41 protein-coding genes and 1 pseudogene (1 of these 42 only partly in view) are annotated in these 52,995 nt (G+C 36.7%); 38 read left to right on the top strand and 4 right to left on the bottom strand.

The genetic code is table 11. The features are described from left to right. Nucleotides 1-350: Cna B-type domain-containing protein (locus tag GVV22_RS08340; RefSeq protein WP_159649662.1), on the top strand; the 350-nt coding region annotated here is incomplete at its 5' end. Between the two features lie 1,452 nt (nt 351-1,802). Next, nucleotides 1,803-3,107 (top strand): recombinase family protein, encoded by a 1,305-nt coding sequence (locus GVV22_RS08335; protein WP_159649661.1) that lies wholly within the window; start codon nt 1,803-1,805, stop codon nt 3,105-3,107. A gap of 253 nt (nt 3,108-3,360) precedes the next feature. Here the strand turns inward: GVV22_RS08335 and GVV22_RS08330 are convergent. Next, a pseudogene (locus GVV22_RS08330) lies at nt 3,361-3,576 on the bottom strand (transposase); the annotation flags it as partial. Between the two features lie 960 nt (nt 3,577-4,536). Here GVV22_RS08330 and GVV22_RS08325 point away from each other — a divergent pair. The 26 genes from GVV22_RS08325 to GVV22_RS08200 all read left to right on the top strand — a co-directional run bounded on the left by GVV22_RS08325 (nt 4,537) and on the right by GVV22_RS08200 (nt 36,927). Beyond that, nucleotides 4,537-5,226, top strand: a complete 690-nt coding sequence (locus GVV22_RS08325; protein ID WP_159649660.1) for a phosphoribosylaminoimidazolesuccinocarboxamide synthase — start codon at nt 4,537-4,539, stop codon at nt 5,224-5,226. Nucleotides 5,227-5,270: 44 nt separating this feature from the next. Beyond that, nucleotides 5,271-8,693, top strand: a complete 3,423-nt coding sequence (locus GVV22_RS08320; protein ID WP_159649659.1) for an AIR synthase-related protein — start codon at nt 5,271-5,273, stop codon at nt 8,691-8,693. 10 nt (nt 8,694-8,703) lie between these two features. After that, a complete protein-coding gene (purE, locus tag GVV22_RS08315; protein ID WP_159649658.1) occupies nt 8,704-9,180 on the top strand; it encodes a 5-(carboxyamino)imidazole ribonucleotide mutase in 477 nt (158 codons plus the stop codon). Then, nucleotides 9,181-10,365: an amidophosphoribosyltransferase gene (locus GVV22_RS08310; protein ID WP_159649657.1), complete on the top strand. Its 1,185-nt coding sequence runs from the start codon at nt 9,181-9,183 to the stop codon at nt 10,363-10,365. After that, nucleotides 10,365-11,378: a phosphoribosylformylglycinamidine cyclo-ligase gene (purM, locus tag GVV22_RS08305; RefSeq protein ID WP_159649675.1), complete on the top strand. Its 1,014-nt coding sequence runs from the start codon at nt 10,365-10,367 to the stop codon at nt 11,376-11,378. Before GVV22_RS08310 ends, purM begins: the two co-directional genes overlap by 1 nt. Next, nucleotides 11,375-11,971 (top strand): phosphoribosylglycinamide formyltransferase, encoded by a 597-nt coding sequence (purN, locus tag GVV22_RS08300; protein WP_159649656.1) that lies wholly within the window; start codon nt 11,375-11,377, stop codon nt 11,969-11,971. Before purM ends, purN begins: the two co-directional genes overlap by 4 nt. 2 nt (nt 11,972-11,973) lie before the next feature. Then, nucleotides 11,974-13,494, top strand: a complete 1,521-nt coding sequence (gene purH, locus GVV22_RS08295) for a bifunctional phosphoribosylaminoimidazolecarboxamide formyltransferase/IMP cyclohydrolase (RefSeq protein ID WP_159649655.1) — start codon at nt 11,974-11,976, stop codon at nt 13,492-13,494. A gap of 1 nt (nt 13,495) precedes the next feature. Continuing rightward, a complete protein-coding gene (purD, locus tag GVV22_RS08290) occupies nt 13,496-14,725 on the top strand; it encodes a phosphoribosylamine--glycine ligase (protein ID WP_159649654.1) in 1,230 nt (409 codons plus the stop codon). 819 nt (nt 14,726-15,544) lie between these two features. Next, nucleotides 15,545-16,852, top strand: a complete 1,308-nt coding sequence (locus tag GVV22_RS08285) for an SLC13 family permease (RefSeq protein ID WP_159649653.1) — start codon at nt 15,545-15,547, stop codon at nt 16,850-16,852. A gap of 10 nt (nt 16,853-16,862) precedes the next feature. Further along, the gene (locus GVV22_RS08280; protein ID WP_159649652.1) at nt 16,863-17,642 is read left to right on the top strand and encodes an amidohydrolase family protein; all 780 of its coding nucleotides are present in this window, start codon (nt 16,863-16,865) and stop codon (nt 17,640-17,642) included. Nucleotides 17,643-17,667: 25 nt separating this feature from the next. Then, nucleotides 17,668-20,337 carry an aconitate hydratase AcnA gene (gene acnA / locus GVV22_RS08275; RefSeq protein ID WP_159649651.1) on the top strand — a complete coding sequence of 890 codons (2,670 nt, stop codon included), beginning with the start codon at nt 17,668-17,670 and terminating at the stop codon, nt 20,335-20,337. A gap of 89 nt (nt 20,338-20,426) precedes the next feature. After that, nucleotides 20,427-21,119: a GntR family transcriptional regulator gene (locus GVV22_RS08270; protein WP_159649650.1), complete on the top strand. Its 693-nt coding sequence runs from the start codon at nt 20,427-20,429 to the stop codon at nt 21,117-21,119. Between the two features lie 147 nt (nt 21,120-21,266). Further along, nucleotides 21,267-21,464, top strand: a complete 198-nt coding sequence (locus tag GVV22_RS08265) for a hypothetical protein (protein ID WP_159649649.1) — start codon at nt 21,267-21,269, stop codon at nt 21,462-21,464. A 34-nt stretch (nt 21,465-21,498) separates the two neighbouring features. Beyond that, nucleotides 21,499-21,789: a hypothetical protein gene (locus GVV22_RS08260; RefSeq protein WP_159649648.1), complete on the top strand. Its 291-nt coding sequence runs from the start codon at nt 21,499-21,501 to the stop codon at nt 21,787-21,789. Nucleotides 21,790-22,237: 448 nt separating this feature from the next. Then, a complete protein-coding gene (locus GVV22_RS08255) occupies nt 22,238-23,110 on the top strand; it encodes a LicD family protein (protein ID WP_159649647.1) in 873 nt (290 codons plus the stop codon). 629 nt (nt 23,111-23,739) lie between these two features. Further along, a complete protein-coding gene (locus GVV22_RS08250; RefSeq protein ID WP_159649646.1) occupies nt 23,740-25,137 on the top strand; it encodes a Y-family DNA polymerase in 1,398 nt (465 codons plus the stop codon). Further along, entirely contained in the window at nt 25,094-25,465 is a 372-nt protein-coding gene (locus GVV22_RS08245; RefSeq protein WP_159649645.1) for a hypothetical protein, read from the top strand. The genes GVV22_RS08250 and GVV22_RS08245 overlap by 44 nt, the downstream gene beginning before the upstream one ends. A 100-nt stretch (nt 25,466-25,565) precedes the next feature. Next, nucleotides 25,566-26,402 carry a MurR/RpiR family transcriptional regulator gene (locus GVV22_RS08240; protein ID WP_201290706.1) on the top strand — a complete coding sequence of 279 codons (837 nt, stop codon included), beginning with the start codon at nt 25,566-25,568 and terminating at the stop codon, nt 26,400-26,402. 91 nt (nt 26,403-26,493) lie between these two features. Next, nucleotides 26,494-26,955: a PTS sugar transporter subunit IIB gene (locus GVV22_RS08235; protein WP_159649643.1), complete on the top strand. Its 462-nt coding sequence runs from the start codon at nt 26,494-26,496 to the stop codon at nt 26,953-26,955. Between the two features lie 11 nt (nt 26,956-26,966). Beyond that, complete coding sequence (locus GVV22_RS08230; RefSeq protein ID WP_159649642.1) at nt 26,967-28,562, top strand: PTS system mannose/fructose/sorbose family transporter subunit IID; 1,596 nt, start codon at nt 26,967-26,969, stop codon at nt 28,560-28,562. Nucleotides 28,563-28,565: 3 nt separating this feature from the next. Then, on the top strand, nt 28,566-29,273 hold the full coding sequence (locus GVV22_RS08225; RefSeq protein WP_159649641.1) for an N-acetylmannosamine-6-phosphate 2-epimerase: 708 nt from the start codon (nt 28,566-28,568) through the stop codon (nt 29,271-29,273). Beyond that, a complete protein-coding gene (locus GVV22_RS08220) occupies nt 29,270-29,656 on the top strand; it encodes a hypothetical protein (RefSeq protein ID WP_159649640.1) in 387 nt (128 codons plus the stop codon). Before GVV22_RS08225 ends, GVV22_RS08220 begins: the two co-directional genes overlap by 4 nt. 425 nt (nt 29,657-30,081) lie before the next feature. Beyond that, on the top strand, nt 30,082-30,291 hold the full coding sequence (locus GVV22_RS08215; RefSeq protein WP_159649639.1) for a hypothetical protein: 210 nt from the start codon (nt 30,082-30,084) through the stop codon (nt 30,289-30,291). A gap of 75 nt (nt 30,292-30,366) precedes the next feature. Then, nucleotides 30,367-30,846, top strand: coding sequence for an LURP-one-related/scramblase family protein (locus GVV22_RS08210; protein WP_159649638.1), 480 nt, complete (start codon nt 30,367-30,369; stop codon nt 30,844-30,846). Nucleotides 30,847-31,183: 337 nt separating this feature from the next. Continuing rightward, nucleotides 31,184-33,421, top strand: coding sequence for a formate C-acetyltransferase (pflB, locus tag GVV22_RS08205; RefSeq protein ID WP_159649637.1), 2,238 nt, complete (start codon nt 31,184-31,186; stop codon nt 33,419-33,421). Nucleotides 33,422-34,173: 752 nt separating this feature from the next. Further along, on the top strand, nt 34,174-36,927 hold the full coding sequence (locus GVV22_RS08200; protein WP_159649636.1) for an InlB B-repeat-containing protein: 2,754 nt from the start codon (nt 34,174-34,176) through the stop codon (nt 36,925-36,927). 78 nt (nt 36,928-37,005) lie between these two features. Here GVV22_RS08200 and GVV22_RS08195 read toward each other — a convergent pair whose 3' ends face one another. Next, nucleotides 37,006-38,586: a response regulator gene (locus tag GVV22_RS08195; RefSeq protein WP_159649635.1), complete on the bottom strand. Its 1,581-nt coding sequence runs from the start codon at nt 38,584-38,586 to the stop codon at nt 37,006-37,008. Continuing rightward, on the bottom strand, nt 38,583-40,280 hold the full coding sequence (locus GVV22_RS08190; RefSeq protein ID WP_159649634.1) for a sensor histidine kinase: 1,698 nt from the start codon (nt 40,278-40,280) through the stop codon (nt 38,583-38,585). The genes GVV22_RS08195 and GVV22_RS08190 overlap by 4 nt, the downstream gene beginning before the upstream one ends. Before the next feature lie 740 nt (nt 40,281-41,020). Between GVV22_RS08190 and GVV22_RS08185 the strand changes: the two genes are divergently transcribed. The 7 genes from GVV22_RS08185 to GVV22_RS08155 all read left to right on the top strand — a co-directional run bounded on the left by GVV22_RS08185 (nt 41,021) and on the right by GVV22_RS08155 (nt 49,349). Continuing rightward, nucleotides 41,021-42,232: an ABC transporter substrate-binding protein gene (locus GVV22_RS08185; protein WP_159649633.1), complete on the top strand. Its 1,212-nt coding sequence runs from the start codon at nt 41,021-41,023 to the stop codon at nt 42,230-42,232. A gap of 418 nt (nt 42,233-42,650) precedes the next feature. After that, the gene (locus GVV22_RS08180) at nt 42,651-43,787 is read left to right on the top strand and encodes a glucose-1-phosphate adenylyltransferase (protein ID WP_159649632.1); all 1,137 of its coding nucleotides are present in this window, start codon (nt 42,651-42,653) and stop codon (nt 43,785-43,787) included. Further along, nucleotides 43,787-44,941: a glucose-1-phosphate adenylyltransferase subunit GlgD gene (gene glgD / locus GVV22_RS08175; protein WP_159649631.1), complete on the top strand. Its 1,155-nt coding sequence runs from the start codon at nt 43,787-43,789 to the stop codon at nt 44,939-44,941. Before GVV22_RS08180 ends, glgD begins: the two co-directional genes overlap by 1 nt. A 22-nt stretch (nt 44,942-44,963) precedes the next feature. Then, nucleotides 44,964-46,757, top strand: coding sequence for a 1,4-alpha-glucan branching protein GlgB (gene glgB / locus GVV22_RS08170; RefSeq protein WP_159649630.1), 1,794 nt, complete (start codon nt 44,964-44,966; stop codon nt 46,755-46,757). 32 nt (nt 46,758-46,789) lie between these two features. Then, nucleotides 46,790-48,214, top strand: a complete 1,425-nt coding sequence (gene glgA / locus GVV22_RS08165) for a glycogen synthase GlgA (RefSeq protein WP_159649629.1) — start codon at nt 46,790-46,792, stop codon at nt 48,212-48,214. 182 nt (nt 48,215-48,396) lie between these two features. Beyond that, the gene (locus tag GVV22_RS08160; protein ID WP_159649628.1) at nt 48,397-48,888 is read left to right on the top strand and encodes a hypothetical protein; all 492 of its coding nucleotides are present in this window, start codon (nt 48,397-48,399) and stop codon (nt 48,886-48,888) included. Beyond that, nucleotides 48,885-49,349 (top strand): hypothetical protein, encoded by a 465-nt coding sequence (locus GVV22_RS08155; protein WP_159649627.1) that lies wholly within the window; start codon nt 48,885-48,887, stop codon nt 49,347-49,349. Before GVV22_RS08160 ends, GVV22_RS08155 begins: the two co-directional genes overlap by 4 nt. Nucleotides 49,350-49,447: 98 nt before the next feature. On the opposite strand, the gene GVV22_RS08150 is transcribed toward GVV22_RS08155, so the two are convergent. Then, a complete protein-coding gene (locus GVV22_RS08150) occupies nt 49,448-49,909 on the bottom strand; it encodes a hypothetical protein (RefSeq protein WP_159649626.1) in 462 nt (153 codons plus the stop codon). Nucleotides 49,910-50,069: 160 nt separating this feature from the next. On the opposite strand from GVV22_RS08150, the gene GVV22_RS08145 reads away from it, so the two are divergent. The 3 genes from GVV22_RS08145 to GVV22_RS08135 form a co-directional block, all read left to right on the top strand. Further along, the gene (locus tag GVV22_RS08145; RefSeq protein WP_159649625.1) at nt 50,070-51,023 is read left to right on the top strand and encodes an alpha/beta fold hydrolase; all 954 of its coding nucleotides are present in this window, start codon (nt 50,070-50,072) and stop codon (nt 51,021-51,023) included. 283 nt (nt 51,024-51,306) lie between these two features. Further along, nucleotides 51,307-52,761: an InlB B-repeat-containing protein gene (locus GVV22_RS08140; RefSeq protein ID WP_159649624.1), complete on the top strand. Its 1,455-nt coding sequence runs from the start codon at nt 51,307-51,309 to the stop codon at nt 52,759-52,761. A gap of 117 nt (nt 52,762-52,878) precedes the next feature. Then, nucleotides 52,879-52,995, top strand: the start of a protein-coding gene (locus tag GVV22_RS08135; RefSeq protein WP_159649623.1) for a DNA/RNA non-specific endonuclease. Its footprint extends 591 nt past the window's final position; the window shows 117 of its 708 coding nt (coding positions 1-117); its start codon is at nt 52,879-52,881; the stop codon falls past the right edge of the window.

The raw sequence follows: 52,995 nt of genomic DNA, 5'->3' as shown, positions 1-52,995 counted from the left end.
GCATTGAATTGCAACTGTATCGTAATGGTGAAGCGTATGGCGAAGCTGTGAGCGTAGCAAATGGTACCCTTACACATGTATGGAGTGACCTTGATGCAACCGATGCAAAAGGTGTGGCTTACACCTATACAGTCGATGAAGTCGCTGTACCTGAGAATTACACCAAAGCAATCAGTGCCGATGGACTCACCATCACAAATACCTATGAAAAAACTAATAATTATGTACCTGTAAAGGAACCGGATCTACCAAACACAGGTATTTCAAATTCGAACCTAAATGTGGCATATGCGTTAGTTGTAGGCGGTCTGATTTTAGTATTAAAAAGAAAGAAACGTCAAATAAATTAAAAGCAAAGTAATATTTAACTAAATTGGTAATATCGCAAAAAGTCATCATTTTTAAATGATGACTTTTTGTAACTTTTAAAATAATGGTGGGATGGGTATTGCTAAATACACAGTTAATTTCATTAAGCAAGATTGTCCACGTTTTCATTAGAACAACAAAAAACCACAACTTAGTTTTCATAGTGTAAAAAGGGGACAATATGAGAGATCCAGTTGTGGTTTTTTCTAGATAATAAGACATTAGAGAGACTAAATGAATCATTATCAGGAAGTACTCCATCGAAAAAATCGCCATTGTGTTAGCAAATACGACTTAAATCATGTCGAAGGAGATAATAACATTATAGGATGATAATGGTTTACTAGCAAGAGATAGTACTTATATTCTCGAAATTTTTATTTCCCTGTTTTACTGTACCTTGTTTTTCTACATTTAGATGTAGCTAGAGAATTAAATCTAAAATAAATGGAAGTTATTTTATACAAGTTCATACATGAAAAAGTTCTAACAAATATGTAAAATAATGCAAATGAGACCAACTATGAACTTGTCAAGAAAATTTAGTAATTTAAGGCAATATTTCAAACGACTAGAAGACGTAACAAGAAAAAATTTTGAATAGAAGAAAACCACTTATTCGTGCATTCATTATATAACAAATTTTCTAATTTAGATTTTCTCATATAAAGAATATGAAATGAATTAATTTTTTTGCACAATGACCAAGCGTATCTGTATTCCGTGAAACATGATATGCAAACAAAATACGGGATCTTCGAAGCATTCGTTTCCTCGTTTAGACATTCGAGTGTTGCTTGAATGTCATCCATACCCGGTATTTGTTGATCGGGGAGTCAAGAGATTTAATAATTTCTATTATTTCAGATTTTACTGTTCTAATTAACGAACATAAAATTTCAAATTGTGAAACCCAAGATTTTAAGCAAAAAGACAGGGCTTATAAAACTAACACAGAATTGCGAGGGTGTCATTGAACCGAAAACTAACCACGTAAGGCTTTTTATAATATTAGTAGTTTTTATAGTGCGCTAAAGTATTAGAAGAGATGATGAACACTTTTGGTAAAATTTTCTTTCCTTAATATATCGGGGATATGATAGAATTAAAGTTGGAGGTATCTGAGATATGATATTTTCCAAACATTGCTTTGTAGGACAATTAGCAATACCTGCCCCTAGAAGGGAAGGACTTGCGAGTGCAAGAACTAATTTTGGTTCTTTTACTCATGGTGATACTGGTTAGATTATTGCTTGATAAGTAATAATTAATTAGTCTCCAAGTCCTATAAAGCAAAATAAAAGGCAGATGTTTGCGCATCTGCCTTTTCCTTTGGACTAGTCTCCATGTCCTACGAGTTAATTATAGCAATACAAGCTATAAAAATCAATTTCTTTATATTGATTTTCGTATACGATAGGAGAAAGAAAAACATGGAAACAAACAGAAAAAGAATAGGAATATATTGTCGTGTTAGCACCGATGATCAGGCGATTAATGGATATAGTTTAAGAGACCAAGAAAGACGAATACGACAGTACTTAGAGTTATTTGATGATAAATACAATCAAGAAACAGAACTATACATTGATGATGGGTATTCTGCAAAATCTTTGGATAGAAAAGATATGCAAAGATTGCTTAATGATATACAAGAAAACAAAATTGATACAGTTGTAATTCATAATCTAGATCGGTTAACAAGAAATATAAAGGATTTAATTACTTTAGTTGAATTATTTGAAGAGTATGATGTTAGATTAATTAGCATAAGAGAGAAGATAGAAACATCTGATCCAACAGGAATGTTATTTATAAGTATAATTGTACTCTTTGCTCAGTGGGAGAGGGAGACTACATCATTACGTACAAAAAGAGCAATCGATCAAGCTATTCTTGAAGGAAAATGGGTTCATGGCTTAACGCCAGTAGGTTTTGAATCTATTGATGGATATTTATCAATTGTTGATAAAGAAGCAGAAGTAGTACGAGAAATATTTGAAATGTACTTAATGGAGGAGTTTAATGTCCGTTCAATTTCAATTATTTATAATGCAAAAAACAAGCTCAATAAGGAATGGACTAATGAGATAATTAGAGGAATATTAAGAAACAGAATATATATTGGAGAGTATATAGGAAAAAGGGTAACAAATTTAAATCATAGTCCAAGTATTATTGATAGATCGTATTTTTATTCTGTTCAAAGAAAACTTGATGATAATGCGAAGATAAGGAAGTATCCTTATCTTTTCAGAGACAAGTGTTATAATGCTTATACTCTACAAAAATTTGAACAGAAAAGTACAAAGAAACCCAACTCTATTTACTTATATTATGTTGATCCGACTGACAAAATAAGAATTAATGAGAATATGATATACGAACAGCTTGAACCATTTATTGATAAACATATAAATTTAACTATTATGAAGTATGTAAAAAAAGAAGTCTTTAAACACAAAGATAACGATTACTTAATAAAGTTGCATACACATCTACATGACTCAGGCTTTATAGATTCTGATTATTTTACTGATGCCATAGAGCAAATTGAACAAACAACAGAAAAATTAGTAGACTTAATGAATAGAACGATATCAAGGATTAATTCGTGGAAACAGATGACAGGAAAAGAAAGAAAGAAATTTATTGCACTTCATATTGATAGAATACTTATAAATCCCAATGAAAAGAAAGTATTAGAAATTGAGTTTAACCAGTTGACACTCTGGTAACATAATGATATTATATTAGTAATAATAATTAGCAAGCAAATCACTTTGTAAACGGAACGCCAAACCAAAAGTTCGACTATGGGAGGTGCTCCCACCATGACACAAACGACAACCACTCATATTTGAGTGGTTTTTTTTAGCTCATTATTATTTAGTGTTGGTGAGATACTCCGACATATTTAGAGTCAGTACCATAGTCATAGAGATATGATGATGGTTTTTTAATTTTTAAGTGTATCATTGTATTCCATATTAGTAAAGTTCTGGATCTAAAGTTATAGAAATCCCGGTAACCAAAACCGATGCGTTTTATAACTTTAATAAGATTGTTGGTTCCTTCCAATCTCCCATTTGAGTAAGGATATGTTAGCGCATTAATGATGTAGAGTTCTTGCTTATAAAAGGTTTTCAAAACAGTTCGAATAGAAGCAGCAACATAAGGATTTGACGGATTGATTAAATTGGACAATAAGATGTGTTCTTACGCTTAATAGCTTGTTTTGATCACCTACAAGGCAAGTCTGAATTAAATTTTATGAGGATGTCTTCATAGAACTTCCATTAGCTTTGATTACATCATAAAGTAATTGTAACTTATGAAGTTTGGATAAAAAGCATTATCAAACTGGAAGATCCCTTTCTAGATATTTACACAGATACTGCAGTATTTCAATATCATATTAAATTGGCATTTAGTGAGTACATAGTCAAGAAGATAGAGACGTTTCGAAGCGGTCATAACACGTGGGTGTAGTTTCTTGACACTTTTGTGATAAGTTCATGCTTAAAGTTTTCAAAAAAAGATTTTAAATTCAAAATTATTATATGAATTTTAGTGAAGAGAAAATGATTGCTTCAAGCTGTTTTGTTCAAATAATTTTCCAAATGTAAATGAAGTCTTGTATTGATTTCAAGAACACAATACTTTGAAGAAGACAATTACTTCTGTTCTGCATTTACTTAGTTGTCCAAATAATACAGTCGTCATTTCAATATTATACTTTTTCCCTTCACTTACAACAGAGTAAAACTGTACAATTTGTGCTGAATTAAAATTTCTAACGTATGAAGATTAAATAATTCTCGTTAGGTAAATTATTTTCGCCAATACTGTAGATTCATGATACAAACTGAATATTTCTATCATCGATTAGGGATGATAAAAGGTTTTCTATTTGCAATTTAATCAAACTGTTGTGTTGACATCATCTGATGCTCTTGTTATATTGATAATGTAAAAACTAAATAAGCTCATGTAAATGGGCGAAAGTGTACCTAGGGTTCCGGAGCTTTGCTTGCTGGTCCGAGCGGTACAGACGCATCATGTCACACCTAAGGGATAAAAGCCCAGAGGGGTAGGTTTCGCTAAGCCTACCTTCTCTGGGCTTATTTTGTTTTATGAATGAAATCTATCTTAAGGAGGATAATGATGATTTTAGTCAAAAGAGGTAAAACAAAAGATGTTTATCAGAATGATAATGGCATGTTACAACTGCTTTTCAAAGACGATGCAACGGGTGCCAATGGAGTCTTTGACCCAGGTGCAAACACAGTTGGATTGACACTCCCGGGTATTGGTAAAAGAAATTTAGAATTGTCTAAATATTTATTTGAACTATTACGAAATAATGGAATTGCCACACACTATATAGATTGTGATGTTGACAGTTCCACAATGACAGTATTGCCAGCTACTGTGTTTGGTCATGGAGTTGAAGTAATTTGTCGTTTTGTCGCAACAGGAAGTTTTATTCGTCGATATGGTGACTATGTAGAAGATGGTGCAGTCTTACCTGCATACGTTGAGATCACATTAAAAGACGATGAACGCAACGACCCACTCATTACTCAAGCTGGTCTCCAAGTTTTAGGAATCATGAGTGCAGAAGAATATACTAATCTTGTAACAAAGACACAAGATATATCAAAACTAATTAAAGCAGAATTCAACAACTATGGAATTGATTTACTCGATATAAAACTTGAGTTTGGAAAAAACCAAGAAACTAACGAGATTATGTTGATCGATGAGCTTTCAAGTGGTAATATGCGGGTTTCAGAAAATGGAAACGTACTCAAACCTTTTGAACTCATTGACAAAGTACTAAGTCAAGTATAGTTGTTTTTATTTTGAAAAATAGAGTGAAAATACAAGGAGGAGTTATGGGTCAACTCATTGTTACAAGTCGTAGCGGGCTGGATGCGACAGAATCAAATTTTCTTACAAACGAAGCAAAAACATTTCTAAATCTCAATTCATTAGTAGAAATTCAAATTTTCCACATTTTTGAATTTGATAACGTAACACCCGAACATATGGACATTATCAAAGAAAGAGTATTTGACGAAGGAACAAATATCATCAGAACATCATTACCAGCGTTACCAGATACACATATACATGTTCGTTATGTACAAGGACAATATGATGCTTTGCAAGATGAAGTAGCATACATGGTAAATAAAATGATGGGCATGAGTTTAGCAAAAGTTTCTCATTCGATAATTTGTTCATTAGAAGGTGTTAATACTGAAGATTTTGAAACATTCAAAAAATACTATATTAATCCAGTAGAACTGGAAGTCTATGGTGGAGAAAAATCAACCCAAAACGTTGATACGTCTGACTTAGATCCAATCAAAGGATTTATAACTATGAATGAGGAAGAAATTCTGGAATTTAGTAAAGACTTTGCCATGGATTTTGAGGATATGAAGTTTACACAGGCATACTTTATGAAAGAGGGACGTAATCCTAACCGAACGGAGATAAAAGTAATCGATACCTATTGGTCAGATCATTGTCGACACACAACATTCTTTACTATCCTTGATTCCGTTTCAATTGAAGGTCAATACAAAGACTTAATAACAGAAACTTGGGAATCTTATTTAGAAACACGTGAATTAACTCAATCAACACATAATCCAATATCACTTATGAATATTGCGACAATTAATGCTAAAGAAATTCGCCAAAAAGGATTGTTGGAAGATCTTGATGAATCAGAAGAAGTAAACGCTGCAAGTATTCATGTTGATATTGATGGTGAAGACACATTGTTACTTTTTAAAAATGAAACACATAATCATCCAACAGAGATAGAACCTTATGGGGGAGCTTCAACCTGTATTGGTGGTGGGGTGCGAGATCCACTATCCGGTCGTGGATATGTATATCAGGCAATGCGAATTACAGGTGCTAAGAAACCTACACTACCTTACGCAAATACACGTCTATCAAAATTGAGTCAGCGTCAATTATGTCAAAAAGCAACTGAGGGATATACTGACTATCTAAACCAAATGGGTATCGAGGGAGGATATGTAAAAGAGTATTACCATGATGGCTTTGAAGCAAAACGTCTCGAGCTTGGAGCTCTTGTAGCTTCAGTACCAAGCGACTTTGTTCAAAAGAGTATTCCATCGCACGGTGATCGTATCTTATTTTTAGGAGCCCGTACGGGTCGTGATGGATTGGGTGCTGCAGTTGGGTCATCGAAGACTGTGAAGAAAGAAGCAATGGAATCAGTAGGAGCTGAAGTTCAAAAAGGAAATCCATTTATTGAACGTAAGATTGTTCGATTGTTTAGAAATCCACAAGCAATTAAGCGTATTAAGCGTTGTAATGATATGGGAGCAGGTGGAATATCTGTTGCTGTTGGAGAAATTGCTGATAGCTTGAAGATTAACCTTGATGCTGTCCCATTAAAATATGAAGGATTGAACGGTGGTGAAATCGCATTATCTGAATCTCAGGAACGTATGGTTGTGATCGTTAATCAGAACGATGTGGAAGAATTTAAGAAATATGCAAAATTTGAAGATTGTGACTGTGTAGAGATTGCAGAAGTCACAGACAGTGGTTTTATGGAGATGATTCACAAAGGAAAAACTGTAATTAAGTTAAATCGTGAATTTTTATCAAGCAATGGTACAGCTAAACATGCGGAAGTTCGTATTGAATCAAAAAAGGTAGTTTCAAATATGGAAAGTATAAATCTTGCTTCTCAGCGAGGATTAACAGAACAATTCAATCAACAAGGCTTACGTTCAGCAGAATTAACACCTTCTGAAGGTATGGCTGCACCGATTCCGGTATCAACTGGTTTATCAAACATTGCTTCAATTATGACTCACGGCTACAATCCATTTATTTCAGAAACAAGTCCATTCCATGCAGGATATATTGCGACAATCGATGCAATTACAAAAGTAGTAGCTATGGGTGGTTCAATTGATAAAATTCGTTTAAGTTATCAAGAATACTTTGAGAGTTTAGGAAAAGACCCGGTTCGTTGGGGTAAACCGTTAGCCGCTTTATTAGGTGCTTTCAAGGTTATGAAAGCACTTAATATTCCAGCACTTGGTGGCAAAGATAGTATGAGTGGAAGTTTTGATAATATTGATGTTCCCCCAAGTCTCTTATGTTTCGCAGTTCAAACAACACCAGTAAATAAGTTAAATAATCGCGTATTAAAAGATGTAACATCAAAAATTGTCTTGGTTAACAGTGGATATACACATGATACATTAATTGATATGGATCATTATGCTCGTTCAATGAATACGATTAAAGCATTAAATGATGAAGGAAAAATTCTCGCTGCATCATCAATTACTCGTACAATTGAACATGAAATTTTCGAGATGAGTGTAGAAAATCGCCTTTTGGTAAGTTATGACACTAAGCCACAAGAAGGTATCATGCCAGGATCACTCTTAGTTCAAGTAGAAAATCCCAAGATTTTAGAAGAATTGGATTACACTGTTATTGCGAGTGTTGCATCAGGGAAGGTTGATGAATCTCTTGAACAGAAAATTAGCGCATGGGAAGAGCCACTCAAGGAAATTTACCGTAATACAGAGTGGAATAGTGTAGCGGTTAAGCAAGAACTGCATCCTAAAACAATGAGTAAACACGTTCAAAAATGTAAGATGATTATCCCGGTATTAAGTGGAGTAACCGGTGATATTCATCTCGAACTCAATCTGAAGAGCTTAAATATTGAACACGAATTTGTTGTTATTAATCATGAAAATTATGAAGTATCTATCCAAGAGTTTACAGACAAGCTTAACGAATCAAATACACTTTTCTTAGCAGACGGATATAAAATGGTTAATAACGTTCTCAATAGCGGAACATACTATCAAGTGTTCTTAACACACCCACTGGTAAAAAACGCAATTAGTAGATTAATACGCCGACAAGGTATTGTCTTGGGAAGCGGTGCTGGCTTTGTTGGTTTAGTCAATACTGGTTATTTCCAAGGAAATACAAAGATTACAGCAAGCAAATATCACAAGTTTATCTCTAAAGCGTTAACTGCATGTGTTGTAAACAATCGCAATCGCCTATTTCAAGGGATGTTAGGGCAAGATATTGCAGTAAGACTAAATGGGTTCTACATCAACGTAGAAACAGATAGCACGGAATCATGTTTCCTCGTTTCGGAAGAAACATTGGGAGAAACACCAATGGTATTAGGTCTACAAAGTAAGGATGGTCATGTCATTGGTACAATTACTCAAATTGAAAACAATGAGGTTCTGTTAAGTACATTACTGAACTACTTTGCATAAGGAGAAAAATATGAAAGTTTCATTAATCATGGGGAGCACAAGTGATCAACATATTGGGTCAGCATGTGTTGACGTGCTCAAAAAATTTGGTGTTAATTATGAAGTACATATAATTTCTGCTCACCGTGCCCTTGACGTACTCCAAGAGTATTGTAGAGCACAAAAAGATGATACGGATGTTTATATTGCAATGGCAGGTAAAGCTGCTCATCTTGCAGGTGTTTTAGCTGGAATGGTTACTCAACCAGTTATCGGAGTTCCGATTAAATCAAGCATACTCGACGGTCTTGACGCACTTCTTTCAACAGTGCAAATGCCTAGTGGTATTCCTGTTGCTACAGTGGCAATTGATGGTGGTACGAATTCGGCACTTCTTGCAATTCAAATACTTGCGATTGGGAATTCAGCATTAAAAAAGAAATTAATCCTGTATAAAGAATCAATGAAGGAGCAGGTTTGTGCAATGGACTCAAACCTCGAACTGTAGATGAGTGGCATCATTGGTTGCATTTCCTTTAGTGGCGAGAATGTTTATCCAAGTCTTATAGAAGGGATGTATGGGCTCCAACATCGAGGGCAAGATAGTGTTGGTTTAGGATACTATATTGATGGAAAACCAGAAATTGTACACTATCCAGGAATTATAGGTGATTGTAGCTATCCTGTTGTATCTACAAACTCAGGTATCGGATTTATCAATTATGCCTTTACGGAAGAAAAGAAATCTCAAGAATCTTTACCGAAAATAATCAATGACACGGTGGTAGCATTTGATGGGAAATGTTCCTCTGACTCTGATGTAGCTTATGCTCATGTTAGCATAAAACCGACACGGCTTATGTGTTCACGAGATACTTACGGGATTAAACCCCTCATCATCGGAAAGGTCGATAATACATGGATTGTTTGTTCAGAATCATGTGTTATTGACACGTTGGGTGGAACTATTGTACGAGATGTGAAACCAGGTGAGTCAATAATAATCACCAAAGAGGGAATGCACTGCAGTGATACTGTGGTCACGAGCCATCACTTATGTCTCTTTGAACTTGTCTATATTGCGCGTCCTGACTCACATATTGATGAAATATCAGTTTACGGTGCTCGTATAAAGATGGGACATTACTTGTATGAAGAGAAACCAACAGAAGGAGATATCGTGGTAGGATCTCCTGATTCTGGAATGATTGCTGCTTTAGGATATTCTCAAGCTTCAGGAATCACTTATCAAAAAGCGCTTGTAAAGAACCGTTACATCACCCGAACTTTCATAAATAATGATGATGTTCAAAGAAAACAAAGCATTAAGATTAAGTTATCAGTAATTAAAGAATTGATAACAGGTAAACGCGTAATCTTAGTGGATGACTCCATTGTACGAGGGTCAACCATTAAACGAATTGTAAAATTGCTTAAAGAAGCAGGAGCTAAAGAAGTACACATTCGTGTGTCTTCACCACCCGTACTCTTTTCAGACAATGTCAGCATTGATATTCCTAAGAAGGAAGACTTATTGTGCTATGGTAAAGATTTAGATGCAATCCGACAAGAAATAGGTTGTGACTCAGTCTATTTCTTATCATTGCAAGGCTTAAAGTCTGCATGTGGAGCTCAAAAATTCTATACCCAATATTTCGATGGTAAAAGCCCATTTAAAGGAGAGAATAAATGATGTCACAAACATACAAAGAGGCAGGTGTTGATAAAGAAGCTGGTTATGAACATGTTGAACGTATTAAAGAAAGTGTAAAAAGCACACAAAATGCAAATGTATTATCACATTTGGGTGGATTCTCTGGATTATTTGAACTGGATTTAGATGGGATTGAGAAACCTGTATTAGTATCTGGAACAGATGGTGTTGGTACTAAAGTAAAACTTGCGTACGAACTTGATATCCATAATACAGTCGGAATCGACTGTGTTGCAATGTGTGTTAATGACATCATATGTCAAGGTGCTAAGCCTCTATACTTTCTTGACTATTTAGCAACAGGACATCTTGTGCCCGATAAAACAGTTCAAATTGTAGAAGGTATTAGTCAAGGGTGTATCCAATCAGGTGTGGCTCTTATCGGCGGTGAAACTGCTGAAATGCCTGGCGTCTATCAAGGTGATGACTACGACTTAGCAGGCTTTGCAGTTGGAGTTGTGGGTAAAAAAAAGATAATTACCGGTAAAGATATTAATGATTATACTGTGCTTATAGGTATTCCAAGTACGGGTGTTCACAGTAATGGTTTTTCATTAATTCGTCATGTATTAAGAAACACCGACTTAAAGGCAGAATTTGGAAGTACAGGTAAAAGCGTAGGTGAAGTCTTATTGACACCTACTAAAATCTATGTGGAATCTGTACTGAAACTCATCGATCATATAGAAGTTTTGGGTCTTGCCCACATTACGGGTGGCGGTTTGATAGAAAATGTTCCACGAATGCTACCAGAAGGATATCAAGCCAATATTGATTTTGATGCATTGAAAGTACCAGCAATTTTTAAATTAATTCAAGAGACAGGTTCAATTTCTAAAGGCGAAATGTTGAACACATTTAATATGGGTGTGGGAATGGTTATTGCAGTGGACAAGGAAAATGTAACAAAAGCGTTGGAGATCCTTGCTGCTGAAGGAGCTTATGAAATTGGGATCGTTGAAAAAGGCAATCAAGGTATAATCATCAAATGAAAAAACGATTAGCGGTCTTAATTTCAGGTAATGGTAGTAATTTGCAGGCGTTACTCGATGCTAGCTTTACACAAGGCGAAATAATTCTTGTTGTTTCGAACAAAAGAAATGCATATGGCTTGCAACGTGCCGAGAAAAAGGGTGTAGAAACATTCATTCCTGATAAAGAAAATTATGACGTCTCCCTCTATGAAAAACTTATGAATGCTAAGTTGGATGGAATAGTCTTGGCAGGTTACCTAAAGATCATTGACAAGAAACTTATCGGTGCATTTGAGAATAGGATGATTAACATCCATCCATCATTAATTCCAAGTTTCTGTGGTAGAGGGTTCTATGGTGAACGCGTTGCCCAAGCAGTTCTAGAATATGGTGTTCGTTATACGGGGGTTACAACACATTTTGCAACTGAGTTGGCGGATGAAGGTCCTATAATCTTTCAAGAAGTGGTAGCGGTAAATCCAGATGACACAGTGGAAACTTTATCAAAACGTGTTCTTGAAATAGAACATCAAATTATTGTTAAGTCTGTTGAATATTTTTGTAATGATGCCTTAGAAGTTCAAGGTCGTCATGTATTAATAGGAGCGTGAATATGAGTAAACGAGTTTTAATGTCAGTCTATGACAAAGAAGGCATTGTTGATTTTGCGAAATCATTAATAAAACTGGATTGGGAAATCGTATCAACGGGTGGTACTTACAAATTGTTGCTAGAAGAAGGAGTTAAAGTAACCGAGGTTAATGCAGTTACGGATTTTCCCGAAATCTTAAACGGCCGTGTTAAAACGCTGCATCCTGCCATCCATGGTGGAATTCTTGCTAAACGAAATTGTGATATGCATATGGATACTATTAAGACTTTAGGGATTACTCCTTTTGATATGGTAGTTTGTAATTTATACCCATTTGAAGCTACGATTCGTGACGAGAGTAAAACTGACGTTGATATTATTGAAAACATCGATATTGGTGGACCAGCGATGATTCGCTCTGCTGCAAAAAACTATCGTGATGTCTATGTTGTTACTGATAGAAATGATTACAATTTAGTAGTTGATGCGTTGCACAGTGATGACTTCGATATTCATCAGTATCTAGCATCAAAAGCATTTTCTTTAACAGCTAGTTATGATGCGTTAATTTCTCAATATTTCCTACATGTGGAAGGTAATGATTTACCATCCACACTCACGAAAACATATCGTAAGGTATCTGATTTGCGTTATGGGGAAAATCCACATCAAAAAGCATCATACTATGAGGAAATTACTGCCTCGGAAGCTATCGAGTTTCGGCAACTTCATGGTAAGGAACTGTCCTATAATAACATCAATGACATGACAGGTGCACTACGGGTTCTTCAAGAGTTTACAGAACCAACTGCAGTTGCAGTTAAACACGCTAATCCAAGTGGCATTGGAAGTGCTGAAACACTTAAAGAAGCATTTGAGAAAGCACGTGATTGTGATCCAGAGTCGATTTTTGGCGGAATTATTGCGCTTAATCGCCCAGTTAAACTTGATGTTGCGATGTTACTTAGTGATATTTTCTTGGAGGTCATTGTAGCTCCTTCATTTACTCATGAAGCTCAAGAAAAACTCATGAAGAAAAAGAATGTTCGTTTAATTGAAATGCCTAAAATTCAAAAATACCATGAAAATTCGACGCTAATCAAAGATGTACTAAATGGTGTATTGGTTCAAGAGCGTGATTTAGCACTGATTAATGAAGCGAAATATGAAGTTGTATCCAAGCGTCAACCAACACCTGAAGTGTTAGAACAACTTGATTTTGCATGGAAAGCATGTAAACAACTTGCCTCAAACGCGATTGTGATTGCTAAAAATAACATGACATTAGGTTTAGGTCATGGCGAAGTTCAACGGTACTGGGCGTGTGAGAAAGCTATTGAACGCTCGTTATTTCCGGTTGAAGGTAGCGTTATGGCTTCAGATGCATTTTTCTTTGAGGATACCATAGAACTATGCGCGAAACATGGAATTAAAGCGATTATCCAGCCTGGTGGTTCAGTAAAAGATCATAAAGTGATTGAACTTGCTGATAAATACGACATGACGCTCATATTTACAGGAATGCGTCATTTTAGGCACTAATATGAAAATACTTGTGATTGGAAGCGGTGGGCGTGAACACGCTTTGTATTGGAAATTGGCACAGTCGCCCAAAGTTACCTCGATTGTTTGTGCTCCGGGCAATGGCGGAACTGATAATAATGTTGATATTGCTTCAGATGATATTCAAGGACTCTTGAATTATGCAATTGAACACAAGATTGATCTTACAGTTGTTGGACCTGAAGATCCATTATGTCTAGGGATTGTCGATACTTTTGAAGAACACGGACTTGCTATATTTGGTCCAAACAAACACGCTGCTCAACTTGAAGGTAGTAAAGATTTTTCTAAATCTTTCATGGTGCGACATAATATACCCACTGCAGAATATAATGCGTACACCCACCATTATGATGCATTAAACGCGATTTCATCTATGAAGTTTCCTCTTGTGATTAAAGCCGATGGATTGTGTAAAGGTAAAGGTGTTATTATTTGTGAAACACATGAAGAAGCAAAAAATACACTGTATGAAATCTATGTCAATAAGCAATTTGGTAGTGAAGGGAACAAAGTTATCTTAGAAACATTTTTGGACGGTTATGAAACATCACTCCTATGCTTTGTCTCCAACAATCGTATTTTCCCAATGGAAACTGCCCGAGATTATAAAAAAATTGGAGAAGGAGATACAGGCGAAAACACAGGTGGCGTTGGTTGTTATTCGCCAGCACCTGCGTTTAGTAATAAAGTACAAGCAAACATAGATAAGATTCTAACTAGTATTGAAGTTGGTCTTTCTAATGATGATTTTGATTTCAATGGTGTTCTCTATGTTGGATTAATGATTGTTGAGGATACACCGTATGTTTTAGAGTTTAATACCCGTTTTGGTGATCCTGAAACTGAAGTATTATTACCAAGACTTCAAAGTGACCTTGTAGATATCATGATGCATGTAGAAAATGATACATTGCAACAATCTCACCTACAATGGGATCCACGAACATGCATTACTACAATTGTCGTATCAAAGGGTTATCCGCGGGGTTTTGACAAGAACATTTCTGTGGTCCTAGAGGATAATGGGTTAGTATTCCACAACGGTACCCAACGAACAGGATCAAAAGTAGTTTCAGTAGGTGGACGTGTTCTATCTTTTGTAGAGATAGGTGATAATTTAGTTGAGATGAATGCAAAACTAAACAATCGAATTGAAAAACTAGAATTCGAAAATAAAGCATATCGAAGGGATATAGGATTAATTTAGTAAAAGAAACTCACATAAACTGTGAGTTTCTTTTTGTGATTGTAATCGATGAATTATCACTGCAGGTCCATACAGTAAAATTAGGAAAATATTTTGATAGTTACATTTCTTTGATATGGAGGTATAATTCAAAAATTGTGATACATTTACAAGAAAGAATATACTCAAAAAACATAAGTGTATTAAATGTAAACTAATAATTTTTTCCGAATAAATAGAAGCACAAAATATAACAGCAATGCATATCTATTTTAAAATTATTGAAAATGCGGAAGCCTTCAGAACATTCTATGCATTCTTTAACGATACATTTCTACTTCAATTTCAAGGTATTTCGGACTAATGGTTTTTAGTCCGAAATACCTTGTACAAAATATGAATTAGCGCAATATTCTATATAAGAATTACTGATATAATGATTAAATTCTTTATTTCAGAAGTGGAGATAGTTATTAAGACTCTGTGCGGTTTACAGTTCATTTGAGGAAGCTTCTTGAAAGACTTTTATGCTCTTTCATCAAAATCATGATATTTAGTTTAATGAAATAAAAACCATAGTATAAACAGGGTGAACATACTTAATACATAAGTAACCGCTTACAAGATAAATGTTATGTGCTATGTTTTAATGGATGATGAACTAGGACATCTTATGAACCAGTAAACAGTAAAATAAATGGCGTTAGAACTTATTAAGGATTAATTGAAAAATAAGATTAGTGTAATTGACTTGATGGGAACTAACATTTCGAAAAAAAGTTATTTGTTCGCGTAGTTTTGATAGTAAATGCTATTGTGACAAATGTAAAGGAGAATAATATGCAAAACTTGACTGTCTCTTTGGTTATACTGGCAATTATTGCGTCAATTTATTTGGGTGAAAAGTTGAGTACAAACACAGGCTACTTTGCGCTAGGATTTGCGTACTTAATTGGTGCGTTTGCACTTGATTTGGGTATCAAAGACATTATTGGCATGTGGCCAACAAATTTATTCTTGGTAATATTCTGTATTTCCTTGTTCTTTAACTTTTCGAATGCAAACGGTGCGATGCCAAAAATGGCAATGAATTTACTCTATCGAACACGAAAGTATGTTAAGTTCTTACCTTTAGTACTGTATTTCGTAACAACCCTTGTATCAGGGATGGGAGCAGGGTTCTTCACATCAGTCGCTTTAATGGGTGGGATTGCAATGATACTGTGCAAAAATGCTAAACTCGAGATGATTACACCATCAATAGCAGTTGCTTTAGGAGCATTATCTGGTGGTAATTTTATGTCGAGCCAGCATGGAAATATATTTAGAGGTATTATTGAAAATACGACACTTGCAACTAATGTAGAAAGCTATGTTAAAGACATATTCGTAGTATCCTTTGTGTATCCAATTGTTGTTTTAATTTTACTCATTCTGTGGAATAGCCGTAGAAATAAGGATGCGAATCACGAACTCAAATTGGAAAAACCTGAGCCTTTCACTAGTAAGCAAACGATAAGCTTATCGTTGGTTGGTGTAATGATTATTATTGTTTTAGGGTTTCCAATGCTACAGGGCTTTTTTCCAAATGTCGAGTGGATAACGTTCGTAAATTCTAAAATTGATATCAGTTTCATTGCATTACTTCTCGCACTTGTTTCCTATATGTTAAAGCTAGCCGATCCCAAGGAGGTAACAAAAAGTATACCTTGGGATACAATTTGGCTAGTCTGTGGAGTAGGGGTTTTGGTAGAAGTTGCTGTAGAGGCTGGTGCGATTGAAGTATTATCCGGATTCGTGAATTCCTTTCCACCAATCTTAATTCCAGTAGCAATGTGTTTTATCGGTGGAATCATGTCGTTCTTTAGTAGTACTTTAGGCGTTGTTGCACCCCTTATGTTTCCGATGGTAGCTGCAATTTCCATCACGTCGGGAATTAGCCCAAGTTTATTGTTTGTAGCTACAATTATTGGTGCTCAGTCAACAACACTTGCACCGTTTTCTACAGGAGGGACCTTGATAATGTCGTCCAGCGCGCTGGATGACGATGAAAGAGAAAGTTTATACCACAGTTTCTTATACATAGCGACACCCCTGTGCCTACTATTTGCATGTGTTGCAACGCTGATTATACAGATGTTTTTCTAAGGAGCGAAAAATGACAAAAATATTTGATTCACATTTTCACATCATAAACAAAAAATATCCCATAATAGAGAACCAAGGGTTCATACCAAATTCATTTTTGGTGAATGATTATATTGATGCAATATCTGATTTTCAACTAGAAATAACCGGAGGAGTAGTCGTATCAGGGTCCTACCATGGTTATGATCAAACTTACTTTGTTGAGGCAATTGAGTCATTAACAAACTTTTATCAGGCTCCATTTGTTGGTGTTACACAACTACCTCTAGACACATCTATGGCAGAAATCAAGAGATTAAATGAGATTGGTATTAGGGCCGTACGATTCAACCTCTACAGAGGACAGACAATTGACTATCAAGAGGTAATTAACTTTGCAAACAAGATTTACGATGCAGTGAAGTGGAAGGTAGAGTTTTATCTTGATTTCTCAAACGTTGATCAATCATTTATGGAAATGATAACCGCCCTTCCAAAGGCTTCGATTGACCATATGGGGCTATCATACGAATCATTACCAACTTTGAAGAAATTACTAAGTGAGGATATTGCTATTAGAATTTCCGGTTTTGGTCGTATCGATTATACAAATGATGAAATAGTTTTAGCAATTAGGGAACTCTATGAAATAAATGAAGAATTGTTAATTTTTGGATCGGATATTCCGTCGACGCGTGCAAAAAGACCCTTTATGTTGCGTGATGTGCAAATGATTACAGATGCATTGGGGGCTGAAGCGGCTAATAAAGTCTTGTTCGAAAATGGGCTTAAGTGGTATGTAAATGAATAATAGAGGTAGAAACGAAGGAAATAATATGAAAAATGAATGTTTCGAGAGTAGAATAAACACAAATGATAAAAGATATTTTGATATAAAAAAATTCGCAAAAAACAATGGGGCCAATATTCATAGCTTACCCTATACCATTCGAATATTGCTCGAAAATACAATTAGACAGGAAGCAAATGATGGTGTGTATCCAAAGTCCAAAAAGTTATTGGATTGGGTCAGTAATCGGGAATCTCAAATTGATTTTTTTCCGACAAGAATTCTACTGCAGGATTACACAGGTGTTCCATGTATTGTTGATCTTGCATCAATGAGAGATGCTGCCGTTTTACTAGGGTTTGATGCGGCATTGATAAATCCTAAAATACCTGTTGATTTAGTAATTGACCACTCAGTTCAAATTGATCGGTATGCTTCTCCTAAAGCAATGTACTATAATATAAAAAAAGAATTTGAAAGGAATAGCGAGCGTTACCGACTGATTAAGTGGGCACAAAAATCATTCGACAATTTTCGAGTTATTCCTCCGGATAGCGGTATAATTCATCAGATAAATATAGAGTATTTATGTGAAATGATAAAAATGGACGATGAAGGATATATTTATCCGGATAGTGTTTTTGGTACGGATTCCCACACTACAATGATCAATGGTATGGGTGTCTTGGGTTGGGGTGTTGGAGGAATAGAAGCAGAAGCCTGCATGCTTGGGGAACCATCAGTATTTTCGATTCCAGATGTAATAGGCGTTCGATTAATCAACACTTTACCCGAAGGGGTCGTTGCAACTGATTTGGCGCTTACAATTACTGGCATTCTTAGGAGCAAAAATGTTGTCGGAAAGTTTGTCGAGTTTTTTGGCGAAGGATTTCAAAATCTATCACTCTCCGATAGAGTAACTATCTCAAATATGTCGCCAGAGTATGGTTCGACATGTGGGTATTTTCCATTCGATAAAGAAACTCTAAAATATCTTCAATTAACAGGAAGGACAACGGAAAGTGTTGCACTTATTGAGGAATATATGAAATCAAATAACCTCTTTTACGATGAGACGCGTGCGAATCAAATCAAATTTAGTGAGGTTATTGAAATTGATCTATCTGTTGTTAGCACATCATTATCAGGGCCAAAACGACCTCAAGATATTGTTAGATTTGATGATTTATCCAAAGACTTTGTTAAGAGTCTTACAAATCCGGTAGGTCATAAAGGTTTTGGGTTAAATAATAGTGATTCTAAGAAAAGTGTTTGCATTGACATTGATGATGAAAAAATGACTTTGGAACATGGTGATATCCTACTAGCGGCAATTACTAGTTGTACCAATACATCTAATCCAAGGGTATTAATTGGTGCTGGTTTATTTGCAAAGAACGCTGTCGAAAAGGGATTGAAAGTGTCTAAAAAAGTCAAGACATCATTTGCACCTGGATCTAAAGCTGTTACAAAGTACCTCAGTGATTCGGGATTGATTGAATCCTTTAATGAGTTAGGTTTTAATATTGTTGCTTATGGTTGTACGACATGTATTGGCAACTCAGGACCTTTAGATCCTAGAATTGAACAAGCAATCGCGTTAAATGATATTGTTGCTGCAGCAATATTGAGTGGGAATAGAAATTTTGAAGGAAGAATTCATCCGTTAATAAAAGCAAATTACTTAGCATCGCCATTGTTAGTAATTGCATATGCAATTGCAGGAAATCTAAAAATAGATTTAACGGACACTCCCATCGGTCAAGATACTTTTGGGAATCCAGTCTACTTTAACGAGTTATGTCCTACTACTGAAGAAGTAGAAAAATATGTAAATACATTCGTAAATGACACTGTTTTTAGAAGTGCCTACCAGAATGTTTTTGAAGATACACCTGAATGGCGTACGATAGAAGTTGAAAAGTCAGAAACCTATGATTGGCAAAATGAGTCGACCTATATTGCGAACCCTCCCTACTTTGAAAAACAAATTAATCAAGAAACAGAGATAAACAATCTCAAAGACATGAGGGTTTTGGTCAAGGTTGGTGACTCAATTACAACAGACCATATTTCGCCTGCGGGAAAAATATATCCAAATTCGCCTGCTGGTATGTTTTTGAGTGAACATCAAGTTCGCGAAGAATTATATAATACATACGGATCTCGTCGGGGACATCATGAAGTAATGACACGTGGAACATTCGCAAATGTTCGATTGAAGAATCAATTATTAGATGATGTCTTAGGCGGATATACATACTATTTTCCAAATCACGAAGTACTTAGCGTTTATGAAGCGAGTCAACGCTATAAAATGAGTAACACGGGTCTTTTGGTTGTAGCTGGAAAAGATTACGGTATGGGGTCATCTCGAGACTGGGCTGCTAAAGGGGTAAGGCTACTTGGAGTTAAAGTTGTGATTGCAGAATCCTTTGAACGTATTCATCGATCTAACCTAGTGATGATGGGAGTTATTCCATTACAATTTCTTCCAGAAGAGTCATTTGATGGACTTGGGTTGAAGGGAGATGAAATTTATTCGGTTGAGATGGATGAACATGTTAAACCTGGTGATCTAATTTCAGTAAAAGTAACGACTCCAAATCAGGCGGAAAGGAAGTTCAAAACCGTACTCAGGTTAGATTCTTATGTTGAATTAAATATTTACAAGCACGGAGGAATTCTGAACAAAATAATTGCAGAATTGGACTAGCCAATTTAATAAAAGAGTATTGATGGTTGTTTTTGCAAATTTGCAAAAACAGAGGGGTATTTAGTATAATGTATTTAGGATGATGCGTAATGAGAAGAAACTATGATTTTGAGAGTAAAATCGCCAAAAACGCAGATTTCACCAAGGAGGAATCGTTGGTGAGCATTATTTATGATGCGATTAAACTCACGATTTTAGAAGAAGATGTCCCGTTAGGTGAACGCATTAATGAGTATGGTTTAGCGGCTCAACTCCCGCTATCAAGAACCCCGATACGTATAGCTGTAAAAAAGCTGACAGATGAAGGACTTTTAAAGTATATTCCTAGTTATGGTGCAGTAGTAGATAACTTTACTATCAAAAAAGTTGACGAAATCTTTAAGATTAGGTTATCTTTAGAGATTATTATTTATGAAGAGTTACTCAATCATGCCGATGTAGACCAGCTCAATGAAATAAAGTCAATTTGTGAAAAAGCGATATATTATAATAATACTAATGATTTAAATTTATTGCTCATTTCATTTGCTATGTACAATAAGAAGATTCAAGAAGTGGCAAATTTAGGTGTAGCAAGTGCGATGCTAAACGACTTAGATGTTTACCTTAAGAATTTTAGGGAAATGTCTTATGAACGTAGAAAACGTGTTTCGCAAGCAGTTGATGAGCACTCTAATATTCTCGATGCACTTGTTCAGAAAAACCGTAAACTACTACATAAGAATCTAAAAATACACGTAAGAAATGCACGTGAACAGGTCATTAAGACGTATATGCAATGATAATCATGACGTGTAACTTGTAATTCGGTTTTTGAAGCGATTGTTCGCTGACTACTCTGAGTATGCATTACGTACCAGATTTACTTGAGTCGGCTATAAATATTATTAGAAATTAAACATAATGAGTTTCATCAATTCGTAGAATTGATGAATATTTTAGTTGGAAATTTTAAAGAAGGAATAATTGAAGAGGGCTACCCCGAAGATTTCGTTGAAGGTTTAGTCGCTACTATAACTGAAAAAGTTTCTCAAAGCAGCGAATGGTTAACAATGGATACAATGCTTTCGGACTTTTTTGGTATTGCTGATGATATGTCAGAACTTGACGAAGAGTATATGAGTTAAGGGCCGCTGAGTATTAGTTCAGGAGGAACTTGAAATGAATATTAACAATGAATGGTGTTTAATTGTTAGAAGTTTTTATGCAAAACAGATTCCATCTATGGAGCGTTTTGTTTTGTTTGCCGGAACAATTGCGAAAATCACTGGTAGATATACTGGAGGTCGTAGATTATCGGTTTATTCAAGGAAGGGCAATCGATTTAGCTTCCTCGTGGAAGAGAAAAATTTCAAAAAATACTGTCAAGGAATACAAACAAAAAATCGTATAAATGTTGATCTCAAAGAATTTAGTGTCACAACAAACGCAAAATTATATTCTTTTGTATGATTCAATGATTGACTCTATATTTTCATTAATCTAATTCTAAAGTTTACTAGAAGTAAATTATGATGATAGTGAGCACATTGTGTATTGGGTGATAGATCATAGTATCGGGCACTACAACATGCAAATGACTACATTAACAAACAATTATAGAGTGTAAGTGCCCCGTCAAAAATCAAAAGGGGTAAGTTAACAATAAAACTAACTCTTATAGAGAAAGATACCATAAGCAAAGCTAAATCAATGATACTAATACCTACAATAAATAACATCAAACTTGTCCTAGAAAAGAGAGGTCTTAATTACATATTCGACATCCTAATTAGTCGTTCTTGTAGCGGAAGTTAAGTGCGACTGATAAAAGCGAATTTGTAGAGTTTCGATTACCCTCTAGTATTAATGGTGTTTTAAGTCGGTACCTGACAAAAATATTTGAAGGGAGGTTAAGGTTATGATTGTTTCAGACGAGACAATTACAGGTGATTTAATTAGAAGATTACAACTCAACCAACTTTATTTGTTGGAGGAATTTGATCTATTCTGTGAGAAAAATGGAATTTGCTATACTCTTGATTTTGGGTCGATAATTGGGGCAATTAGGCATAAAGGATTTGTTCCTTGGGATGATGACGTTGATATAGCAATGTTAAGGTGGGACTACGATAAATTTCTGAACGCTTCTAAACTTTGGGAGAATGATTGTGTATTTGTTCAAAATTATGAAACGGACCATGAGTTTGTTCACTCATTTACACGTCTCAGATTGAATAACTCGTTAGCACTTCAGGAAGAGTGGGCTCACCTTAACATCCACCATGGAGTATTTATAGATATATTTCCATATGATGTCATGCCTGATGATGAGGAGACAATATCTGAACATGAGGCATCAATACACTACATTCAGGAAGCAAAGCTAGAACGTGTGCGACTTCTTAAAGTTAACCGTAAGCGCGAATGGAAAGAATCTCAAAGGGTAAATCCGTTAGTGCTATTGAGTTTGAGAGATCTGAATATACTCCAAACTGAAATAATGATAAAGTATAACAACAATTATAATGACACAAGTTTTGTGAGTCATATGACCCAAGGGTTCGAATCATATTATTGTTATAGAAGAAAAGTTAGGGATCAATTATTCCCTAAATATGGTGATTTTGAGGGCTTAGTTTTACCGATTCCAGATAACTATGAGATAATCCTCAGAAATACGTACGGAGATTATTTAGAGTTTCCCCCTATAGACGAAAGAAAACCACATCATGGACTCATCGAAGTGGTCATCAATGATGAAGTAAATGAGAAGTACTACTCCATAGTCTAAGACTAACTAGATCCGTTCCAGTCAGTTCAGTATCTATGTATTCAAAAGAGGTAAGAAATGTGTATCATATGTCTCTCTTTATTAACATTAAAGATACCTGACTTATCCCCATTCATCGTCAGAAATTTCTAAGTGACCACTATCGAATACAAGCGCAGAGTCGATTCAACCAAGGAAGATATGCATTGACACTGATTGGTTTTTCTAAAGTATATTTTGTTAGTATTGTAACGAAGAGGTAGAATGATGAATCTCAAATATAGCCTCGCCATTTCGATTAGAACGGTTATATACGATGTATAAACGATGCTGAAAATAATGAATACTCCAGATCAATCGAGAAATATTCAAATCAATCCGTACTTTCATGAAGCTGAAACAACATTTTCGTAAAGGTTGGAATTATAAATTTCCAAAAACAGACATTTCAAATATTAGTATTAGAACGATCCTTGATCTGTAATCATTGATTGGTTTTACAACACGCGAAATAACATGAAGACTAGCCAATATCTCAATGTGTTAGCTAGTCTACAAATTTTCGCGTTTTTTGATATAGAATCAAAAGTGTACGACATAAAATGGCGTGTACTTAGAGTATAATATTGATAGAAGAAAGGGTGATGCTTATGACGACGTCTGTGAAGTTTGATTACGATAAAGAACCATCACGCGATATTCTCTGTATCGATTGTAAGAGCTTTTACGCGTCGTGTGAAGCAGTTTCGCGCAAATTGCATCCACTAACCACTAAGCTTGTTGTGATGAGTTATCCCAGTGACAGTGTGAATGAGCGTGGAAGTGGTTTAATACTTGCATCTAGTCCAGCTGCTAAGAAGGCTTATGGAATCAGTAATATTAGCCGGGCGCGTGATTTACCATTTCCTTATCCTGATGATTTAGTCATAGCAGCGCCACGGATGCATATGTATATGCAAATGCATCGGAAAATTAACGAAATTTTTCGGAAGTATGTTGATGATGAGAATATTTCGACCTATTCCGTTGACGAAACATTCTTAGATGTGACGGATTCACTCGAATATTTTAGTTGTGAGAGTGCATATGAAATGGCAAGGTTAATACAAACTGAAGTGTATCGTGAAACTAAGATTTACACGACAGTTGGAATTGGTGATAATCCCTTATTGGCGAAATTAGCACTCGACAATGAAGCAAAGAATAATAAAGACATGAAGGCCGAATGGCGTTATGAAGATGTTGCTTCTAAATTATGGAAAATTGAGCCCATGACAGCGATGTGGGGAATCGGTTATCGAGGTGCCATACGGCTACAAAAACTAGGAATCTTCAGTGTTTACGATTTGGCTCATGCCAACTACGATATGTTGAAAAGTAAACTCGGGGTATTGGGAACACAATTATACGCACATGCATGGGGTATTGATCGTACATTCTTGGGTGAATCGTATGTCCCGAAATCTCGTTCAATCGGGAATTCTCAAGTGTTGAACCGTGATTATACAAGTAAAAAAGAAATTGAAATTGTGATTCGTGAAATGGCCGATCAAGTTGCGACGCGTCTACGAAAAAAAGGTATCAAAACGAGTAACGTAAGTTTGTGGGTGGGCTATTCATTAGGGTTTGTTGATCGTGATGGGAAGACTGGATTTAATAAACAAAAGAATATCGAAATGACGAATCAAAGTTATAAACTTGCTGAAGTTCTCATTGATATTTTTGAACAACATTTTGATCACCAAACAGTGCGTAATATTGGCATTAACTGTTCTAAGCTAAGTCATGATAAGCCGGAGCAAATTAATATCTTTGAATCGGTAGTTCAAAAAGAAAAGAATCATAAATTTGATAAAGCTATAGATACTGTTCGTGAGAAATTTGGTTTCACTAAAATGGTTTATGCAAGTAGTCTTATGGAAGGCGGTCGTGCAATTGCCCGGAGCTCATTAGTGGGTGGCCATGCTGGTGGACTAGAGGGTATGGAAAGTGAGGGGCGTATTCGTGACAAGAAAAAGAACAAAAAAGGAATTCAAAAACTACAATGAGTATCAAGATCGACCTTTTGGTCTGAAGTGGGGTACTGCTTTTGCGCTTGCTGAACTTACTAAAACGATTGATGAGGGGAAGGATGATGCCCTTAAAGTAGTATCGGCTTTACCGCAAATGGATCGTGAGGAAATAGATGCCGTTTTACAGTTCGCATTTCTAAAATCTAAGGTGATATCTGTACAAGTCAATTTAATGGATGATCATCAGCGTCTTAGAGAAAGCGTTACTGGAAAATTTGAGGGAATGGCGGATGATTCGTTCTTCTATGTTGAAGACTATGCGATTAGTTGGGATATCGTGCGGAATGTTGCGGTTATTAAGTAAGAATTTGGTAGAATGAAAATAAGAAAAGAAAATACTTATCGAAACTGATCGATGTAATCCAATTGGTAGAAATGCTTTGGAATAAGTAATGGAGGACTTTATGAGCATACTGATCAAAATTAGAGAATATCAAAATTTATCTCCGACGGAAAATGATATTCGAAATTTCATCTTGAAAAATTCTGAATTATTTTTAGAACTGGGTGTTAGAGAAGTTGCGAAAGCAACGTATGCATCACCATCAACAGTTGTTAGATTTTGCAAGAGAATTGAACCACTTGGTTTTAACCAGTTAAAAATTAAGCTTGCCTCAGAAATTAACAGCTATGAAAACATAAGTATAGATATTCTAAATTCAACAATTATTGAGGAAAACGATTCGTTCACAGATATAACAGATAAAATAACAAATATTTCATTGAAATCGATAGAAGAAACGAGAATGTTGTTAGATGAAAAAACTATCTGTGATGCTGCAAAATTAATCTGCGATTCGCAAGTAATTGATTTGTATGGTACTGGGGCTTCAAATGTAGTTGCTACTGATGCAGCATACAAGTTTATGAGAATTGGTAAAATATCGCAGTGCTATCAACTATATGATCGCCAAGTTGTGCAGGCACTAAATTCGAACCAAAATCACACCGCAATAATTTTCTCATTCTCCGGTGAAACAAAAGAAATGCTGGAAATAGCAAGAACTTTACAAGAAAATGGGACACCAACGATAGCGATTGTAGGATCAATTGGTAGTGCATTATCAGCATATATTGATCTAATGATCTATGTTAGTGCTAAAGAAACTACATATAGAAGTGGTGCAATGGCATCACGAACTGCGCAATTATACGTAGTGGACCTATTATACGCGTTATGTACTCAGTACGATTATGATGCAACTCATAAGCATGTCGCAAAAACAAGAATACCACTGTAAGCCGTTTCATATTATGAAACGGCGTTTCTTTTCGTGTCCGTAATATTGAAACAAATATCCAAATGGATATGATTAGAGTAAGGAGGATACTATGATAAAATTACTCAGAATTGATGAAAGACTGATTCATGGTCAAGTTGCCTATGCTTGGACAACGCAATATAAGAGTCAAGCGTTAATGGTGATAACAATGGACGAGAAGAATAGTTTAGAAAAGATGTCTCTTGAACTTGCCTGTCCAAGAAACTTAAAATGCTTCATTTGCACGGTTCCAGATGCTGTAGGAATCTTGAATAAATATGAGAATAAAGATTTCTTTGTCGTAACAGATACCCCTGAAACGGTAATTGCCTTACTCGATGCTGATATTGCAATCAAAAATATCAACGTTGGAGGTCTTTATCACAAAGAAGGTCGTGAGTCTGTCACAAAAACTGTTTTTTTAGATGATTCACTAAAGAACATGTTCAAAACATTACATGAGCGCGGTGTTGATTTAGATATCAGAGCGACACCATCTGATAAATCGGTAGATTTAAGTAAATTAATATAGAGAGGAAAACTATGAATCTATTACAAGCTTTGATTTTAAGTATCGTTATTGCAGTTATTATTCTGGAAAATTATGGTTATGGATATTGGATGATTTCGAGACCTATTTTTGCGGGGCCTGTTATTGGTTTGATTATGGGTGACTTACAAACAGGGCTTCTAGTTGGGGCGAGCGTTGAACTGATGTATATGGGAGTACTGCCGATTGGTGGTTCGGTTCCGCCAAATGCTCAAATTGCGGGAATGCTCTCGACCGTATTTGCGATAATTAATGGTGGTCGACCTGAAGTTGGAATTAGTCTCGCATTACCAATCGGAATACTAGCACAACTTCTTGTAATGTTCGCGTGGAACATTAACATTGGACTTATGCATAAAGCGGATAAATACATTGATGAGGGCAATATAAGAAAAGTTGAGCAAACTCACTTGTTGGGATTGCCAATATTCTTCCTTGTATTTTTTATTCCGACATTCTTAGCAATTTATCTTGGAAGTGATGCTGTTACAGCAGTAGTAAATGCTATGCCCGAAGTGATTACAGATGGATTAAAGATTGCGTCTGGTATTCTTCCTGCGGTAGGTATGGCAATGTTATTGAAAATGATGAACTTTAAGAAGTATTGGGCATTTTTCATTTTTGGATTTGTACTTGCAGTCTACCTTGAATTGAATGTTCTTGCAATCTCATTGATCGCATTCTGTCTAGTGATGGCACATATCACACTAGGACAAAAGGAAGAGAAGTTTGATGATTTTGAATCATTCGAGGAAATGGAAGACGAAAGTGTCCTAGAAACAAATAAAGTAATAGATACAAAGACACTAAAACAGACTTTCCGTCGTTCTTTCTTTAGTATGACATCCATAAACTATGAAAGGTATACATCTTTAGGTTTCTGTTATGCGATGATTCCGACAATTAGAAAATTATATAAAACTGAGTCAGAGCAAATAGAAGCATTACGTCGTCATAATGAGTTCTTTAATTGTCATCCGTATACAGGAAATGCAGTCATGGGTATTTCTATTGCACTTGAAGAAAGCTTGGCAATGAACACTGAAGGTGTGACTCCTGAAGCAATTTCTGCAACAAAATCTGCCTTAATGGGACCATTGTCAGGAATTGGCGATTCAGTATTTAAAGCGGTATTCATGACTATCTTTGCAGCAATCGGTGCAGGAATGGCAATGGAAGGAAATGTGTTAGGTCCAATTATATTTATTGTACCTAATGTTGCTCTAAATCTATTTTCTCGCTGGTACTTCATAAAATATGGATACGAGTTCGGGTCAACATTAATTCTAAAAATGAAGGGAAGTCAATTAATTGATAAGTTCATTGAAGGTGCGACAGTAGTTGGTCTGATGGTAGTCGGTGCAATGAGTGTAGGTTTTGTAAAAATTCCAATAGCTCTCTCATGGAAATTTGGTGAAGTTGAAATCGTATTACTAGACTTGATCAATTCTATCGTTCCAGGCATTTTATCAATTTTAGTTGTACTTGGATTTTATAAAATCCTTGTTAAGCAGAAGAAGGGGATGTTCACCTGCATAGCATTAAGTTTTTTTGTTGGAATTGTGGGCAAATTGTTAGGAGTATTTTAGCACATGAGAAAAATGGATACACTAAGTAAGATAAAAAATGGACTAATCGTGTCTTGTCAGGCTCGACCGGGTTGGGCTATGCACGGACCGGAAATAATGGCAGCATTTGCTGTGGCAGCCAAACAAGGTGGAGCATGCGCAATAAGAGCAACAGGTAGGGATAATATCAATGCAATAAAGGAAAAAGTTGATTTGCCAATTATTGGAATAAATAAAATATTCGACCCAAGATATGATGTATATATTACGCCGACATTTGAAAGCGCAGAAGAAATTTTAGAGCTTGGAGTTGATATTATTGCGTTAGATGCAACAAGTCGCAAACGCCCTAATGGGGAGATAGTGTCAGAGATTATTACTCAAATTCGTCATGAATATCCCAGTACATTAATAATGGCTGAAATCTCTACGATTGACGAAGCATTCACTGCTCTAACTTATGATATTGATCTAATATCAACAACATTATCAGGTTATACAAAAGAGTCTGAGAACATTCATCATGTTAACATTGATTTAATTCGCGACATTGTAGCAATAACAGATATTCCGGTTATCGCGGAGGGGAAAATTGAAACAATTGATGAGGCAATATCTGCACTTGAAGCAGGTGCGTTCTCGGTAGTTGTTGGAACATCCATAACTAGGCCGGAAATAATCACGTCTCGCTACGTTAATGCATTGGATAGTTATAAGGGTCCAAATTTATGAAGATGATTATCTGTGGGCATGGACGCTATGCCAGTGGCATAAAATCTGCCTTAAACTTAATTTGCGGTTTAAATGAAAGAATTAGCGTTATTGACTTCGTTGACTCTGATGATGGTACGAAGCTATATGAAGACTTGAAAAGAAGTGTTGGGGATGATCAGGTACTGATTGTAACTGATATTGTTGGTGGAACTCCATTTAAAAAATCTGCAATGCTTGCAATGGACAATGAGAATATCGATGTTCTTGCAGGAGCAAACCTGGCGATGATATTAGAAATGTCTTTTAAAATCGCACATTCGCCTACGTTCTCAGAGTTGCTTGAAGGTGTACTTGAGGGTGCATCTGAGCAAATTGTATTGCTAAGTAAATGCTATACATGATTATAACTGCCCGAAACAAATATTTCTCTTCAGATACATCCAAGTATAAAAGGGGCAGTGTCTCATTAAAGTACTGATTTATAATCAGTACTTTTTATTAATAAAACCGTAAAAATTGATTGTTATTTCGTATGGATAATTATTAAGGACGGAAATTCTGACTTCTGTGAATTTATTTTTGTTATTACTATAGTTATGCTATTATCAATGTGTATCAGGGGGGAACTAAATGAAAAAAGTGCAGTTGTACTTTTAGGCGCGTTACTATTAGCTAGCTGTTCGATGAAAGGAAATCCTTCACCAACGCTGTGTGAGTTGAAGGATACTATTATTACACAATTGATGCGAAGGGTATTGACATCACAAGGGTGGAGAATGTATTTAAACTTGAATATAGTTCCGATTTACCGAAGGAAGGTTTTGAAATGCTTGCTAATGAGTTTCAAGAAGTCTTTGAAGCAAGTAATCAAGTTATGATCGATTCTGCCGGTGGTACAGATATCCCAGGGATCGAATCAAAGGTAATAAGAACTGACAGTGTGTTAGAATTAATTCAAATTCAGACGATGAAAGATATCGATTTTGATTTAATGAAACGAATCGATTATTATTCAGGATATGATCGTAGAATATAGGGATTGTTTCTGGATGATGAAGTAAGCGCATTACAGGATGATGACTTTATTTGCACGAAAAGTAGGAGAAACAACATGAAGTTATATGTTAAACAAAAAGTATTTGCAATCAGTGAGAGGTTCACGGTTAAAGATGAAACTGGAGTCGATAGATTTGTAGTCGAGGGAAGTTTCATGAGAATACCCAAGAAGTTTGTAATTCGTAATGAATTTGGCGAAATGGTATCGGAAATTGAGAAACAAATGTTCCGAATTTTTTCGCGCTATGATATTACGACACCAACAACAGATCATGTTGAACTTGTACGAAAATTTTCATTCTTCAAAAGTAAATTCGAGATAACAGGGAAACAATGGGAATTGCGTGGCGATATATGGGATCACGATTACAGTGTCGTCTATGGTGATAGGCCTGTGATGTATCTGAGAAAGCACTGGTTTACATGGGGCGATAGTTATGAACTGACAATTCCTGATGATCGTGACGCAGTGCTTGCGTTGTCGATCGCAATTGCTATCGATAAAGAAATTGCGGATGATCAACAATCAAATTAAATGTCTCGAATCGTGAGGCGTATATCAAGACAGCACATCAAATGGGCTGTCTTTTGTATGGGTGTTACTTCAACAGCATCACCGATATTTGTGAATTCTGTAATTAATAAATTGCATACAATTGATAGATAAGTATGTCAAAAACCAATTAAAAAGAGCTTGTGAGCGTTTTGTGATTATTATCAAACGAACGGAAAATATGTTATTTATAAATAATATGTTATATATTTCACGGCAAATACAATGAATATACACCTCAAATGATAACCACTATTGATATACTTTAAGAGTAATACATTAGGTATGGGGATTTGATTCTAATAAAGGAGGTATCTTGATGTATAATCAATGGAATGGTTTCAAAGGAAACTATTGGAAAGAAAATATTGATACGCGTGATTTTATCAAACAAAACTACACTGAGTATCGTGGAGATGATGAGTTCTTAGAAGGACCAACACAAAATACAATTGATCTTATGGAACAATTGGAAACTATGAATGCTTACCAACGTGAGCATAATGGTGTCTACAACATGGATACTAAAATTGTATCTACTGTAACATCACATGGACCAGGTTACATGAATAAAGACTTGGAGCAAATTGTTGGTTTCCAAACTGACGAACCTTTAAAACAAGCATTCATTCCTTTCGGAGGAATTGGAATGGCTGTTAAGTCATTAGAAAGCAATGGATACGTTGCTGATGAAGAGCTTGTAAACATCTTTACAAAATGGCGTAAAACGCACAACCAAGGTGTCTTTGATGTTTATACTGCGGAGATGCGTGCAGCTCGCAAAAACAAAATAATCACTGGGCTACCAGATGCATATGGACGTGGACGTATTATCGGTGACTACCGTCGTGTTGCGTTATATGGTATTGATCGTTTAATTAAAGCGAAAAAAGATGACCTCAACCATGCAGGTTATCGAACAATGACGGATGACGTCATTCGTCTTCGTGAAGAAATCAATGAACAAATTCGTGCATTAGCTGACATGAAAGAAATGGCAGCAAGCTATGGTTTTGATATTTCACAACCAGCTGCAAATGCTAAAGAAGCTGTCCAATGGTTATACTTTGGATACCTTGCAGCAATCAAAGAAAACAATGGGGCAGCGATGTCTATTGGACGTATTTCTGCATTCTTAGACATCTACCTACAACGTGATCTCGTAGCAGGTACTATTTCAGAGCAAGAGGCTCAAGAGTTGATTGACCACCTCGTTATGAAATTACGTATGGTCAAATTTGCTCGTACACCAGAGTATAACTCACTCTTCAGTGGATACCCAATTTGGGCTACACTTTCAATTGCTGGGATGGCATTTGATGGACGTTCATTAGTCACAAAAACAGACTTCCGTCTTTTGCATACACTCATTAACATGGGTCCATCACCAGAACCAAACTTAACTGTTTTATACTGTGATGCATTACCAGAAGGTTTCCGTACTTTCGCTTCACGTATCGCAATTGAAACATCTTCAATTCAATTTGAAAATGATGAATTGCTCCGTGAAAAATGGGGTTCAGATGATGCAGCAATTGCTTGCTGTGTTTCAGCAACAGTTATTGGTAAAGATATGCAATTCTTCGGAGCACGTGCTAACTTGATTAAAGCATTGCTATATGCAATCAACGGTGGTGTTGATGAAATTACCGGTGCTCAAGTTGGACCACGTTACCGTCCAATTTCATCAGAAGTCTTAGATTTCGAAGAAGTTAAAGTCGCTTACCAAGACATGATGGACTGGTTAGCAGAACTGTATGTTAACACCTTGAACTCAATTCACTACATGCATGATAAATATGCATATGAAAAATCACAACTTGCATTAATGGATTCAGATTTAAAACGTACTTTTGCAACAGGTATCGCTGGTATCTCACACGTAGCAGACTCATTGTCAGCGATTAAGTATGCGAAAGTTAAACCGATTCGTGATGAAAATGGTATTGCAATTGACTTTGAAATTGAAGGTGATTTCCCACGTTATGGAAATGATGATAACCGTGCGGATGATCTTGCTAACTGGGCACTTCAATACTTTATGAAACAAATCAAACGACACCATACATACCGTAATTCAACACCAACATTAAGCTTGTTAACAATTACATCTAATGTTGTCTATGGTAAAGCAACAGGAAATACTCCAGATGGTCGTGGAAAAGGTGTTCCATTGGCTCCAGGTGCTAACCCATCATACGGCGCAGAACGTAACGGTCTTCTTGCATCACTAAACTCAACTGCTAAGCTAGACTATAACTGTGCGTTAGATGGTATTTCAAATACACAAACTATTGCACCAATCTCATTGGGTAAATCAGATCCAGAGCGTGTTGCAAACTTACGAGGCATCATGGATGGATACTTCTCACAAGGAGCATATCACCTCAATGTTAACGTCTTCGACAATTCATTGTTAGAAGATGCTATGGCAAATCCACTCAAATATCCGAACTTAACAATTCGTGTTTCTGGATATGCAGTTCGCTTCGTTGAACTTACAAAAGAACAACAACTTGATGTTCTGATGCGTACAGCTCACGAACGAACAGTTTAAAATTATTTATAATCAATAAATAGTAAAGCTGTTAAATTGATAAAACTTAAAAACATCAGAGTAGCCGACCTGCTAAAGGTTTATCTTCTCTGGTGTTTTTTTTTCATATTTTTTGATGTGTACTGGAGGGGATTTCTCAATTGAATTACCTAGGACCCGCTTGGATAATCATAGATTGGGATGCTGTGAGGTAAAGAATTGTAAATACAATCTTAACGTTTTAATATAAAAATATGAATTTCTTAACAGTGTTATAATTAATATTGAAATAATAGTGAAGTTAAGAAAATAACGAATAAATATAGCTTATATGGTGTTATTATTATATTATTCGAGAACTGGGAGTGTATTTATTGGAATCGTGGATGTTGTGTTATGAATCCGGTGGGACACAATATTAAATTGCTGACAGGCCGCTTGAATGTATTTGTACTGTTAATTTGAACGAAATTGCGAAGTTTGCAATCTTGGTGAAATCGTGACACACGTCAAAAATCACTGAAGTTATCATGGGGGGGAATCCAAGATAATTTATCAGACTCTAAAAACACCCAATTCTTATAGGATTGGGAGTTTAAATAAAGAGTCTTTTATAATATTTTGGCTTAATAGCTTTTGTTCGAAACAGATACCTAAATACAGTTTTAAATTATATCCCCCTTTATTGTTGGGCAACTGCATGTAATGCAAAAGTATCACATGTGGTTTATCTGACGTATTGAACTTGAAAGAGTTCGGATAAAGGAGAAATTATGAAGAAGTTCATAAGTTTATGTATGGTCATTCTGATGGCCTTTGTGACAGTGCCTATTACGGCAGAAAGCGAAAAATTGGATTCGATGTTTTCTGACAATCTACAGGATTATGTTAGAACACATGCGTATTCCCATGCAGATAAGTTACTGACAACGGATGAAGAATTTATTGAATACGTAAAGACAATCGAATCGGTTGGGTTTGTACGTGGTGATAATGTTGAGTTCAATCACATTACAGTCTTCGATTTTAAAGGGATTGAATACTTTGAATCCTTGAATGATTTAACTGTAACGATTAGTTTACCAATGTACGCAGATCCCGGCAGAAAGTTAAAAGAAGTGAAGAACTTTACGAAATTGCCTCAGAACTTTATTGACAGTGGTAATACAGTTAAAGTGCAACCGGGTATTTTCTTATCTTCGAGAACGATTTATGTTGCGCCACATTACTTGTACACTAAAGGTCAAGGGACTGGTAATACGAGACCAGATCGTTTTGACAATATTAAAAAAGAGTTTTCAAAGCAAATGACAAATTTCCTCACACAATATCAAGGTGAAAGAATTGTTGCAGAGATTGAAGACTATGATGTTGTTGTGGATGACTTCAATTGGCTAAATCAAGTGAATCGCAATATCGACTTATCGATGAGTCTAGAAACACAGGATAGAATCCAAATTGGAACAGTTCATAATGTCCCAGTAAATGACAAAGAGTACTACGAATTTGATATTGATAGTAGTCAAATTCCAGATGTCATTGTTGCGGACGGTAACAAATATCGTGCAGCAGGTGCAAATGAGAAAACAATTGGTATTGATTATGAAGCAACCAAAGCATATGTTCAAAACTACTTAACACCTTCAGGATCGCCACTAACAAACTTTGAAATTGTCGCAACATTAACAGATGGTCGAACCTTTACTGCAGACCAAGACTTTACACTAGCAGGAGATGGTAGCGACACGGATAAGTTCTTTTCCAAGGGTACGTCTTCCGATGGTATTAGAGGAGCGATCGATGTTGTGAAACTTCGTTTTGAAAAATCAGACGCTGTAAAAGCATTAGTGATGAATCATGCGGAGCAATATGAAATATTTAGAAGTGAAACATTTCCAGAGGTCACAACAGACTATTCAAAAGATATGGCGCTGAATCCAGATGTAGCCATCAATCATAGATTTTTTGCTGATAAGTCAGGACTAACAATCCAATCTTATTTCGTGAATGATGATAATACGTTACGCACCAACCCGTTCGGAATTAAACCAATATTTGTAGGTTTCTTTGGTGAACCATATACTGTTACTTATAACTATGACAATGGTGCAGATCCATTAGTTCTTACAGAACAATATGAAGGGACTCACCTCGCCAAACCTCAGAATCCGATTAAAGATGGATTTAAGTTTGATGGTTGGTACACAAGTGAAGATTTCGCAACGGCATGGAACTTTGACACAATGCAAGTTACAGATGATTTAGACTTATATGCTAAATGGTCAACAAGTGACGTCACAGTGACGTTTGTGGACGGTGGTGTGTCAACACCAGTATCGACGAAGTTTGATCAACCCTTAGATACAAGCAAGATTCCTTCAACGATTAAAGAGGGTTATACATTCAAAGAATGGAACACTCAAGCCGATGGAAAAGGCACTGCATTTGATACCACAGCGGTAGTTAAAGCAGATCAAACAGTTTATGCAATCTATGAAGCAAACAACGTTACTGTAACGTTTGTGGATGGAACTACATCAACACCAGTCGTTACAAAATACAACCAAGCATTAGATGCAAGCAAGATTCCTGCAACGGTTAAAGAGGGTTATACATTCAAAGAATGGAACACTCAAGCTGATGGAAAAGGAACTGCATTTGATACCACAGCGGTAGTTAAAGCAGATCAAACAGTCTATGCAATCTATGAAAAAAATATTGTTCCAATTCAAAAGGTGACGGTTAAGTTTGTAGTTGGAACACTAACAAGCGCGGTTACAGTTGATATTAATACTGTAATTTCAGCAGACAGAATCCCTTCAACAATTAAAACTGGATACACATTTAAGGGATGGAACACAAAAATAGATGGACTTGGAGCTAAGATAGATTTCACAAAAGCTATCACAGAGGACCAAACAGTCTATGCAATTTATGATAAAGATATTGAACCTGTACAAAAAGTAACCATCACATTCGTTGATGGTGAAACAACAACTCCAGTCGTAATTGATGTCAATACTGTAGTATCAGCTAACCAAATTCCGACAACAGCGAAAGCAGGTTACACCTTCAAAGGATGGAATACACAAGCTGACGGCAAAGGGTTAATGATTGATTTAACACAACCCATCACTACAGATCAAACAGTTTACGCGATTTACGAAAAGAACATTGTCCCTGTAGAAACAGTAACCGTGACATTTGTTGATGGAAGTATCAAAACACCAGTCGTAGTTGCGATCAATACGGTAATACCAGGGGCTAAGATACCGGCAACGATTAAAGACGGCTACACCTTCAAAGGTTGGAACACACAAGCTGATGATAAAGGTCAATATTTCGATACATCAATTGCAATAGCTGAAGACATAACCCTTTATGCAATCTACGAAAAGAATGAAACGAAACCAGTCTTACCTGCAACCGGAGTAGCATCCAATTCATACATTTTAGTTGGCGGAGCAGTCCTGATTGTTAGTGGTCTCTACCTATCGCTAAAAGGAAAGAAACAAGAGAATAACTAGTACGACCTAAAAACATTACGTGACAAATCGTACCAACTAAAAAAAGAACCACGGAACTCCTTCGAGTCACCGTGGTTTTTAGTCTTTTCTATTAGCGAAGTAATTCTTACGATAGTCACCCGGTGTTTCTCCGGTTACCTTTTTGAAAGTCGTTGAGAAGATAATCGGTGAGCTAAAGCCAACCATCTCAGAGATTTCATAAAACTTAAGACTTTCGTTTTCAATGAGCTCTTTGGCTTTTATAATACGAACCTCATTGATATACGAGACAACAGATTTTCCAATAATTTTGGGGAAGAGCCGACTCAAGTACGAGGGTGTGACATCGACATTTTCTGCGATGACGGTTAGATGAATGTCTTCAAAATAATGATTTTTAATATACATCATTGCCTTATTAACGATGTAGTTGGATGAACTCGCAAGTTCCTTATCTTGCATTGGTAACATAAAATCTCGAAGGGTAGCTTTCATGACTTCCAAATTGGGCATATTGGTTAAATTCAAATTTGGAAACTCAAGTTTTTTCTTTTCAATGAAAACATAGAAAGCGTTATGTATCATTAATGCAAATTGGTCATACGTTAAAATAATTTTTTCGTCGAATATTTGTTCGATATATTGATCCATTACAAGTTCAATTGAACCAAAGTTTTCTTGGTCGAAAGCAGCATGTAAATCACTCAAGAATTGTTGGCTTCCAGCCTGTTTAGAATCATTTATAAACGTAAAATCTGTAAGGTTATGAACTGCCGCATCATCTTTTAAACGATGCATTTCATGCAAAGCTTCAAGGTTTTTAAATATATCTTTGACGTCAGAGAGCGCGATAACTTCGTCAATATAATAAATTGAATTATGGATATCTAAGAACTTGTTAAGGCTCTTATGCAACTGATTTGCTTTATCTTGAATTGTTTTCGTGAAGCTTCCAAAGAAATAGGAATTGTGCATGTTTAGTAGAATTGCATAAGCACCGGATTTCTCGGTAACGTGAAGGAACGTGCACTCTTGAAATGTATTTTGAATTATGTTTTTTAAGACAAAGTCAAATTCGAGGATATCCCGCTCTGCGTAACGCTCAAGTACGTGGTCAAAATTCTCAATCGCAATAATCATGGGAACGTAATGTGGCATTTGTTGTGGTAAATCAATCACCGATAAATTGGGGATGGTATTGCTTCGTTGAAACAACCAATGTTCAAATTGTGCGAGTGTTTCATTGTAGATTTCTTTAACTTGATATTCGGCAATGAGGGAGTCTTTCTGGCCATTAGTACGTCTTGCTTCATTTTCAGCACTTACGCCATCAATCATTTTGATAATATTATCGCGAGAAATATCCGTTTTAAGAATATAGTCATGAATACCATAAAGCATTGCTTTTTTCACAATTTCAAATTCGTCATGAGCAGACATAACGACAACGCGTGTTGCGAAGTCTCGGGTTGACATCCATTCAAGGACATCCAAACCTGTCATGATAGGCATCGTAATGTCCAAACACATGACGTCGATTTGTTGCTCCTGTAGCATGTCGACCGCCTCTTTACCATTGCTTGCGGTCAAAAACTCATATCCATGCTCTTCCCAGTTCACTAATATTTTTAGATACTGAAGGATTTTTTGTTCATCATCGACAAAGAGTATTTTCATCATTTAATGTCCTCCAAGGGTATATGAATCGTGAATTGTGTATAGCTCTGTGCATCACTTTCAATCTCTAAAGTCGCCGCTTCGCCATAATGTTGCATTAAGCGTTGGTTAAGATTGTTTAAGCCAACTTGAGTACTCGAACTGTTGCGTTTGCGCGTTAATGCCTCAAGATTGGTTGTCGGTACACCTTTTCCATTATCACGCACTTTAATAAGCATTTCATGATCGTACTTCGCGATTGAGATTTGAATCACTTGATTGTTTGATTCGTTGGTAAATGCATGGATATATGCATTTTCGATGAGTGGTTGAAGAATGAATTTCATGATTTCGATATCAAAGGTTTCTTCGTCGATGTCATAGTCAATATCGACTTCATCGGAATAACGAAGCCGCATGATTTTAATATAACTTTCGAGTAATTCGAGTTCTTCAGCAACTGTATTTGTACTGCTATCATTTTTAAGAATTGACTTTAGATAATTAACAAGCGCTTCGATTGAGCCTGCAAGCTCATAGGCGGAAATTGACTCAGCCTTCCATTTTAATGCATTCAGCGTGTTGTATAAGAAATGTGGATTCACTTTAGTTAATAAGATTTCGTAGCGTAGGTCACTCTTATCAATTTCTGCTTGGCGAATGTCTTCCACTTGAATTTCGAGTTGTTCCATCAGGCTATTGAAGGCATCACTGAGGTCTTGGAATTCCCCCTCAAGTTGCGGACTCCTAACAGCTAGATCGCCATCCATGGCTTCGCGCATATCGTTTTTAAGACTAAGGACAGGCGAGGCAATTGAATCAGTCACTTTGGTGATGTTACGCATTACAATGTAAATTAGTAGGATAAATCCTGTTAATAAGATAAGGGATTGGATCGCAAGCACGGTAAACATCTTGCTATAGTTGGTGATATAAGAGAAATAAAATCCAGGATAAGTTCCTTCAAACTCTGTCACTACGAAGAAATCTGCAGTATTTGGGACTTTAACAATTTCCCATTCAACTAAAGAATATTGTAAGTTCTCATCACCAATCCCAATGATTATAAAATCGTCGGGATTAATTAAAGCATTGATAGCAAAGTTCTCAAGTTGTTTCATATCAACATCCAATTTTAAAACGCCAAGCGTGTTTTGAGTTATTGGGTCATTGATGCGTTGGACGACTGAGAGATTCTTACAATCATCACAACTCTTATCAATATGTAAGAAGTAAGATTGTTGGTTTAATGCCTTTTGATACCAGTCTGAGGTTATTGCGTCCGCGTAAGTTCCGGTATCAGTTTCGGCAAAATCGAGTGCACTGCGATATACTTCTTCACGGTTTTCCGGAATCAGTGACACGTTAGAAATAGAAATATTGGCATTTAAAATTCGATAACGGAGTTGTTGATTCATCTGAATTGTATCGGTTTGTTTAGCCCAGGCATCATGGCTATAAACGGTAGCGTCCTGGCGAAGTATTTCCATCATTTCTTGGCTTGCATACGGTGCTTCGAGGGATTTGATGGACTGGCGAAGACTGGTATCAAGCATGTTATCAATTTGATGCAAACTAATATTGCTGGTTTGCGTAATCCGCTCGGTGAACGTTTTAATAATCGTATAGAATGACAGAACAAAAACCAAGGTCAAAATTGGGATAATCAAAAGCAGTTGTTTTTTTATAATATCATGTTTAATTGAATTTTTTTTCATGGGTTTACATGGGGTGGCGATTGTATATCGTAATCTCCCAAGGCCTTCCTATATTGATTATGTAATGACGTCTTTGGTTGCAATTTTGGGGCAAGGTTAACGTCATAAGTATAAAGTCTTGAAATACTATTCACATTATAACACAGTACACATTTTGGTGGGAATTAGACCAACACGCATGAAGGACAAAAAAGATACCAAGGATATAGGTTGTATCCTTGGTATCTTTTGTGCTTGCACACTTGTAAATACGATATCTGTTCTTCATTGAAAGGCGATCTGGTAGGAAACCAGATATTCCATATGAATGTTAGCCCCCCCGACCCAACAATCATTGGTGTGTAGAATGTCAATCGTGCTTAGATTATGTTCAAGTGTCCGACGCATTCGATGTAGATTTAGCATAACCTTGTATGATATGTTGCAAGGTGGATTCGATAAGCATTAGCCCCCCGAACTAATGTTTATTAAACTAGTAATTCACATCATGATATGTTGATGTGTGTGCTAGCTGTCTTCTAAATCTATTTAAATTATAGTTAATATAATGCGTTTTGTGCCCCTTTAATAATTGCATTTTCTTAATTATTTTTGCACTTTTAAGTAAAAAATATATAGAAAATTTGTCTAAGAACACAATTTATACAGAAATGACAAAATTCATTAATGAAGTGCAAATATAGAGAATAAAAGGAAGCAACTATCTATATTATACTTTTTGTAGAAGATGGAGATGTGCCATGCGAAAGAAAATCATATCTTTATTTGTTGTGCTGGTGTTGATCATTACGGGATGTTCAACGGGCAAGAAAAATGAAGATAAAGAAAGTATAATCTCTGTTGCGTATTGGGGAGACATAAGAGAAGATTTAGTATATCAAACTGCAATTGAAGGCGTCGAGGATGTGGTGCCAAATACGCGTGTGGAGTTACATAAATATGAGAGTGCGACTGCATTTTGGAGTGCCATGGTTAATCGGGATGAGAGCGTCGAACTTCCTGATATTATTTCACTCACGAATGAAAATCATTTGGAATACATTGAGGCAAGTTTTTTATTACCATTGGATGAATTTAATATCAACTTGGAAACTTCAAAGCCTTCTGCAGTGAATGTATGGAATTATAAGGGCAAACAATATGGAATCCCATTAACTGCTTCACCGGCGGTCATGGCAATTAATCGTGATATGTGGAATGCATATAATTTAGGTGCTTATCCTAAAACATGGAACGATGTTCGTTCAATTTCCAAGGAAGTCGAAAAATATGGTGTAGAAGGTTTAATTATTAATACAGAAGATGCCTACCATCTAACGCAATACATGAATTCATTTGGAGGTGGATGGCGTTTTGGGTCCGCAATTAATTCGGAAGCGAATCGTGAGGCACTAACCTACATTTTTACGATGTTTGACGAGGGGTTGGCTATGAACCCAAAGGATGAAGGATATACGTGGGATGGTGCCGCCTTTGCAGATGGGGCAGCACTCATGACTACTGCTGGAACATGGTACATTGGGCTTCTACAAGATGAAGCACCAGATATGAATTACGATCTAATCCCCATGCCATCACGGACTGGTCATGAGAACGGAACGCTGTATTCTAATGCACTCGCTATTCGTAAGGATTCGGAAGATCCTGAAAAAGCTGCACAAGTTGCACAGTACATGGCCCGCCCATTGTGCCAAAAAGAATTTGCACGAGTTATTGGATCTGCTCCTGCAGACATTGAAGAGAATAATGACTATTATCAAGAAAATCCCCATATGGAGCATTTGCAGTCACGTTCAGCAAATGCTGAACCATTCGCATACCCCAATCAATCGACACAATTTCAAAAGAACTTAAGTGACGAAGTTGCGGCAGTAATTTATGCACCCAAACCCATTGACAACAGCGCTCGAGCATACGAAATTTTAAGTCGTTTAGAGCGTGCATACAAATAGGAAATGTACATCACACCTACACCAAAAAGCGTATCCTAAGGGATACGCTTTTTGTTTTTTTTGTGAGTGGGAAACTGGTTTGTGAGGGAACGTCATTATCATACAAACAAACATAATAAATTACGCTTCGATGTCTCGCCGACCATTGACAAAACACACCAAAATAGCTATAATTTAATCATAAGTTAGAGCTAACCATTCAAAGTTATTTTTTTAGTGAAGTACCATTAAAAAGTAATCTTTGGGTGGTTTTTTTTCATATTCAGGCAATAACTTAGTGTTCTTATCAATGAAAAATGCTGGCGAAATATCTGTTAATTTGTTGGGAAGTTGACATATATTAAACGTAGATAATATTCAAAATATGCTATGGGGGGGTATATGTTGCTTTTTACTGTGGACTACAGGAGGAAGTAGTATGAAACATGAAATGGTAGCAATGATTTTGGCGGGAGGACAAGGAACGCGTTTGGGTAAATTAACCAAAGAAACCGCGAAGCCTGCTGTTCCGTTTGGTGGCAAGTATCGAATTATTGATTTTACATTAAGTAACTGTGCGAACTCAAATGTTTTTGATGTGGGGGTAGTAACACAATACCAACCACTTGAGCTGAATGAGCATATTGGAAATGGGGCATCGTGGGGACTCTCGCGACGTAATAGTAGCGCAAAAATACTACAGCCTTTCTCAAGTCAAGATGGCGAAAAATGGTTCCGTGGAACTGCTAATGCAATTTATCAAAATATCAGTTATATCGATTCAAAAAATCCTGATTATGTCTTGGTATTGTCGGGGGATCATATCTATAAAATGGACTATGAAGCGATGCTTGATTTCCATAAAGAAAACGAAGCAGCATTGACGGTCGCCGTTATCGATGTTCCTTTAGAAGAAGCTTCGCGTTTTGGCATCATGGAAACAGATACCTCAGGTCGTATCATTGAATTTCACGAAAAACCAGAAGAACCTAAAGGTACACTTGCGTCGATGGGAATTTATATCTTCGATTGGCCTAAATTGCGTGCTATGTTGGTCCATGATCAAGCAACAGAACGTAGTATGGAAGACTTTGGTAAAAATGTTATTCCTGCATACATTGCGAATGGAGAGCGTGTCTTTGCGTACGCCTTTGAGGGGTATTGGAAGGATGTTGGAACCATTGAAAGTTTATGGGAAGCAAACATGGAATTCTTGGATTTGGATCACAGCTTAAATATACGGGATAGCCATTGGCCAATTTATACGAAGGATACTATATCACCACCTCAATACATTGCTAAAAATGCGTTTGTGAAGCATGCAATGATTGGTGATGGATGCTATATCGATGGTACTGTCCAACACTCTGTATTATCGCAAGATGTTAAAGTGGGTGCTGATAGTACAGTCTTGCAATCAATTATTATGGCAGGGGCGTCCATTGGCAAGAATGTCAATGTTGAATATGCAATTGTTGGTGAACATGCAGTGATTGCGGATGGATCTCAAGTCATCGGAAGTAAAGATGCGATTCAAGTAATTGGATATCACGAAGTTGTGGGGGTGAAGAAATAATGAAAAAGAATAGTGTATGCGCAATTGTTAACTTAGCAGGTCATGAAACCCGATTGCATCCGTTAACGAAGCAACGTCCGATCGCGGCCTTACCGTTCGCAGGACGTTATCGAATTATCGATTTTTCGTTATCGGCAATTTCATCGGCACACATCAATTCCGTCGCAATTTTTATCGAGGAAAGTGGCCGTGCCATTTATGACCATGTCCGAAGTGGTCGTGAATGGGATTTACACGGTGCTGTGAGTGGTGGTATCTTTACATTTTCACAACAACGGCGTAAACTCGCAGATTTCTTGATGCTTGAGTCTAAAGAACGTTACTATGAAAACCAACGTATCTTCATTGATCGTTCGGAAGCAGATTATGTCTTAATCATGGAAGGGGACGCTGTCCATAATGTTGATGTTAAAGCATTAACGAAATTCCATCAACAACGTGATGCTGAAATAACCATCGCTTATAAATCAATCCCTACGGAAAAAACAAAATCATACAAAGCCGACGAATACTACCGGATTGATGATGAAGATTATCTTGAAGGGGTCATGTTGGGAAACACCAAAGATGATGAGCGTCATGCCATCGATGGTCATGTGTATCTTGTAAATAAAGCAGTCTTGTTCGATATCTTTAACCATGCTGAGGCTGGAAATCTATTTGTGGATATTGGATCACTAATCCGTAGTTATTCGCTCTTGTATCGCACAAGTATGTATGAATATACCGGATATTTAGAAGTTATTAATTCTTTAGCTTCATACTATGACGCAAATATGTCGATGCTTGAGCCTACAAACTTAAATGCCTTATTTAAAGGCAGCAACACCATCAATACACGTTCGAAGAGTGGAGTACCGACCTATTATGCTGAAAGTGCATCCGTTCATAATGCCGAGTTGGCAACGGGATGTATCATAGAAGGAACAGTGGATTCATCCATCATCTCCCGAAAATCTTCCGTAGCACGGAATGCGCATGTGTCAAATAGCATTATCCATTCGGGTGTCAAAGTATGTGAAGGGGCTCATGTTGAGTACGCAATTATTGAAAAAGGTGCTGTTGTTCAACCCAATGCGGTTGTAGTTGGAACCAAATATGCACCAGTAATTATTGGCAAAGGTGCATGTGTCGAATGCCAAGATTCCCTGTAATTTACTGATAAGGAGAACTTTTATGAGTTTTGATGTTACAACGTTTCCACATCAACTCAGCCATGATGCGTACCGTTATTTTGGTGCGCACCTTGTTGAGGGTGGTGTCGTCTTTCGGGTTTATGCACCGAGCGCTGCAAAAGTAAGTCTTGCGGGTGCATTCAATGGTTGGAATTATTATCAAGATTGGATGCATCGTATTCATGATGCTGGAGTTTATGAATTGTTTGTAGCGGGTATCGGTGAGTGGAGCGTCTACAAATTTGGTATTTTTAACCATCAAGGAACCTATGTTGAAAAATCGGATCCTTACGGTTTTTATCATGAATTAGCACCCGGGTATGCCAGCAAAGTTGTGGACATCAACCGCTATCAATTTAACGATGATGCCTGGATGAAACAACGTACGACGAATATGGACAAACCCATGCACATCTATGAAGTGCATTTAGGATCATGGGTTCATGATGGTGTTGATACCTACGAATCGCTCGCATACAAACTCGTAGACTACTTGCGTTTTATGCAATATACGCATGTAGAACTGATGCCGATTACAGAGCACCCTTTTTTAGGGTCGTGGGGCTATCAGGTTACAGGCTTTTTTGCTGTGACGGAACGGTACGGGTCTTTAGATCAATTTAAACTGTTTGTTGATGTTTTGCACCAACATGGCTATGGCGTTATTTTAGATGTTGTCCCTGTTCATTTTGTAAAAGATGCACATGGGTTACGTCAGTTTGACGGCAGTGCACTTTATGAAAACGTGGATGAGTCTGAGTGGGGGACCTTATATTTTGATTACTCTCGCGTTGCGAATCAAACGTTCTTCTTATCGAGTATCGCTTACTGGATTGAAATGTGTCACATTGACGGAGTGCGAATGGACGCTGTTTCGCATTTAATCTATTACCAAGGCAATCGCGACCATGGTGTCAACGAACCAGGGATTCACTTCTTAAAAACGATGAACGGCTGTTTGAAAGCAACCTATCCAACAGTGATGTTAATTGCTGAAGATTCCAGTGATTACGGTAAAGTTACCCATCCGGTAGCGGATGGCGGACTTGGGTTTGACTACAAATGGGACTTGGGGTGGATGAATGATACACTTCGTTACTATATGTTAGATCCAGTGTATAAAAAAGATCACCATCATGCGATAACATTTAGCATGGCATATTTCTACAGTGAACGCTTCTTAATGCCCTTATCTCACGACGAGGTTGTGCATGGTAAAAAAACAATTGTCGACAAAATGTGGGGAAATTATGACCAAAAATTTGCGTTGGCTAAAAATTTGTATATGTACATGCTGACGCACCCTGGGAAAAAACTAAATTTTATGGGAAATGAACTTGCGCATTTTCGCGAATGGGATGAAGAAAAACCATTGGATTGGTTCTTGCTCGATTATTCGCGCCACGATGCTTTTAGAAGATATATGCGCGATCTTAACCACATTTATACACATCATGATGCCTTGTTTGAAAAGGACTATTGCCTCGATGGATTTAAGTGGATTGAAGTTGATAACAGTGACTTGAGTATTTTTAGTTACTATCGGGTTGGCACGACAAGTACGATTGTTGTAGTTCTCAATATGACACCCAACGCTTATGAAACTTATGACGTTGGTGTTCCGGAATCAGGTGTATATCGTGAATTAATTAATTCAGAGAAAGCAATTTATGAAGGCTGTGATATGACGAACTATTCTAAGTTATCCAGCACCGCCGAACCGCTACATCAATTCGATGATCGAATTCGGACACGCATTGCGCCTTTTGGTAGCATGATGTTCATCAAAGAGTAAAGGAAGCAGTCCGAAAGACTAAAGGAGACAAAATGAATATATTATTTGCCGCAAGTGAAGGCTTGCCTTACGCCAAAAGTGGAGGACTTGCAGACGTTGTCGGTTCACTCCCAGCTAAGTTAAAAACACGTGCAGTAACTGTTTCGGTGATTATGCCTTTGTATCAAACAATTATCGAAACAATGATGCCTGAGTTAGAGTATGTTAAGACAATTAATGTGAAGCATGGAATGTTTGATACGGATTCACGCATTTTTGCACATACAATCAGTGGCGTTACCACATATTTTGTGGAAAACCGTGAGTACTTTGAACGCGATAATTTGTATGGTTATGTTGATGATGGCGGACGTTTTGCGTATTTCCAATTGGCTGTTATGAATTTCATATTAGAACACGATACCGTATTTGATGTAATCCATTGCCACGATTGGCATACTGGAATGATTCCTGTACTGGGCAAAACATTGTTTAAATGGCACGAACGGATTGCCCACTTAAAGTATGTTTACACCATTCATAATCTTGCATTCCAAGGTAATTTCCCTAGTAGTGTTTTAACAGATTGCTTCGATCTTACAATGGATTTGGTGTACGACAACAGTGTAAACTTTGATGATGGTATCAGCTACATGAAGGGTGGTATCTTTTATGCAGACAAGATTACAACCGTTTCCCAATCGTATGCGCGCGAAATCTTAACGCCTGAGTTTGGAGAGCGCATGGATGGTGTGCTTCGATTGCGTGAGCCAGACTTAGTGGGGATCGTCAATGGCATTGACACAAAACTTTGGAATCCTGCAACAGATACGCTGTTAACGTCCGTTTACGATGTCGATTCACTTGATCTCAAAGCACCAAACAAATCATCCTTACAAGCAAATTACGGATTAACGGTTGATGCTGATATTCCGCTTTTCGGAATGGTTACACGCCTAACAGATCAAAAGGGCGTGACTCTTTTGATTGATACGATGGAAGACATTGTACAGATGGGGATACAAGTGATTGTGTTGGGATCTGGAAATCCACACTATGAAGACCGTCTCGCATACCTCGCGTACCAGTACCCTAAAAATGTATGTTTCTATAAAGGATACAATGAGAACCTTGCTCATGAAATATATGCTGGTAGTGACTTCTTCTTAATGCCATCAGCATTTGAACCGTGTGGTATTTCACAACTTATATCAATGCGTTATGGGACACTGCCAATTGTTCATGAAACAGGTGGTTTACGAGATACCGTAATTCCCTATAATGTTTATACAGGTGAAGGAACAGGTGTTTCCTTTACTTACTTCAACAATGACGAATTTTACAGTGCAGTTGAACGTGCAGTGGGCGTCTTTGGCGATAAACGCTTCATGAAGACGCTACAAACAAATGCCATGAGAACGGATGTTGATTGGCTAGAATCCGCAAGAGCTTATCGCGATTTGTATCGCAATTTGTAAAAGGAAGACCCACCATCGCGTGGGTCTTTTTAATGAATATTTGCCGTATATCTCTAACTTTAAGTGAATTCACAAAGGCTACATTTTCTTGGTTTTCACATAACATTTGTACTTACTTAATACAGTATGGGATGGAATCACGATAATATAAGAATAAATAGGTCAGAAATGTGGGGAACATTATGGAGAAGATTATAAGTTTTGTGAATGAAAATCCAATGATATGGCTATACGTTGGATTTATGCTTATCGCGGTCGTATTTTCAATCGTTTCTATGAGACGTGCAAAAGCCGGGAAGGTTGATTTTTTAGACAATCATCCAGATGCAGCACGCATTTTATTGAACCAACAAGGGTACATCAGTACGACAACCATTCATCTGTATGAAGTGAACGATGAACCTGTCCAATTGGACTTTAAAACATTCAACAAAGCAACAACCAAAGAATCACAATATTACTCAGAAAAGATGAAATATGGTGTACTTGTTAAACCAGGCGTAAATAAACTCTTAGTCAGTTATGAAAATACCAAACCTGGAGTTGTGCATAAGAGTGTTACGACGTATTCTGATCCAGTGCATGTTGAAATTAACTGTGCGCCAAACACAACATATCGTCTAAGCTATGACTTGGATACAAACTTATACAGTGTGGAGGAAGTCACAAAATGACAAATCGCGTCTTTAAACGAACACCAATAAACATTATAAAGAACCTTTTATATACCCTTTTTACACCTGTCTTTATTTACATTGCTGCCTATTTCTTGCTCCAGTTTACAGGCCTTGAAGCCAAGATGCAAGAAATGATCGCGATAGGACTGTCGGCATTAATCTTCCTTTGGATGTTAAAGATGTTAGTCGTTGATGATAAGGTTGTGGTTACGGTTGATGCAACAGGACTTACTTATAAGTCAGGCTCTAAAGAATCTCGCTACGATTTTGAAGATTGCCAATTTGGCTATAAAACAGTATCAAGTCAAGGTTCCACCGATACGATTAATTTGTATGTATACAAAGGTGACCAAGAAATAATGTTGAATTGCGAGCCATTAGGGCCACGTCAATTTGACGAATTATTTACTATCCTCAAAGGACATACTGTTAAAGATGAACCACAACGCTTAAACTAATATTTTGACCACTACGCGCAGTGGTTTTTTTTGAAATTCCTCATTTACTATAGAGTTAGTATACTGTTAAGAAGATAATTAAAAAAACGACCCAATAATTAATCTAGGGTCGTTTTTGTGTCATTGACATCAAAAAGTGTTGTTTCGATGTGGTCGATTGCTTTTTGGTCGTATCCAGCAAGTGGAAAGCGTTGCCGTGTTCCGTTTGATTTTTGAACAATTGTCAGATACAAGAGTGGCGCAAATTGTTGTTGGTAAATGGTAAAACCACCAATACTGCCATAAAATTCAGAATCATTGCGCGTAAAAATGTGTGTTTTGCCAAAAATAGTGCGAATGCATACCGTATCACCTTCAAGCTCAAGGGTGTTAAAGGTTTTGATTATTTTATAGGCGATATAGACGATTGCAATCGGTAAGGCTATCGCCATAATTTGCTCGAACTTATCCGGTATTTTATGGGTTAGGACTAATATCAGTGACACAATACCACCTATTCCAAAACCATAGACCGTATACCCAAAGATAATTTTTGCTTTCTGTGTTGTTGATTGTTTCATTGTAGTGTTCCCCCCTGCTACAAAAAAATTGTATCACATGTATTTCAAAAAGTATTGGGGTAAATATTTGACTTCTATAATTAAACGCGTTAACATAAACATACCGATTGAATGTTTGAGAACAATCAAGACATTCTTAGGAGATGGAAGGTACAAAAAAATGGAAAAATTTTGGAAATATTTTAAACGCCTTGTTATTGGTATTGTTGTAACAGCGCTCGTGTTGTTATCATCAATGTTTATTTTTGGAAAAATTGGAAAAGCATCAGACCGTAAAAAAATCGAAGACTATGGTGAAAAAGTAGAGGTGTTCGGTAAAAATATAAACATGTACATTACAGGAGAAGGCGAAGGAAAAGAAACAATTGTGTTACTTCCTGGATACGGAACGATTGCTCCCAAAATTAGCTTCGATCCTGTGACCGAAAAGCTTAAAGATGATTATCGTGTTGTCTTAGTAGAACCTTTTGGATATGGATTAAGTGATCAAACAGACCGCGAACGTACAACTGCAAACATGGTTGAGGAAATTCATATGGCACTTCAAGCGAAGGGGATTGATGACTTTATCTTCATGGGACACTCCATTGCAGGAATCTACATGTTAAGCTATATTAATACATACCCTGGAGAGGCGAAGGCATTTATTGGAATTGATACGAGTGTTCCTACACAACCGATGTTCCCAATGGACACAACAGTACTTCGTCTCGCAGATAAACTCGGTTTCTTACAACTTACAATGACGCCGCCTTTTGGAAAACCAACAGTTCCTTCATTTGTTCCTGAAGAAGATATTGACCAATACATTTACTTTACTCGGAATACAAGTCTAAATGACACATTACTTAATGAATTAGGGAATCTAAGTCAAATTTTTGATGATGCCAAAGGCTACTCACTACCGAAAGACATGCCAGTATATTTATTCGTTCAAGAGTTCAATGAACCAATTCCAACATGGCAAGCGTTGCACAAGGAACAAGCGAATTCGGTCGATAATGGAAAAATGATGCTTATCGATGGTGATCACTTCTTGCACTTTGAACATTCAGAATTAATCGTGAAGGAAACAAAAGCATTCCTTAATGAATTTGTTGTTAACCCACAATAAACCGAAAACTCCAGAAACTGGAGTTTTTTTGTTGTAAGAAGATTAATGATTTATGTCCTTTATTAGGGATAATTGTAGTATTTGAGCGACATATCGGTTCAATAAGAAATTTGAATATATTTCGGGCTAATATCACAAAATAGCGTAATAAAATGAAATATTAAACAATGAACAATATCGCATACGTGACCTATAATAGAGTTAGAATAGCGCCAAACATCTAGAACGGATTTTGATTTAAGCGCGAGGTTCTTGCATTCGTATAAACCAAAAGGGGAAGACTATGAAAGCACGAAATAAAATTATGTCCTTGATGGTGGCATTAATACTCATGATTACGGTGATTACAAGTAATGGTATGGATACTAATAGTATTCATGCAGAGTCTATAACACCTAAAGGAACAATTTTGACGATGTACGGTATTACTGAAGAAACACCGTCACTATTGATCAAAGGGAAACTCATAGATCGAGAAACCCGTTCATTTGTGAATGGGATCACGCTGCGTGTTAACTATTATGACAACGTTCGGGGTGGAAATCTGGTTGAATCATATCAAATCATTTCTGGCTCGCAACAGGACAATAACTTTAATGTCTTCGCCAATGTAAATGCGTGGAGAAACGAAGTTAAGTTGGTCGAAATCATTCTCGACCAAGATGTTGCAGAGGACGTCATAATGCCGTCTACATCTGGGAATGTTGGGCGTATTAATGCGAGATATGATGCAAATGGCGGATCATTTACCAATGGAACCGATAAACACCTTGTAAAATTGTACATCGGTGGAACATTATCGAGTTTTGTCGGCTACGAAGAACCAACTAAAGAAAATGCGACATTTAGCCACTGGACCCAAGAGAAGAGTTCAGGCCTAATTAGTTGGGAAAATCAGGGCAAAGTTATTCCTGAATCTGAGCGTGGTTCGAATACGATTAGTCTTAAAGCAGTTTGGATTGAAAACACAACAGAATACGATGTGTTCTTTGAATCAAATGGTGGAACGGCTGTCGAGGCATTGTTAGGAATAACAGCAGGATCAACAATTTCAGAGCCCGTTAATATTTTAAAAACAGGGTTTAAGTTTGATGGATGGTTTACAGATTCAGAATTAACATTACCATGGCAATTTGCAACGGATACAGTACAAAATACGATGACACTCTACGCAAAATGGACTCCAAGACAATACACAGATAAATTCGTTGATGTGATGAATCAAACACTCGTTGAATTTACGGACTTAAAATATGATGCAGCGGTTCCGACGTCATATGTTAATGCTATGTCTAAAGTGGGACACTCATACAAAGTATTCCATGATCAAAATTTAACGAATGTATGGAATTCTCAAAACTTTACAGTAACTGAAGATACCGTTTTATTTGTTGATTACACAAAGAATGATTGCGTCTTATCATTTGAAACGAATGGTGGAACATTGATTCCTCGACACGAATTCCAAAAAGGGAGCCTCATTGGAACGGAATACATCACCACCAAATCGGGACATACCTTTGAAGGCTGGCTCTTGGATGCAAAATTCACAACGCCTGTAACGAATGAAACAGTTATAACCGAAAACATGACAATCTACGCGAAGTGGAACAAGAATACGGATGCTGTCTTACCTGCAACTGGGATGTCAACCACAAGCTACGTCTTTATCGGAATTACGGCTGTGATTGTTGGTTTAGGTGTCGTTCTTTGGTCACAAAAAAACGATGACGAATAACCAATTACATACGCTATAGAGAAACTGTTCGAAAGGCAGTCTTTTTTACGCTCTAGACTGGAAGATTGAAGTGATAAAAGCTATAATACAAGTCTATGATAAGGTAATGGAGTCGATATGAAAAAAATTGTTTTAGTTTTAGCACTACTTGCTTTTTTAGGGGTAGTCTACTATGCGTTTAGTTCGTTACATGATAATGTTACGAAAGAAGCGAACCCAATTGTATCTGTTGAT

The sequence above is a fragment of the Erysipelothrix aquatica genome (genome assembly GCF_009828825.1).
GTDB classification, from domain to species: Bacteria; Bacillota_I; Bacilli_A; order Erysipelotrichales; family Erysipelotrichaceae; genus Erysipelothrix; species Erysipelothrix aquatica_A.
The sequence above is the reverse complement of the archived record's forward strand: the minus strand, read 5'-3'. Positions and strand labels throughout refer to the sequence as shown.

What these genes read in the sequence shown, in the direction of transcription:
- GVV22_RS08270 (WP_159649650.1), top strand. Translation starts at nt 20,427, where the DNA reads ATGAGAAGAAACTATGATTTTGAGAGTAAAATCGCCAAAAACGCAGAT.
- GVV22_RS08160 (WP_159649628.1), top strand. Translation starts at nt 48,397, where the DNA reads ATGGAGAAGATTATAAGTTTTGTGAATGAAAATCCAATGATATGGCTA.
- GVV22_RS08280 (WP_159649652.1), top strand. Translation starts at nt 16,863, where the DNA reads ATGACAAAAATATTTGATTCACATTTTCACATCATAAACAAAAAATAT.
- acnA (WP_159649651.1), top strand. Translation starts at nt 17,668, where the DNA reads ATGAAAAATGAATGTTTCGAGAGTAGAATAAACACAAATGATAAAAGA.
- GVV22_RS08140 (WP_159649624.1), top strand. Translation starts at nt 51,307, where the DNA reads ATGAAAGCACGAAATAAAATTATGTCCTTGATGGTGGCATTAATACTC.
- GVV22_RS08230 (WP_159649642.1), top strand. Translation starts at nt 26,967, where the DNA reads ATGAATCTATTACAAGCTTTGATTTTAAGTATCGTTATTGCAGTTATT.
- GVV22_RS08145 (WP_159649625.1), top strand. Translation starts at nt 50,070, where the DNA reads ATGGAAAAATTTTGGAAATATTTTAAACGCCTTGTTATTGGTATTGTT.
- GVV22_RS08265 (WP_159649649.1), top strand. Translation starts at nt 21,267, where the DNA reads ATGAATATTTTAGTTGGAAATTTTAAAGAAGGAATAATTGAAGAGGGC.
- GVV22_RS08325 (WP_159649660.1), top strand. Translation starts at nt 4,537, where the DNA reads ATGATTTTAGTCAAAAGAGGTAAAACAAAAGATGTTTATCAGAATGAT.
- purD (WP_159649654.1), top strand. Translation starts at nt 13,496, where the DNA reads ATGAAAATACTTGTGATTGGAAGCGGTGGGCGTGAACACGCTTTGTAT.
- GVV22_RS08210 (WP_159649638.1), top strand. Translation starts at nt 30,367, where the DNA reads ATGAAGTTATATGTTAAACAAAAAGTATTTGCAATCAGTGAGAGGTTC.
- purM (WP_159649675.1), top strand. Translation starts at nt 10,365, where the DNA reads ATGTCACAAACATACAAAGAGGCAGGTGTTGATAAAGAAGCTGGTTAT.
- GVV22_RS08190 (WP_159649634.1), bottom strand. Translation starts at nt 40,280, where the DNA reads ATGAAAAAAAATTCAATTAAACATGATATTATAAAAAAACAACTGCTT.
- GVV22_RS08200 (WP_159649636.1), top strand. Translation starts at nt 34,174, where the DNA reads ATGAAGAAGTTCATAAGTTTATGTATGGTCATTCTGATGGCCTTTGTG.
- GVV22_RS08215 (WP_159649639.1), top strand. Translation starts at nt 30,082, where the DNA reads ATGCTTGCTAATGAGTTTCAAGAAGTCTTTGAAGCAAGTAATCAAGTT.
- GVV22_RS08335 (WP_159649661.1), top strand. Translation starts at nt 1,803, where the DNA reads ATGGAAACAAACAGAAAAAGAATAGGAATATATTGTCGTGTTAGCACC.
- GVV22_RS08240 (WP_201290706.1), top strand. Translation starts at nt 25,566, where the DNA reads ATGAGCATACTGATCAAAATTAGAGAATATCAAAATTTATCTCCGACG.
- GVV22_RS08185 (WP_159649633.1), top strand. Translation starts at nt 41,021, where the DNA reads ATGCGAAAGAAAATCATATCTTTATTTGTTGTGCTGGTGTTGATCATT.
- GVV22_RS08225 (WP_159649641.1), top strand. Translation starts at nt 28,566, where the DNA reads ATGAGAAAAATGGATACACTAAGTAAGATAAAAAATGGACTAATCGTG.
- purN (WP_159649656.1), top strand. Translation starts at nt 11,375, where the DNA reads ATGAAAAAACGATTAGCGGTCTTAATTTCAGGTAATGGTAGTAATTTG.
- GVV22_RS08285 (WP_159649653.1), top strand. Translation starts at nt 15,545, where the DNA reads ATGCAAAACTTGACTGTCTCTTTGGTTATACTGGCAATTATTGCGTCA.
- glgB (WP_159649630.1), top strand. Translation starts at nt 44,964, where the DNA reads ATGAGTTTTGATGTTACAACGTTTCCACATCAACTCAGCCATGATGCG.
- glgA (WP_159649629.1), top strand. Translation starts at nt 46,790, where the DNA reads ATGAATATATTATTTGCCGCAAGTGAAGGCTTGCCTTACGCCAAAAGT.
- GVV22_RS08155 (WP_159649627.1), top strand. Translation starts at nt 48,885, where the DNA reads ATGACAAATCGCGTCTTTAAACGAACACCAATAAACATTATAAAGAAC.
- GVV22_RS08250 (WP_159649646.1), top strand. Translation starts at nt 23,740, where the DNA reads ATGACGACGTCTGTGAAGTTTGATTACGATAAAGAACCATCACGCGAT.
- GVV22_RS08195 (WP_159649635.1), bottom strand. Translation starts at nt 38,586, where the DNA reads ATGATGAAAATACTCTTTGTCGATGATGAACAAAAAATCCTTCAGTAT.
- purE (WP_159649658.1), top strand. Translation starts at nt 8,704, where the DNA reads ATGAAAGTTTCATTAATCATGGGGAGCACAAGTGATCAACATATTGGG.
- GVV22_RS08320 (WP_159649659.1), top strand. Translation starts at nt 5,271, where the DNA reads ATGGGTCAACTCATTGTTACAAGTCGTAGCGGGCTGGATGCGACAGAA.
- GVV22_RS08220 (WP_159649640.1), top strand. Translation starts at nt 29,270, where the DNA reads ATGAAGATGATTATCTGTGGGCATGGACGCTATGCCAGTGGCATAAAA.
- pflB (WP_159649637.1), top strand. Translation starts at nt 31,184, where the DNA reads ATGTATAATCAATGGAATGGTTTCAAAGGAAACTATTGGAAAGAAAAT.
- GVV22_RS08260 (WP_159649648.1), top strand. Translation starts at nt 21,499, where the DNA reads ATGAATATTAACAATGAATGGTGTTTAATTGTTAGAAGTTTTTATGCA.
- GVV22_RS08150 (WP_159649626.1), bottom strand. Translation starts at nt 49,909, where the DNA reads ATGAAACAATCAACAACACAGAAAGCAAAAATTATCTTTGGGTATACG.
- GVV22_RS08255 (WP_159649647.1), top strand. Translation starts at nt 22,238, where the DNA reads ATGATTGTTTCAGACGAGACAATTACAGGTGATTTAATTAGAAGATTA.
- purH (WP_159649655.1), top strand. Translation starts at nt 11,974, where the DNA reads ATGAGTAAACGAGTTTTAATGTCAGTCTATGACAAAGAAGGCATTGTT.
- glgD (WP_159649631.1), top strand. Translation starts at nt 43,787, where the DNA reads ATGAAAAAGAATAGTGTATGCGCAATTGTTAACTTAGCAGGTCATGAA.
- GVV22_RS08180 (WP_159649632.1), top strand. Translation starts at nt 42,651, where the DNA reads ATGAAACATGAAATGGTAGCAATGATTTTGGCGGGAGGACAAGGAACG.
- GVV22_RS08310 (WP_159649657.1), top strand. Translation starts at nt 9,181, where the DNA reads ATGAGTGGCATCATTGGTTGCATTTCCTTTAGTGGCGAGAATGTTTAT.
- GVV22_RS08235 (WP_159649643.1), top strand. Translation starts at nt 26,494, where the DNA reads ATGATAAAATTACTCAGAATTGATGAAAGACTGATTCATGGTCAAGTT.